Below are 57,671 nucleotides of genomic sequence, written 5' to 3'. Positions count from 1 at the left end.
GACGATGTCGCCCGGACTTCTTCCGGTTTCAGCCCATCGCGTCGAGCGCTCCGAGCGATTCCGGAAGGGTTTGGCCGCCATCGACAACAATTGACTGACCGGTGATGTAGGCAGCCTCTTCAGATGCGAAGAACAGAGCGGCGTTCGCAATATCCGCCGGCGCGCCAAGACGACGCAACGGAACAGAGGCCGCCATCGCGGCGATATAGTCTGGGCCGTTGTCCTCAAGCCCCTCGGTCATGATATTGCCCGGCATGACAGCATTGACCGTAATGTTCTTTGGGGCCAGTTCAATCGCAGCCGTGCGCATGAAGCCGAGTTGGCCTGCCTTGCTTGCCCCATAATGCGACCAGCCCGGGTATCCAGTAATCGGGCCGGTGATCGATGAGGTTATGATGATACGGCCTGAACCGGCCTTCGTCATGGCTGGCAATACGGCGGAAACGCTGAGAAAGGTGCTTTTAAGATTGGTCGAAATCACCTGGTCGAAGTCGGCTGCCGTCATTTCGCCCAGCTTAGCCGCCGGAAAGATGCCGGCATTGGCGCAGAGGATCGCGACGCCGCCATAGCGGGTTATGGCTGCATCGACCATCGCCCTGCAGCCCTCCTCTGTACTCACATCCGCGGCAAATCCCGAGCCATTGGCTCCGATTTCGGACGCCACCCTGTCGGCATCGACCTGGCTGCGCGAGACAACGAGGACGTTCAGGCCGGCCTCCCCGAAACGCAATGCTATGCCCTTGCCAATCCCCCGGCTTGCGCCGGTGACAATGACCGTTTTCCCTTGCAGTGACTTCAACATGTTCCACTCACTTTTTTGTTGCAATTTCCACAAATTCACGTGCCGCTACTGCTTTAATTTGAGGCGTCAGATTAAAACATCGGCACACTACCGGCGCCACCTGCACAAAACAAATGCACAGTAATATTAGTCGTTTAGCACTCCGTTTTTGCAGAAGTCACGTTCGCCTCCGGGTGCTACCGCTCCAATCACGCTCCGCACCATGAAGCAGAAAATAGATGTTGTAAATCACACATTTTTACGACAAGGTTCCAACATAAGCGATCCACGAGCCACGGAAGCGGCCAAGAAAAAGGGGAACAATTATGATGAAAATCTCCAGACGCAACATGATGCAGATGATGGGTGCGGCCGCTTTTACCGGCCCAATGGCAAGCGCGACCCGCGCTTTTGCGGGTCGCGAAAAAGAGCTCAATATCCTGTGCTGGGAAGGCTACAATTCCGCACAGGTCCTGGATCCCTTCCGATCCAGCCAGTCAGCGACCGTCAAGGCTGAAAGCCTGACCAACGACCCGACCATGATCAACCGCCTGCGCGCGGGCGAGACCAAAATCTGGGACCTGATCAACGTCAACAATCCCTGGGCCCGAAAGGTGATGGGGCCGGCCGGGCTGATAAAGCCGCTGCCGCGCGCCGAGTTCGAGCCCTATTTCGAGACCATGCTCCCCAACTTCAAGGCGCCTTATCGCTGGGCAATGAGCGACGACGGCAAGGACCTGCTCGGCATGGCGCAGCGCTTCGGGCCCTACAGCTTTGTTGTCAACACCGACAAGGTCAGCAAAGCAACAGCGGAGGAACAGGGCTGGGACCTGTTCAACGACGCCTCGATCGCCGGCAAGTACGGCATACAGGAATCCGACGACTGGAACGTCTTCAACATCTTCCTCATCGCCGGAATTGACCCCTTCAGGGAGCATACGGAGGAGGAGTTCAAGGCCTTTGCCGAAACCGCAGAAAAAGTTTTCAAGGGCGCCAAGATGGTCGGGGACATGGCGTCACTCAATCAGGCTCTCGTGTCCGGCGAGATCGACCTTTATATGACCGGTGGCACTTATTCCGTCTCTCCGGCGCGTGCCGACGGCTATGCGAACTTGCGCGCCATTACGCCACTCAAGGGCCCGATGGATGGCAAGGGCGGTATTTCCTGGATCGAGATCACCTCGACGGTCAACAATCCCGAACTTTCGCCACTCGCCCTGGAATTTCTGAAATACGTCCAGGATCCGCACGTCGCCCACACCGTCGCCTTTGCTGAAGGCACATTCAACCCGGTCAGCCAGATGGGCAACCCGAAGTGCTACGAACTCTTCACCAAGGACGAGATGGAAGCCATCCAATGGGACAGCCTCGAGGAGGATATGGCGCGTTCGGCGCAATACGACATCGTGCCTGACTATGACAAGGCACTGGAACTGATGACCGCCGCCAGGCGCCTGCGCGGCTGAGCAAAGCCTGTCCCGACGGAGAACAGAACATGAGCCTTGCGATGATCTCGCCCACCCTATCCGACGTCTTGCCGAAAATCGAGGATCCGATCCATCCAACGCCGAAACCGGTGCTGCAACTTGTCGACGTTCGAAAGATTTTCGGCGATTTTGCCGCGGTAGATGGCATAAGTGTCGATATCAGAGAAGGCGAATTCGTCACCATTGTCGGACCCTCCGGGTCCGGCAAGACCACACTTCTGCGCATGCTGGCCGGCATGGAGTCACCATCAGAAGGCTATATCACGCTGCGCGGCGAAACGATCAATAACGTGCCGTCCGACAGGCGTCCGACATGTCTCGTCTTCCAGTCGCTTGCGCTTTTCCCGCACAAGAGCGTCGGCGAGAACATCGAGTTCCCGCTAAAAGTTCGCAAAATGCCGGCCGCAGAACGCAAAGCGCGCGCTCTCGAACTCATGCGCATGGTGCGCCTGCCTGAGAGTTACTATTCCAAGAACGTGATGCGCTGCTCGGGTGGTGAAAAACAGCGCGTGGCGCTCGCCCGCGCGTTTGCTTATGACCCCGACGTCTTGTTTTTCGACGAACCGCTATCGGCGCTCGACTACAAACTGAAGAAAGTTCTGGAAAAGGAGCTCAAGGACCTGCACCGCGAAAGCGGGAAGACCTTTCTCTACATTACCCATTCGCTCGAGGAAGCCATGGTCATGTCTGATCGCGTCGGGGTAATGAGTCGCGGCCGCCTCGTTCAGATTGGCACACCTGAGGAAATCTACACCAAGCCGGCAACGCGCTTCGTCGCGGAATTTTTTGGTGAGGTGAACAGTTTTGAAGTCAGGCGCGGCCACCAAGGCGTGTGGACGCTCGCCGACGGCAGGCCGATCACTGTAGCCCCGGTAGCACAAACGATTGGCGAGACGGCAACTGTCATCGTTCGGCCCGAAACCATGCGCTTCGTCACCGGCTCTTCGAGCGCTGACAATCTGATCTCCGGCACGATCTACAACGAATATTCTCTCGGCTCGCGCATGCAGTATCAGATTCATTCCGGCGACCGGATCTATCTGGTCGAGGCCGCACGCGCCGCCGCGACCGGCATCACGTCGGGCGACACGGTCACTATCGGCTGGGATGCCCGCGACGCGATCGTGGTGGGAGACTGATATGGTAACCAGGACCCATGCTGAAGCGGCCGGTGAACAAAGGCATTTTCCGTCTATCCCTGCAGGACTGCGCGCGGCCGCTCCTGTCACGATCCTGCTGCTGCTTGGCTTTCTGGCACCGCTTCTTACGGTAGCTGCCTATGCCTTCGCCACGCCCAAGAGCTTCGACGTGTTTCGCTCTTTTACCCTCGCCAACTTCACGGTGATCCTTGATCCTTCCAATACCGTTTGGATGTCGTTTGCCTGGTCGATCGCCTATGCCTTTGCGACAGTCATATTGCTTGCGATGATCGCCTATCCCATCGCCTACGGTCTCAATCGCATGTTCGGCAAATGGTCTGGCCTGGTCGGCGTGCTGTTCGTCTTTCCGCTGTTCGTCTCGGAAAACGTACGCCTCTACGGTTGGGTGCTGTTCTTTATCAAGAACGGGGTGCTCGACGGCGGCCTGAAGTGGCTCGGCTTCTCGGGCGGACCCGAGATACTTTACACACCCGGCGCCATCCTCTTCGGCATGACATATGTCTATCTGCCTTTCATGCTGTTTCCGATGTCGCTTGGCATTGCCATGATCCCCCGGGACCTTGTCGATGCGGCCCGTGACCTTGGGGCTAACAGGCTGACGATCTGGCGAGAGATCGAGCTGCCACTCGCCATGCCCGGTATCCTGATCGGCATGTTGCTCACCTTCGTGCTCGGCGCCGGCGCGATCGCCGAATCCAAGATTCTCGGCGGCCAGTCGGTCATTACCATCGCGCAGGATATCGAGGTTGCTTTCACGTATGCACAGAACTGGCCGCTTGGCTCGGCGCTCGCCCTCCTGCTCGTCGCGATCATCAGCGGGCTTGCCCTCTACGTTCTGTCCAAGCTCGATCTCGACCGCATTCTGGGAAAGAAGTGAGACATGGAAACCCGCTCGCAAATCCGCGCCCGAGCCTTCGTCAAGGTCTGGACATCCTTTGTCGTCCTTGCCGTTTACCTTCCTATCCTCTGCGGAGCGATGGCCGGCCTGTCCAGGGGACGCTATTTCGGCTTCCCGATTAACGCCTTTTCGACCGAATGGTGGGGCAAGACCCTTGGCTCACTCGAGATTCAGGCTCTCGTGCAGAACTCCCTCCTGATCGCTTTCATCGTCACGCTTGTCTCCGTGATATTCGCCTTCTTCGGCGCGCTCGCCTTCGCCCGCTACGACTGGAAGGGGCGCAAGCTTTTCCAGAAGGCGATCCTTCTGCCAGTCTTCTTTCCGCAGCCGGTGCTGGGGCTCGCTCTCCTCCTGTGGTTCAACGCGCTTGGCATCAACCCGAGCTGGCAGACGGCCGTTATTGCGCATCTCGTCTGGATCGTTCCGGTGGTGACGCTCGTCATTGCCATCCAGGTCTATTCCTTTGATCCAACACTGGAAGAGGCTGCGCGTGACCTCGGAGCGGGCCGCTGGTTCATTCTGCGCGAGGTGACCCTGCCTATTCTGTGGCCGGGTATCTGGTCCGGCGCGCTCTTCGCGTTCCTGCTTTCCTGGGGCAATTTTCCGTTGTCGCTTTATACAGCCGGCGTCGACTCTACGATCCCGAAATGGCTCTATTCGAAGATGGTCGCCGGGTATTCGCCAATGGTGCCGGCGCTCGGCACGATGAGCACTGTATCGGCTGCCATATTGTTGCTGGCTGGCGGTCTCGCCATCATGCTGGTCCGCCGTCGTCAGGCGGATACATGAGGACGCCTCGATGAACTGGAAAACCGACCGCCGTTCCTTCTACTATCTGGGCGCTCCGGAACCCGACGATCCGACGCTTGAAAAGGGCAAGGTGGCGCTTCTCGTCATCGACATGCAGAACACGTATCTCGATCGCCCAGCTCCCGACACGCTGTCTGGTGATGATCTTGTCCGCTATCACGCCTGGACGCCGTTTCACGAGCGCATGCATGACACCGTCATCCCCAATACCCGGCGTCTCATGGAACGGTTCCGCGCACTCGGCCTCGACGTGTTTTTCGCGCGAATTGCTTGTCTGCGCACCGATGGCCGGGATCGTTCGCTCAGTCAGAAGAAGCCGGGATGGAACAATCTTTTGCTTCCGAAGGATGAGCAAGCTTCGCAGATCCTGTCGAAAATTGCCCCGCAGGACGGCGAGATCGTTGTCACCAAGACCACAGACAGTGCGCTGACGGGCACGAATCTCAGGCTTTTGCTGACCAATATGGGCATCACCCACGTTGTTTGCGCCGGGATTTTTACCGACCAGTGTGTATCTTCCACCGTCCGCAGCCTCGCTGACGAGAGCTTCGACGTCATCGTCGTCGATGACGCGTGTGCAGCAGGCTCCATGGAACTCCACGTCAGTGAACTGACCAGACTGCACATGATCTATGCCAACGTGATGACCACGGAAGAGTTGATCGGCTATCTGCCGCAGCCAAAGCATGAAACAATCGGGGACGAAAGTCGCCCCGGGCTTGTTCGCCCAGAGTGTTCCTGACACAACTTGGTCGATGAAAGCACTCGAAGCCCTTTATGCCGACAAGAATTCCTCCGTCTCTGCTGCAGTTGAACACGGCGCACTGAGCTGTTCCTCACGCGGCCGAGTTTTGCGCTGGAAAGCAATTGGGAGTGAGGCGCGATGAAAAAACCAAAAAGCGTGCGCCAGTCGCGCATCCTGACTGAACTTAACCAGGCACCGAGCCTGCGCGTTGCTGAACTTGCCCGGCGCCTAGACGTCTCGACAGAGACAATCCGGCGCGATCTGGACGAGATGACCGAACAGGGTCTGCTCAATCGCACTTATGGTGGAGCCGTGCGCTCGCTTTCCACCGAGCCTTCGGTGACCGAGCGCCATGCGCTCTTTGTCGGCGAGCGCGAAAGGATCGCCAAGGCGGCCGTCCAGATACTTAAAGGCGCTCAGGTGCTTATGATCGGCTCGGGCTCGACGACAGTGCACACCGCGCGACGCGTAGCAGTCGAGATGAAGAACATCACTGTACTCACTCATTCCTTTGGTGTGGCGACCGTGCTTGCCATCAACCCGACAATCAAGGTGGTCATGCTCCCCGGCGACTATCACGCCACCGAGGGCGCGACGGTCGGTGCTTATGCGGTGTCATTCCTCAATTCCTTCTACGCCGATTTCGCCATTCTTGGCGCAAGCGGTCTGGGTCCAGACGGCCCTTCGGACGCCCTCCTGGAGTGTGGCGCGGTCTACAGCGCGATGGTCTCGCGCGCAGCGCGCACCGTCGTGGTCGCCGATCATTCCAAGCACGACCGCCTCTTCCCCGCGCGCTATGCCGCTTGGCGGGACATCACGCACGTCGTTACCGATAAGGCGCTGGGCGAAGATTTGACAGAAAGCCTGGACAACAACGACGTGAAACTGACCATTTGTTGAAAGCTGCCTGAAAATCGGAGGGACCAATGATCAGCGAGACGACCTCAGCAGGCAAAAAACGCGCGCGTGACTTCGGTATTGCCTTCGACGGCACGCCCGGCCCACTCAACGCCATCACCGACATCGCCGGTATCCATGTCGGCTTTTCGACGATCCGTGGAGAGATACCCCGCCCCGGTCGCAAGTTGCCGGTGCGTACCGGCGTGACGGCGATACTGCCGCACGCCGCAGCGGGCGAACCAGTACCGGTATTCGCTGGCATTCATCGTTTCAATGGCAATGGTGAGATGACGGGATCTCACTGGATCGAGGACGGGGGCTACTTTGTCGGGCCTGTCCTGATTACCAACACGCACAGCGTAGGTATCGCCCATCAAAGCGCCGTGCGATGGATGATTGACCGATTTGCATCGACCTACGAGGGAGACGACCACCTGTGGATCATGCCCGTGGTGGCAGAAACCTATGACGGCATGCTCAATGACATCAACGGCCAACACGTCGCGGTCGAGCACGTCCTGGAGGCGTTGAACGCTGCCAGAAGCGGTCCGGTCGCTGAGGGCAATGTCGGCGGCGGCACGGGCATGATTGCCTACGGTTTCAAGGGCGGCACGGGCACTGCCTCGCGCCTGATCGCAATTGACGACAAGGAGTTCACCGTCGCGGCGTTGGTGCAGGCCAATCACGGCCAGCGGGACTGGCTGACAATTGGCGGCCTACCCGTAGGAAAACTGCTGCAACAAGAAAACCCGGGTCTGTCCGAACGAGGCTCGATCATCGTTGTGATTGCCACGGACCTGCCACTTGCGCCGCACCAGCTGCGGAAGCTGGCGCGGCGCGGCGCGATAGGCATCGGCCGCAACGGCACAGTCGGCGGCAATAGTTCCGGCGACATTTTTCTCGCTTTTTCGACGGCCAATCCACACCCGATGCGCCATAAGGCCGGACCGTTGTTGAGCATCGACATGGTCAATGACGATGTGCTTGATCCGGTCTATCAGGCCGTGGTGCAGAGCGTGGAAGAGGCGGTGATCAATGCGATGGTCGCCGCGGAAACAACGGGTGGCACACCCCACGATCGATACCGCATCGAGGCAATAGACGCCGACGCGGTTGCCAGACTTCTGGCTCAGAGTTCACCCCGCTGACCCCATCGCGCCGCTTCCGTCCCGCCCGCTGGAAGCGCAGATGCAGCTTTGAACATGCGGCGACGGATGTTATCGCCTTAACACAGGCTAAGACAAAACACGCCGGGAAAAACCAAAGCGGTGGAAGCAAACGCCGCGAGCGCTGCCGCATGAGAGATTACCGAAAGGATATCGCTCCCCAACTTTTGATTGCTCCGCAATTTCCTCATCCACAGCACAAGCAGGAAAAGCGATAAGCCGAACAGAGCAAGCAGTACGGATCGAAGGATCGAAACACCGGCCCAGGAGCGCGTATCCCACCCCCAGGCACAGCCGACGAATTGCACAGCATATAATGTGAGAAAGCACAGGGCCCAGGTGATGAAGGGCCCGGCAAGACTGAAGGCTGTTCGGTAGCGCATCTCAGCCTCCCTCCGATAATGACCGTAGTGTCTGCAGGAAAAGAAACGATATGCCTGTCGCGAAAAGCAAGTGAACATGCCAGAGGGTGCCTATGCGAAGGTCGTTTCGGCGACGGTCCGAGACGTAGCCATTCGACAGACGCCAACACCCGAATGCCACAAGGATCAGGCCGACAAATCCGTGCAAAAGGAGATAAACGTTGACCGCAGTCGAAACGCCGTGGATTGCATGGCTTACCGCCGTGTATTCCGCCCGCAGCACCATTGCACCACAGACGATCGCCGCCACGTAGGCAATCGTGCTGATGATCGACATCGTCACAGCCGCTCTCAGATGTCTCGCCAGTGCGCCAAAGATGGCGGCTACAGCGGCGCTCAACGGGAAAACCGTCTGCAGTGATATCGACTGCGGCCAGACGATCTTTTCGCCACCAGCGGAAATCCAGAGGAAAAGCCCGCCGAAAAGCAATGAGGAAAAAAGCGTCGTGTCCGCAATCAGGGCAAGTTTCACCGCCATGACGGACGGAGCATCGGCGCATTCGTAATGAAGCGGAAAACGTTCTTCTCCACGCGCGACGACGGGTCCGCGTTCCTGTCTGGCATCATCGTTCGGCGTCCACGCCAGGAAGAGCAAAGCAATAATGACGAGAGCGAAAACCGCCACCGGATACGCCTTGAGAAGCAATGCGATGAAAAAGGCGGCCGTGGACATGGCAGTCAGCAAAGGAAGAAAGCTTGGCCCTGGCAACACGACGATCTGCAGCGGCGCACCGGTTACGGCATCCGTCCCCATGGTCTCCATTTTCCTGGATCTCACAAAGCCGAGGTACCCTTTACCCGCGGCGAGCGTCGCCGCGATCCGGTTGATCGGAAGGCTGTCCGCTCTAGCAGTCACTTCCGGCTGTGACGCAAAGGCATAGGCCGCTGGCGGGGTCGGCATGGCCCATTCAAGGGTACCGGCATCCCACGGATTGCGCCTGAAAGCGCGCCCGTAGCGAAACAGCAGCGCGAAGTCCAGCACCACCAGCATGAAGCCCGCGGCCATTATGAAGCTGCCAATTGAGGAGAGAAGATTGAGCCACTCCCAGGGGGAAGCCTCTGGATAGGAAAAAACACGCCTCGGCATGCCCAGCAGCCCGGTCAGGTGCATCATGAAGAATGTGAGATTGAAGCCGATGAAGATCATCCAGAACGCGGCCCTGGAAAGGTGCTGGACGGGCTGGCGCCCGCTGATATGCGGCACCCAGTAATAAAGCCCGGCGAGCATGGGAAAGAGAAATCCCCCGACCAGGACATAATGAAGATGCGCCACCACAAAATGTGTATCATGCGCCTGCTGATCGAAGGGTACCATGGCCAGCATGACGCCGGTCAGGCCGCCGATGACGAACACGCAGAAAAACCCGAGGATGTGGAGCATGGGAACGCTCATCGTCGGCTTGCCGCTTGCGATGGTTCCAAGCCAGGCGAATATCTGGATCGCTGTCGGGATGGTGACAAGCGCGCTCGCGGCAGAAAAAAACGACAGCGCCACATGGGGGATGCCCACCGTGTACATGTGGTGCACCCACAGTCCGAAGGACAGGAAAGCCATGGCGATCAACGCCGCAACGATGATGTTGTAACCAATCAGGCGCGTTCCTGCCAGAACGGGGATAATTGTCGACAAGGCTCCGGCCGCCGGCAGAAAGATGATGTAGACCTCGGGGTGGCCGAACAGCCAAAAGAGGTGTTGCCACAGAAGCGGGCTACCGCCGCGTTGCGGGTCGAAAAACGGGATATCGAAGGCCCGTTCAGCTTCCAGCAATATCGAACCGAGGATCAGCGGCGGAAAACCGATCAGCATCATCGCGGCGACAACGAGCATGTACCAGGCGAAGACCGGCATCCTGTCGAGGGACATGCCGGGTGCACGCAACCTCAGGATCGTCACGATGATTTCGATCGCCGCGCTGATAGCGGAAATCTCCACGAAGGTAATGCCAAGAAGCCAGATGTCGGCATTGATCCCGGGACTGTATTGCGATGACGACAGCGGCGTGTACATGAACCAGCCCCCCGCAGGCGCAGCCCCGCCAATAAGGGCGAAAATCAGCATTCCGCCGCCGAAGAGGTAACACCAGTAGCCATAGGCGGACAGGCGGGGAAAAGCGAGGTCCCTGGCGCCGATGAGCTTCGGCAGGACGTAGATCGAAAGTCCTTCAAAAAAAGGAATTGCGAACAGAAACATCATGATCGTGCCGTGCATCGTGAAGACCTGCGCATATTGCTCGGCATCCATGAAGGCGTTTGATGACGTGGCCAGTTGTGTCCGGATGAGCATGCCCAGGAACCCGCCGATGGCAAAGAAAACAAGCGCGGTCACCATGAAGCGTTTGCCTATGACGGTGTGGTTGACCGCTGCGAGACGCCGAAATCCGGTGCCCGAACTCCAGACCTCATTGAGTTCCCGGTGAAGCCTTAATGACGAGTGTTTCTTCGGTGTGCGCACATCATCCATCAGCGTTGTCCCAAACCCCCGATCACCTTTGAAAACTCGCTCTCCGTGTGAGCAACAACGCGGAAACTCATGCCGGCATGGCCGGTACCGCAATATTCCGCGCAGATGCCGCCGAAGGTGCCGGTCTGATCCGCCGTGAGGGCAATCTTGTTGGAAAGTCCGGGAATGGCGTCGATCTTTCCGCCAAGCCTTGGAACCCAGAAGCTGTGAATGACATCGTCACTGGTGACCTCTACAATGACATCACGGCCCACCGGCATATGCATCACGTCGGAAATGCGGACTTCTCCGGTCGGTGTTTCGTAAGCAAACTCCCATTTCCACATGCGTGAAACCGCATATATGCGAAGCGGATCGCTCCCGGACTGTGGCAGGAGGGATTCTCCTTGCATGAATGAAAAAGCCACCAGGGCCGTCAGGATCGGTATGGGGAACCCGATGCCGCCGCCGATCAGCCAATGGTGCGTTTTCACCCGAGCAAGGGAGGCCGGGCTGAAAAAGACCAACGCCAACAGAACGGCAATCAGCATGAAGATTGCGCAGGCGCCGCCCAACATTACCCACCACAGCAGCGCGACCTTGCGACTGGCCGGGCCTGCCGGCGCCAGTGTCGAGAGGTCACCGGAGCAAGCGGAAACCAGCAAAAGCAGAGGAATGAGCGCTATGAAACGGAACCCCGCGCTTCTCCCGCGGGTTAGCGCTCGAAAAGGAAACTTCAGATGGAAAAAAGCGATGCACCCAACCCGGTCATCTCCAAGGTGGAGGAGAAGACGACGGACTCCGCAATCGCCGTTGCCGGCCATCCACTGCACGCAATGACCGTTCATTTCCCTATTGCCCTTGTCATAACGACATTGGCTTGCGACCTCCTTTATTGGTGGTCCGCAGAAGAGTTCTGGGTTCGCGCCGGTGTCTGGGCATCGGGAGGCGCTTTTTTCAGCGGCGTCGCAGCCGGCATCATCGGCACGGCGGAACTGCTTCTTGTCGCGGGAATTCGCGCCCGGGTTGCCAGCTGGGCGCATGGTGTGGCCGCAATAGCGCTGATCTCCGTGGCAGGCGCCAATTGGGGAGGGAGGACATTCGGCATGATCGAGATTTTGCCGCATGGGCTCGGCCTGTCCCTCCTTGCTTCGGTCCTTACTGCGCTCGCGGGCTGGCACGGCGGAAAGCTGATATTCGATCACGGCATCGGCCTCATGGTGTCTCCCAAGGAATGAGGGGGGCGATGTTACGCTTTAGTGCCCCAGGCTCATGGAACCAGTCAGGCAGCAGTGCGGGTATCTCCGGTTTTGCGAGCGCCAGATAGACGATGCCAAGGGCTATGATGCTGGTGAACGCCGTGACGACAATGAAACGCCACACAGGATAGATCTCGCCGTCGTTAAAGAGACGGAGAATGACCAAGCCCGTAAGCACGTGTAGAAACACAAGAATAGCCACAAGGGCGAGCTTTGCGCTGAACCATGATAAATATGTGGATTGCAGGAAAATAAGCGTGGTTCCGGACGCGACCGCAAAAAAAGCGGCTGGCGACAATACCTTTACATAGGAAAACCGCACGATCTTTTGCAGGCGGAAACGATCGTCATCGTTTTGGACATGCGCACGTTGCACGTAGAGACCGGGGAGACTGACAAGGCCTGCGATCCAGACAGAAATCGCTAAAAAATGGACAAACTTGAAGAGCGCGATCATTCCGCCCCCCGCGATGCAGTCATCTGCAGCATGGTCCGGACGGAGGAAAGCGCGACGACGAGATAAGGGACAAGACCGAATGTCCACATGATGAGGCCCGAAAGCTGCTGATCTTCGAGCGCTGTCATCCCATAAGACTCGGTCGTGAGCAGATGCTCTGCAAAAAGCGGATAAGGAGCAAATGTAAGGATGGCTGCGAGGAAGCCCATCTGCGCCATCGTTGCAAGTGCGAGCGCAATTCTCCTTCCCGGTCCGGCAGAGACGAGCATCGTCCTCCATAGCCAGACAGCGGTTACAATCAAGGCGAGCTGCATGCCCCAGTAAGCAAGGGAGTTTGAAAGCGCGAATGAATAACCCGGCGGCAGATGCCAGGCCCAATAGACGATGGTATGCGCGAGAAACGGAATTTCCGGCAGGGCTGGGAGCCGCCAGGGTAAGCGCGGCAGGCGTCCTTCAAGGTTTAGCGCAAGCAATGGCGCAAGGACGGCGATCAATATGAAATGATGGAAAACCCGTGCGGAGAAAAGGGCCGTCGTCAGCGCACAAAGCGGCGATACGAACGCAACGACAAGAATGCAGATTATGGCGGCACGCTGCAAGAAGGCCCCCTGTCGGGTCGCTATTCCAAACAGCAGAACGGTTGCGAGCGCTATCATCGCGATGAGAACCGGATCAAGGTTCCATGCATATGCAAGGTCGGTGAAATCAGGTGCTGGTCCGCAGTACGGAACAGTTGTTTCGCTCAAAGTCTCGAGCCCCCATGTCAATTCTACCCCTCACCCAACTCCGCTTGCGGAGATGCGTTCCCCTCTTTGCTCACGATCGGGACAACAACCCGTGATCAATTCGAAGGAACGATGAGGCACGCCCGTGGTTCACCATCAGGGCGGGACGCGAGGAAGGAGGAAACAATGCCAATCGTTACGGGACTATTTGAAGACGAAGAAGGCGCCAAGCGCGCCGTCCAATATCTCGAGAACATCGGCGTGGATCGCCGCATCATTAAGGTCAAAACCTACGATCAGGGATCGGAGGAAAACGCCGGCCATACCCCTGAAAATATTGACAAAGGCGGAATTGAGCAGGGCTTGATTGTCCGCGCCGACGTTTCACATAAGCATCTGGTGAGGGCGTCGGAAGCCTTCCTCAATCTGGCAAGGAAGAAACAGCCGTGATGGGGAACTCATTTTGTCTCATCTTTACCGGAACGTCGCCGCCGCAAGTTTCGGAAGCATGAACCGGAAGGCGATGCTGCGGGCGCCCTGAAACAAGAGAAGCGAAATCCACAGGCCGTCATTGCCGTAAAGGGGCTGCAGGACCGCCCAGGCGGCGAAATAGATGATCAGGGATGCCACCATGAGGTTGCGCATTTGCCGAGACCAGGTGGACCCGATATAGACGCCGTCCATCTGAAACGCGATGATGCCGACAACCGGCAAAACCACCACGTAAATCAGGTAGGTATCGGCCAGTCTCGCAACGGCGTCGGAGGGCGCCGTCAGCGCAATCACCCAATCCCCGGCAGCCAGGAAGGCCAAGGAAACCAGCGCTGCAAAAATCAGGCCCCAGAATGTCGTCAGCTTGATCGTGCGGTCAAAGGCCGGCCGATAACGTGCACCGACAGCGCGGCCGGCAAGCTGTTCCGCCGCCGTAGCGACACCGTCAAGGAAGGCGACCCCGAAGAAATAAAAACGCAGCAGAATGGTGTTGGCGGCAAGCACGTCGATCCCGAGGAAGCCGCTCTGGCGGGTGAAGAAGGACAGGCCGATCAGCAATGCGAACGAGCGGATCATCATGTCGCCGTTGACCGCAAAGGATCGTCTGATAGCCGGTATATCAGGAAGCCGCCAGGAGGAGCGATCGGTCTTGGCCAGGATCAAAGCTGCGCCCGCCACAGCGGTCACGGCTTCTGCAACCAAAGTGGCGATCGCAACACCTTCCACTCCCCAGCCGAGCCCTATGACCCAATGAACGCTGAGGGCGGCATTCAGGCCATTCAGCAGCGTCTGGAGGATCATGCTCCACATGGCCTCACCGCGGCCAATGAGCCAGCCGAAGGCGACAAAATTGAAGAGAACGAAGGGGGCCGACCAGATTCGCCAGTGGAAATAGGTCGAGGCGGCTTCAGCGACAATCCCTTCTGCGCCCATGACGCTCATGCCAAGCGCACCGATCGGGCCCTGGAGCAGCAGCAACAACAGACCGGCCACCAGTGCGATGATAAGGCCGCTCAGCAACATGCGCTGTTCACCTACCCGGTCGCCGGCACCCATTGCCTGTGCCGTAAAGCCGGTGGTGGCACCGCGCAGAAAATTGAATGTCACGAAGATGACATCGAAGATAACCGAGGCCAGCGCCACCCCGCCCACCAGCGCCTCGTTTCGCATATGCGCGATGACGCCCGTCGCCACAAGACCCACAAGCGGGGTCGACAGATAGGCGATCATCATTGGTATCGCGATTTTGAGGACATCGCGATGCGCGACGCCGAACGGGCGGACAGCTGCCTCGGTCCCCGTGATTGCCGTTGCCTTCACTTATTCTTTCCGATGCGGTTCACCCAACGTATGCATCAGCCGGTTCGCCCAGCCGAAGATGGCGATGGAATGGATGAGGTCGAGAATTTCAAGATCATCCAGACCGATTTCCCGCAAGTGATAAAATTGGTAGACCCCCACATTGTCTGGATGGGCGGTCAGATCGACACCGAAATTGAACAGCGCCTGCTCGAAATCAGGAAGGTCCGCATCCAGCCCGTTCTTGTATATTTCGTCCACGACCTCGGGCCGTTTCTCCAGCTGGATATAGCGGTTGGCGTGAACAGCGGCGCAGTAAATGCAGTGATTGACGAAGGACGCCGCCAGCGCGCCGATCTCGCGCCCACCGCGTGACAATCCGCCTTCACTATACATGATATCGTTGAAGAGCGGGGTGCGCTCGTTCAGCGCCTCCGCCTCGTTAGCGAGCACGAGGACATAGGCCGATACCTTGGTATTGGAAGGGGTGACCTTCAGGGCCGACAATTGCTCGGGGGTCGCGTTTGCAAGGTCCACAGGCTGGACGTAAGGATGCCAGTCAAGCGCATCGAGGGTGAATTCATGGACGGGCTGTGACATATCAATTGTCCCTCATCATCTTGAGGCCGGCAACGACCAGCACCTGATAATTCACATAGGCAATCAGGCCGGCGAGCGTGACGATATCGCGGTCGTCGAGACCAACGGCATAGAGTTTCTCAATGTTTTCCCGGGTCGCGTTCTTCGGCGTAAGGGTCACGAGATCGACGTGGTTCAGGATGGCTTGCAGGCGGGAATCCGCGTGCTGAAGGACCGATGACGGATCAGCGACTGATGCGTGGTCGGAGCCTCCCTCCTCCTCGGCAAGCCGCTCGATGTAGTGCGCATGGAGTTCTTTCGCCTTCCACAAAGCGGACATACGCGCGGCAAGTGCCGCCCGCAGGGCGTAGGAAAAGTTGCGTGGCTCTGCCGGCCGCAAAGCTGCAAGATAGCTGGTCTGCGTCAGGTGTTTGAGCTTAGAGCGCCGCTCGCGGAGTTTCAGCAGATCGGAGCTTTCATCAAGGCCGAGGACGCGGTCGATCACGTCTTCTGGAGGTGTAGCTGTCATTGTTTTTTCAATCCTCGGAAAGAGCGTCATCCAGGAAGGTCAGGCGGTCCTGCCCCCAGTAGAGCGTGTCGCGGTAAATCCAGGTGGGGGTTCCAAAGACACCACGCGCCTGTGCTTCGGCGTGGCTGTCATGCCAGGCCGCCATGATCTCGGGCGTGTCTTCGAGCGCACGCAGCGCACGACCATCAAGACCCAGGCCGTTTGCCACGGCGATGCGAACGTCCGGATCGGTCACGTCCTGCTCCTCCGCCCACAGTGCCCGCAGAAGCGCATGACTGAGTTCCAGTGCAGGCAAACCCTGCCTGTCGGCCGCAATCACCATGCGCGCGGCAAACTCGTTGTTGGTGGGATAATATCTGGGCTTCAGCACCAACGGCATACTGAGACGCTTGCGCCAGCGCTCCAGTTCGACGGCGTGGTAGTCCTGCCGCGGCTGCGGTCTGGAACGAAGTGGAACACCACCGTTTTCGGTGACGATGCGGGTAGGGCGGACGACGATATCAAGATTGTGCTTTTCAATCAGCGCCTTGAACTGTGGCCAGCCCAGATAGGCCCAGGGCGAACTGAGCGCATGGTAATAATAAACGGTTTTTCTGCTCATCGCCTTAACCTCAGGCTGTCTTCTGCATGGTGGGGTCGGCATCCGCATCGGTCCATTCGGACCCATCGAGTTCGGGCTTTTCGTAAGCCTTCAGCGCCTCCCAGTGATGATCGATGTCGGCGATGAACAGCGAAGCGGCGATACCTCGCGCGAGCCAGAGCGCACCTTCGCTGATGGCCGGAATATCGCCGCTGACTTTGCCCAGACTGACCGATGAACCGTAATTGAAACAATGTATCTGCTGCAGCCAAGGGGCGGTACCTGGCTCTTTCTCGGTGAAAGAGAAGTCGTCTTGCAGCCAGGGGAATCGCCCGAGCCCAGGGTTTTCCTCACCTGGTGGCGGCGTGTAGCGGTCGTCCCAGCAGGCGATCTGCCCGTTGAACATTTCGAGTTCGGGACGACTGACGGGGTCGATTGAGAATCCCGTTCCCAAAATCACGAAATCGGTCCGAAAAACGCGGCCGTTGATTGTGGTGATGACGACTTCGCCGGCCTCTTCCTTCATCGATTGGATACCGCAGTCGAAATGGAAATAGGCGTTGGGATGTCGGCTCACCCTCAGCGTTGAATTGTGTGGCGCGGGGGTCTGCTGCTTGACGGAATAATCCATGAGACGCCAGCGCCACTCAGGGTCAATTTTCGCGAAGCCGGCGGTGACACCGTATGATCCGATGCCCATCAACTTATTGATCGTCGGCATTGTCTTGCGTCTGGCAAGAAGACGCACCTCACCGGCCCCCTGCTCGAGCGCTTCCGCTGCATTGTCCACAGCGGACGCCCCTACCCCGATGACAACGACGCGTTTTCCCTTCAGACGCTGAAAATCAATCATGTCGGCGGAATGCGCCCAACTGACGTGACGTTGCATGCCCCTCACAAAATCCGGGATCGTCGGTTCTCCAAGGCCATCGCGCCCTGTTGCCATCACCAGTTTCCGGGTGATGATCGGGTGAGCCTTCCCGCCCTCGATCTCAAGCTCCAGAAGCCCATCGGACCGTGGTATGACGCGGGTGACGTGGATGTTGTTTTCAACCGGGATTTCCATCACCTGCCGGTACCAGCTCAGATATTCCATCCACATCGGTCGCGGGATGCGGAAGAGTTCTTCCCAGGCCTCTTCGCCAAAGCGGGCGGTGTACCAAGCCCTGAAGGTGAGCGATGCCATACCGAGCGCTGGCCCGAGCAGGTTCTTGGGCGAGCGCAGGGTTTCCATGCGCGCGTAAGTCACCCAGGGCCCCTCTTCACCTTTTGCGGCGCGGTCCACAATCCGGATATTGGCGATCCCTGCCCTTGTCAGGGCATGCCAGGCGACGAGGCCGCACATGCCGCCACCGATGATCACGACATCGCTGGCAAGCTGACCGTCTGAGGTCGAGACCGGTTTCGACCAGTTTGCTGCGGGATAATTGAGGTAGGACAAATCCTGCCTCACCCGGGCGTTGAGCGCAGCTAGTCTCTGCTGCTCGGTCCGGTCTTGCTGTTCTAAAGTCATCAGGTGATCTCCTGAAATTCACTGTTGCCCATCGGCACCGACGGGCATGAGGATTAATCGGCGAGCACCACGGCGTCGCGATCGCGCCAACCCACCCAGACCGTCTCGCCATCAAGATGCGAGAGCGCCACCGGATCGAGCTGGGCCGACAGGAGTGCGCCGTTATCGAGGCGGATCGTCAACGTCGTGTGTGCGCCCTTGAACACGCGCCGCTCGATCTGGCCCTTGAGGGCAAAACGATCACTCGGCTGCTCGGGAAGACAGAACAGGGCTTCCGGACGCAGCGCGATCGTGACGTGGCTGCCAACCGCGTGATGGTGGCCGTTAAGATCGGCCCGGATCAGACTGCCCTGCCATTCAATTGTTGCAACATCGCCTTCGGCAGACACCAATCGGCCTTCGAGAAAGTTGCTCTGACCGATGAAGTCGGCGACGAAGCGGCTGCGGGGGCGGGCATAGAGATCATCAGGCGCTCCCATCTGCTCGATCCGCCCCTTGTTCATCACCACCACGACGTCAGACATGGTCAGGGCCTCTTCCTGATCATGGGTGACGAAGATGAAGGTCTTGCCGGTCGTCTGCTGGATCGACTTCAACTCGATCTGCATCTCATGACGCAGCTTGGCGTCGAGTGCCGATAGCGGCTCGTCGAGCAGCAAGACATTCGGGTCCGGCGCCAGCGCCCGCATGAGGGCCACGCGCTGGCGCTGACCGCCCGACAGTTGCTCAGGCATACGCCCGGCAAAATCCTGCAGCTTGACCAGACCGAGGAGTTCCATGACCCGGCGGTGGATGGACGCCGAATCCAGCCCCTTCAGTTCAAGTCCGAAGGCAATGTTGCGCTGGACTGACAGGTGCGGAAACAGCGCATAGTCCTGAAAGACGATATTGACGTTGCGCCTGTTGGGCGGCAGATGCGAGATCGGCTGCCCGTCGAGGTAGATTTCGCCGGAAGATGGCGTTTCGAACCCTCCGAGCATTCTCAGCGTCGTGGATTTGCCGCAACCGGAGGGGCCAAGCAGGGTAACGAATTGGCCCGGCGCGACCGCCAGGTCCAGATCATCGACAGCAAGAGAAGCGCCGTAAGACTTGTTGACGTTTTTAAAATGAACAACCGGCTGCATAACTCAGCTCCTCGAACGGCGGGTAAAGTGCTCGGCATAAAGGCCGACGGCGGCGGTGACGATGAGGACGATGGTCGCCATCGCATTGATCTCTGGCGACATGCCGCCCTGGACTTTGGCGAAGATGAGCATCGGTAGCGTCGGCTTGTATCCACCCAGGAAGAAGGTGCGCACGAAATCGTCGATGCTGGTCAAGACACAGAAAATCATGCCGCCGATCAGCGCCGGCAGAATGTAGGGAACCGTGACGCGCATGAAGGCGATAAATGCGTCCGCACCGAGGTCTCTTGCAGCATCGACGAGATTGGCAGGCATGGAACGAAGGCGCGTCAGCACCATGATCACGACAAACGGCACCGCGTGTACGGTGTGGGACAGAATGATGGCGAAGGTGCCCGTGGGGATATCGACCATCCGGATGAATATCCGCATTGAGATGGCGTTGATGAGACCGGGAACGACGGCAGGCAGGCAGGCGAGCGCAAAGAGAATGGCCTTGCCGCGGATGCCCTCGGTAGAAATCAGCAGGGCAATCCACACACCGATGACGGTCGCTCCGATCGTGGTGGCAAACGCTATCCCGACCGAATAAAGCGAGGCTTCGATGAACTGCTTGTCCTGAAGTACCTTGCCATACCAATCCAGGGTCCAGTTACTGATCGGAAAGGCGATGAAGTTTGCATCCTTAAAGCTCATCGCCATCATCAGGGCCAGCGGCAAAAGCAGATAGATAACGAAAATGGCATAACAGGCGCCAAGTGCCGCCTTCGGAAGGTCGTTTAAGGGGGACCGCATCATCATCTCCTACATCAGCCGGACAGAGCGACCGCCAACGACGCGCATGAAGAGACCAACCGTCGTCAGCGACACGGCGAGCATCAGCATGGCGAAGGCAGCGCCTTCAGGCCATTTGTCGTTGGAAGAGTGGAAAAGCGTCGCGATCACCTCCGGGAAGATGACGGCGTTCGGCCCGCCGAGCAGCAGCGGAGCGGCGAAGACGCCGACGGCGGTGAGGTAAACCAGGCTGCATCCGGACACGATACCGTCTTTCGACAGCGGCAGGATAACGCGGCGGAAGCGTTGGAAAGGGCTTGCGCCAAGATCGGCAGCGGCATGCACCAGCTGTACCGGGATCTTTTCTATGGCTGAATAAAGTGGGAGCAGCATGTAGAGCGCCAGGAGGTAGATAACTCCGAAGCTCAGCGAGAAGGACGTGTAGAGCATCGGGATGGGCCGATCGATGACGCCGATCTCGCGCAACAGGACGTTGACGGCTCCCCGATTGGCCAGAAGCATGATGACCGAGAAGGTCCGGATCAGTTCTCCGGCCCAGAACGGGATGAGCAGGAGCAGCAGCGCCCGCATACGCTGCTTCGGCTGGAGCACCTTCGCCACGTAATAGGCAACCGGATAAACGATCACCAGGGTCGACACGGTAACGACGGCGGCAAATACGAGGCTGCGTATGAACGGCAGCACGTAAATCGAATCCGAGAAGAACAGGGCATAGTTGGCGAGCGTATAGCGCGTGGCCTCGTTCGGTTGAGGCGGATAGTTGTCCGTGAAGCTGATATTGGCCATTTGCAGGATCGGCCCGACATGCAGGACGAAAAGCCATATCACGGGTATCCCGGCAAGGAGTGCAAGGCGCGCATGGCGACTGTCTGCCAGCCGGCCTATGGTGGTTCGGTAAAGGGCGGAGCCTGTCACCTTGCCAATCCATCCGGAATAATGCGCCGGGGCTGGCGCGCCTTCCTCTCGCAGTTCAGTCATTGTCGTGTTCACCATGATCGTTCCCAGCTCTGGACAAGCTTTTTATTGGGGTCCTGCGAACCCGGCCGAGGTCGGGTTCGCATCGCAGCCGTAACTCAGGCAGCCTTGATTTCGGCAGCTGCCTTGTCGATCATCGCGTTCTTCATGGCCCGGTTGACCGAGCTGAAGAACTTGATGCGCTCCATCTGGTCCTGTGGAAGCGCCATGGCGGCCCGTTCGCGGTCGTTGAGCAGCTTGTCGACGCCATCAAAGGCCGAGGCGAAGCCCGACTGCCGAACCATGGCAGCCCCGATTTCCGGCGAGGCGAGGATAGCGTCCAGGAAGGTATAGGCAGCGTCCGCATTCGGACCGTTCTTCACCACGTTGAAGGAGTAGAGGAACCCGTAGGTGCCTTCCTTCGGAACGGACAGCTCGATGGGGTGACCGTCCATGATCAGCTTGGACGTCGGACCGGACCAGGCCTGCGCAACGTAGATGTCTTCATTCAGGAACATCTGCTGAACCTCGGAGCCCGCATCGTAGTATTTGCGAACCTTGTCCTTTTGGCTGATCAGGAAGTCGCGCGCCTTGTTGGTGGCTTCCTGGGCAACGGCTTCCTTGCCTTCATAGGTGACATAATCGCCGTCATTGCCCTGATAGAGCATGGTCAGCGAAAGGAAGTCCGAAATGATGTAGGATGTCAGGCCCTTGTATTCATCGTCGAACATCATGCCCCAGCTATCGGAAGGCTTGGTGTACTCCGTGTTACGGGCCAGACCTTCAAAGCCCGCGAGAAGGGGAACGCCGTAGGTTGAGCCATTGATGGTCAGTTGCGGCGCACCCTTGTAAGCCGCCGCCAGCTTGTCCCAGTTTTTCAGCCGGCTGGTATCAAGCGGCGAAAGGAGGTTGGAACCGATGAACTGGGAGAGCCGGTGGCCGGTCACCGTCACGATATCGGTCGATGGTGTGGCGCCTTCGGCCGTCAGAATGTTATATTGCTTGCCCTGATCGTCCGTCAGACGGATGCGGATCTCGATCCCCGTGTCCTTCTGAAACTGGTCGATGAAAGACTGCGGCACGAACTTGTCATATGTCGTGATATTGACGACCTTGCCCTGCGCGTGGGCGGAGCGCATCAGGCTGGGCGCCGCCAGGATGCCAGAGCCGGCAGCGAGCAGCTTGAGGGTGGAACGACGGGTCGCTTTAAACTCTTTCATGGCAATCTCCTTGTTTTTGTTTGACCGGTTTGATGGGCAGAGCACTTGCATTTTTAGGGAACGTCTCCTTCGACGGTTCCCCCATAGGTGACATCCGCAACACGTCCCGATGCGCCAGGATCGTGAGCGGTGAAATCGGGCATGCGTGCGGAAGCAACACGGATGATCAGCTGGATCAGCTCCTGGGCAGTGGCCGACAGCGGGCGCGCTGTTGCCGAGAAGATTCCCCAGAGGAACGGGATGTCGACGTCGAGCGGTCGCACAGTCACGCCCGCGGTCAGGGGACCGTAAGCGGTTGCCGGTTCGACAATCGCAATCCCCATCCCGGTCGAAGCGATCTGCACCGCACTCATCGCCGCGCTCGTCGCTATGATCCGTCGTGCGCGAACATTTGCCTCCTGCAGAGCCTTGTCCACCCGGCGACGCAGACGGAACGGATTAGCAAGCGTAATGACTGTCTGGCCGGCCAGGTCGGCCACGGAAATGACATCCTTGGCGGCCAGCGGATCGTGAACGGACAGAACGGCTGCACAGCGGCCCTGAAAATATCCGTGCGCTTCGAGGCCGGGCTGTTCGGCCGGGAGCGACGTCACACAGAAATCGGCGGTACGCCCCAGCACCGCCTGAACGGCGGCTTCGGCAGGCATGCTTCTTAAAAAGACCGTATGCGGAAGAAGGGCTTCCGGTAGTTCGGCGAGAGCAAGCGGCACCATACCCGTGGCAAAAGCAGGCGTAGCGGCGATCTCGACCGGTTCGGGCTCCTTGAGACTGATCCTTTGCGCTCGATTGCGCAGATGCTCGATGCCGCTGATGAAGCGTTCCGCTTCAGAATGAAAAGCGATCCCCTTGTCACTCGGCGTTATGCGCGGGCCATTGCGATCAAACAGCGGAAATCCAAGCGACGTTTCAAGGTCCTGGATAAGACGTGTGACCTGGGATTGCGAACGGTCAAGCAGGCGCGCAGCACCGGTGATGCTGCCTGCGGACATAACCGCAAGAAATGCCTCCAGTTCGCGTATCTCCATCGCTATCATGCATCCTTTGCATTATGACAAATTTAATGTGCATTAAACGCATGATGTCTGCTAGTGACAAAAGAGAATTTTTCGTTTGGGACGCGGAAGATGAAAAAGATGGCTTGCCGACTTCGAACTGTGCAGAAAATTGAGCCTCGGGGTGTGGCTTTTGCTCGTGCAGCACATGCATTTACTGGAAGGAGCCAGAATTTGCTGAGGGCGTAGGCAGGCGCGCGGATAAATGAGGCAGGGGAACCGCAAACACAGCCTCTGGCGCGCCAGAAAAAATGATGCATTTGCGCAACGATCGGCGGGCAATGTACAGAACCGGTTTGTGTTCTACGCGAAAGATAGAGACCAGAGGGTGGCGCCATCTCCACTCCTACAACCGAAAGGACAGATGACATGCGGATAGCCATTCTCGGTGCGGGTTCGATTGCTTATGGCATGGCGGCTTTCCTCGCCAATGCGGGGCATCATCCGTGCCTATGGTCGCCCTCCGGCCGCAGTGCCAAGCCGTTGTCGGAAGGCGAACCGCTCGTCGCTACCGGTGCGTTGGACTTCGTCGGTCCGGTCGAGGTCGCGGCAACCTGCGAGACCGCCATTGCGGATGCAGATGCGGTCATCATTGCAATGCCCGCAAACGGTCATCGTGCCGCCATCGACGCGGCGCTGCCGCATTTGCGGTCGGGACTGCCCGTCATCATCAGCTCCCATAGCTCCTTTGGAGCGCTCTATCTGTCGAAGCGGCTTTCCGAACGACAGCTCCGTCTGCCGATCATTGCTTGGGGGACCACGCTTCTGACGGCCCGCCGCCAAACCGACGGGCGCAGCGTCGTCGTCAACACCATCCGCCAGAAGGTGGACTTTGCCACCCTGCCGAAGTCGGCAGCCGCTGAGGGTCGGGGCCTGTGCACTGAACTCTTCGGTGATCGCTTCGTCGAACGTGACGGTTTGCTTGCCATCGCGCTCTCAAACCTCAATCCTCAAAATCATCTCGGGATCGCATTGCTCAACCTGACACGGATGGAAAAGGCGGAGAGCTGGGGACAGGGCGAACATGTCACACCGGCGGTCGGTCAGTTGATTGAGGCGCTCGACGCCGAGCGACTGTCAATTGCCGAGAGCTTCGGGCTGGAGGTTAAAACAGTTCGCGAACACTTTTCTCTCTCCTTCCACGTGCCCCTCGCCTCTGTTTCCGAAATGAACCAGCAGATGCATCGTGAAGGACGAGGCGGAATGGGCCCTTCCTCCATCGAAAGCCGCTACATTTTCGAAGATGTGCCGTTCGGTCTACTGCCAACCGTGCTTCTCGGCCGCATAGTCAACCGGCCTGCGATCCTGCACGAAGCAGGCGTTCGCATCTTTACCGCATCGGTCGCACACAATCTGGAGGCAGACAATGACCTGCTGCCGGAGCTTTCACTTGATCATCTCGGTCCGAGCGAGCTGCGGGAGCTTTGCGAGAGCGGATTTTAACGGAGCAGAGGAGCCGCCCGTGATCCCGACCGGCAGGAGCCGAGGGCCTTTGGCAATCCGCAGATCCTGAGAGAGATCGGCTTCCTGCAACGGCGGGCTGGCACGCGAACCGCAGTCCTGGATCGATTACACGAGCAGCTGGGCAGGCTCAGTCATCGTTACGGCATAGCTAAGTGAGCGCTTTCCGTCATGGCCGTAATTGGCCCGACGCGGATGTTGCCGGTTATTCACGAGGCCACAACTCTATTGCGTCCTTGTGCCTTGGCGAGCAGAAGGGCCGCATCCGCCCGTGCCAGCAGCGTGTCCAGCGGCCCGGCCTCCGGCGAGGTTGCCACACCCACGGAAATTGTTACGGTTCCAAGAAGTTTCCCGGCATGGGAAATCGCTGTAGCACTTACTGCCGTTCTCACTTTTTCGGCCAAACCGGCAGCGTCGCCCTTGAGCATCCCCGGCAAGAGCGCGGTAAATTCCTCTCCCCCATAACGGTAAGCCTCACCGTGATCGCCCAGCGTGTCACGAAGCGTTCGGCCCACATACTGCATGACCTTGTCGCCGGCATCATGACCATAGTCGTCATTAAAGCGCTTGAAGTGGTCGATATCGATCATCAGGCAGGCAAGTGGTGTCTTTAATTCGTCGCTCGCGAAACGTTGCACCCTTTCATCCAGATGCCGGCGATTGAACAACCCGGTCAAAGGGTCTTCGATAGCCATCAGCGTCAACTTCTCACGCAGCTGCAGATTGGCGATAGCAAGCCCGACATTTTCGGCAATCAGTTCGAGATAAAGCCGTGACGCATCGAGGTGCAGCGCCTGCCCTTCTTTTTCTTCCAGGTAAAAAAGCCCGATCATGTCGCCTTGCGCGGTCAACGGGACGCAAAGAGCGATAGCATCCGGATCATCCAGATGCTGACACGGCACATCGGTGTCGGAGAACCCGTTGGCGTGCGCCCGCCCGCGGCGCATCCCCCAGCACGCAGACGCAGGAAAACTGTCTCCGGCATTGTCAGGCGCTAGCCAGTCCGAACTGCGGTTGAGGATATTCTTGCTTTCGTTCAGGATATAAAGGCCGCCGGCAATGCCGGGAAAGATTTGCGGCGCAAAGCGCGCGACGATGCTGGCGAGCTCCCCCTGGTTCTGGCAGGCCTGCAGGCGGTGCATCATCTGCAGGATGAGGTCCTTGGTCTGTTGGTCTGCCCGTCGTTCCGCGTCGAGCCGATCGCGCTCGATGCCGCTCGCCCGGAAGATTTCAATCGCGGTGTTCATCTCGCCGATCTCGTCCCGGCGACTGTCGGGCAGCACCTCGACGGAATAATCCTGCTTTGCAAGCCGATCGATGATCCCGCTCATTCGCACCAATGGCATGGCGATCCGGCGTCTCAGGATGAAATAGAGCACCGCCAAGAATAGCCCCCCCGTCAGCCCCAGCATGATCTTGGCGATCACGCTCCACCAGTCGCTACGCGCTCGCGCCGCGGCCAACTGCGATCCGGTTCTTGCGGCTGTCAAATCGCGAAAATGCGCGACAGTCGCCAGAAGATCCTCTTGCAGTCTTTCATGCTCGGGGCCGAACAACGTGGACTGGGCAGCGCTCCTCTCACCGCGCTGAAATGCTTCGACCGCCGCGATCTCGAACTTGTCGAGTGCGTCCGCATCCGTTTCGATCTTTCGCAGCGCATCGACCTCGGCCTTCGGCAGCGCCTTCGACAAGAGCTGGTCAACTGCGGCTTCCCGGCTTCGCTCGCTTCCATCTTCGGCCCGGAACGCGTTGAGATGACGTTCTTCGCCACGCATAACAAACAGCCTAGCCTCGTCGGACCGGACCTCTGCGCCAAGTGCGAGGTCTTCCGCCAGACTATCCAGCGTCAGATGCTCTTCCACCGCGACACGCTCTTCGACGGCGCTGCGAGACGACATGATGAAGGCCGCGCCAGACAAAGCCGTCAAGACGACTGTCACTCCGTAAGCCGAGTTGGTGATCGCGCTTATTCTCATTCTCTAATACTACACACCGCTGCTTGCGGGAGGATTAAGACGCCGGTTGCGATTGCATGGTGCCTGCTCGACATTGCCGGCGCCGGCAGGCCCAGAGTTCAGCAAGCTGGCTGAAGTTGACTGGACAGTCAACGAGAGCGCCACGGAAATCATTCATTCCGTCCCGCGCGGAGATCGAGGTTCCAAATGATGTCCGGCATTCGCCGAAGCATTGGTCACACTGAACAATTGCGGCTATGTTATTGTGGCAGATCACGGGAGGCGGCCTTCGAGGGCCGGTGATTGATGGGTTTTACGGACCACGTTAAGGAAATCGAGCGGGTCGGACAGGGAACCAACACGGGCCGCGACGCCGTTGTCCTGGAGTCCTGGCGGCGCTGTCTGGACGCCTACCAGCTCGATCCGGCGCAGGCGCGCGAGGCAGTGATCGTTTCGGAAACACGGCTGCGGGAACACCGTCAGCAGGCGGAAGATCTGGTACACATCGCCCGCTCCGGCCTGGAGCGGCTCTACCGGCAGGTTGCCGAACAGAATTATGTGTTGCTGTTGTCGGATCGGCTTGGTGTCACCGTTGAATTCCTGGGTGACCCCTCCTTCAACAACAATCTGCGCAAAGCGGGGCTCTATCTCGGTTCCGAGTGGTCCGAGCCCCGGGCCGGCACCTGCGCGGTGGGCGCCTGCATTGCCACGGGCGAGGCCCTGACGATCCACCAGACCGACCATTTTGACATCACCCACACACCCCTGTCCTGCACGGCAGCCCCTATCTATGATACGCAAGGATCATTGGCGGCCGTTCTCGACATTTCACTCCTCAGTTCGCCAATCCTGAAAGCCAGCCAGAACATGGCGCGTCATCTCGTCTCGTCGACGGTGCGGCGGATTGAGCTTGCCAATCTCATGGCAAACAGCCGTCACGATCTGGTCCTGCGCTTTGCGGGAGCGCCGGAGTTTCTCGACGTCGATCCGGAAGCGGCGATATCCGTAGACGGTGCGGGGCGCATCACCGGCATGACCCACGGCGGCGCCCGGCTTCTTGCCGCGTCGCGCGGTCTCGACTGGCGCACGCCCGAGCTTCTGATCGGCCAGCCCGTTACGGACTTCTTCCATGCGGGGCTCGACGAGTTAGCCTCGCTGACCCGGGCCAGCCTGCCCCAGGAACGGCGGATCGCCGTTCGAGACGGCTCGCTGCTCTTTGCCCATGCCATAGAACCGCAGCAACGCACAGGCAACGTGCCCTCTGCCCGCACTTCCGGCCGATCGCCGGCGATCAACAGGCTCGGCGGCAATGTGCCGGCGATCGACGACCTCAGGCGCAAGGTAGTCAAACTTGCACCCAGCAGACTGCCGATATTGCTGCAGGGAGAGACCGGGACGGGCAAGGAATATCTCGCCCGCATCATTCATGAGATGAGCGGGCTTTCTGGCCGCTTCGTGGCAGTCAATTGCGCCGCCATTCCGGAGCAGCTGATCGAGAGTGAACTTTTCGGTTACGTCCCGGGGGCTTTTACCGGGGCACTGGCCAAGGGGAAAAAGGGGTTGATCGAGGAGGCCGAGGGCGGAACGCTCTTCCTCGACGAGATCGGCGACATGTCCTATGCCGCCCAGAGCCGGTTGCTCAGGGTTCTCGCCGAGGGCGAGGTGCTTCCCGTCGGCGGCTCGGTCGCGCGCAAGGTGGGTTTCCGTGTCGTCTCCGCTTCGCATCGATCGCTGGCCAACATGGTCGCGGCAGGCGGGTTCCGCGAAGACCTCTATTATCGGCTCAACGCCGCCGTCCTGTCGCTACAGCCGCTCCATGAACGCGAGGATCTGCCGTGGCTCCTCGAGCAACTGCTCGATAAACACAATACGAAGGACAGCCGCCTGACGTTATCGGGCGCAGCGAGGCTGCTGCTTCTCAACCATCGCTGGCCAGGCAATATCCGCGAACTCGACAATGCCATCGCCTTTGCCGCAGCACTGTGCGACGATGGTGTGATCGAGATCACGGACCTGCCGGATCATTTGTCGCAGCCTGCCAGCGTGCGCGTCGGCGACAGCTTCGAAGCAGACCTGCGTGCCGTCCTCACGAGTTGCAAGGGCAACGTCTCCGAAGCCGCCCGCCGTCTTGGTATCGATCGCACAACGCTCCATCGCCGGATGAGACGGTTCGGTATAGAGCGTCCGCACTAAGCCATTCATTGCGGCATCCACCACACCTGTCGCGCCACAGCTGTGGCGCAATCGTCGTCACATTCCCTGAAAACGCTGTGATTTCCAGCCCTCTCGACGGTCGGCTCGGCTGGCACGGCGGTTGCTCCTCCTGATGGCATGAAAAGCAGCCTTAAGGAGGAAACATGCGCGCCCTCAGATTTCACGCCGCAAAGGACTTGCGGCTCGAGGACATTCCCGAGCCGAAACAGGCGGGACCGGGCCAGGTCATCGTCCGCAACCGCTTCGTCGGAATTTGCGGAACGGATCTTCACGAATACAGCTATGGCCCGATCTTCATCCCGACCGAGCCGCATCCGTTTACCGGCGCCCACGGCCCGCAGGTCCTCGGCCACGAGTTCGGTGGCGTTGTCGAAGCCATCGGTGAAGGCGTGACCTCGGTCGCCATCGGCGACCGCGTCTCGATCCAGCCTCTCGTCATGCCGCGCTCCGGCGACTACTTCGCCGACCGCGGCCTTTTCCATCTCAGCCCGCAACTCGCACTCGTGGGTCTCAGCTGGAATGGCGGAGGCATGGCTGAAGCCGCGCTGGTTCACGAATATAATGTCCAGAAGATCCCAGACGAGATGACCGATGAAGAGGCCGCACTCGTCGAGCCGACGGCGGTTGCCGTCTATGCCTGCGACCGTGGCGGCGTCACCGCCGGTAACAGCGTTCTCGTTACAGGTGCCGGCCCGATCGGCATGCTGACGCTGCTGGCGGCCCGAGCGGCCGGTGCCACCAAGCTGTTCGTCTCGGACCTGAACGATGCCCGCCTCGAGCTTGCCAAGAAAGTCCTGCCCGACCTTGTCGCCATCAATCCGAAGCGCGAGAAGGTTGGCGATGTCGTCCGCGCCCAGACCGAGGGCCAGGTGGGATGCGACGTTGCGATCGAATGCGTCGGCAACGAACACGCCCTGAAGGCATGCGTGGATGCTGTGCGCAAGCAGGGCGTCGTCGTTCAGACAGGCCTGCATCCGCATGAGAATCCGATCGACTGGTTCCAGGTCACGTTCCGCGATCTCGAGGTCAAAGGCTCCTGGGCCTATCCGACCCATTACTGGCCGCGTGTCATCAGCCTGATCTCATCCGGCCTCCTGCCGGCGACGAAGATTGTCACCAAGCGCGTCACGCTTGAAACGGCCGTGAAAGAGGGCTTCGACGCCCTCCTCGATCCGGCCGGCACCCACCTGAAGATCCTGATCGATCTCTCGAAATAAGCATCTCGGCCAAGGCCTGAAGGGAGAGGAGCCCTGAAGGCGGCGGTTTGGAGGCTTTGACGGAACGCCCGACAGCGGCGTTCCGTGACCATCACCAAGCAATCATGGAGGAGAATAAATGCTCGATATCAGCCCCGGAACCAAGATCGACACGGCCCTTGCGAAGCTCGAAGGAGCGCTGGCGAAAGGCGACGTGGACGCCGCCGCCAACCTGTTTCAGGCGGATTGCTACTGGCGAGATCTGGTGACCTTTACCTGGAACCTAAAGACCCTCGAAGGCCGCGAGCAGGTCCGCGACATGCTTTCCAGCCAGCTTGCCGCAACCAAACCGTCCAACTTTGTGCAGGACACCAGGGAGGCCGCCTCCGAAGCGGGCGGCGTTACCGAAGGCTGGTTCGAATTCGAAACGGGGGTTGCCCGCGGCTATGGCCATATCCGTTTGAAGGATGGTCTGATCTGGACCCTCTTGACCACCATGACCGAACTGAAGGGCCATGAGGAGCCGAAGGGCTTCCGCCGCCCGATGGGGGCGGAGCACGGCCATGACAGAAACCGCACGACCTGGAAGGAAAAGCGCGAAAGCGAGGCGGCGGAACTCGGTTACACGTCCCAGCCCTATGTCGTCATCATCGGTGGCGGCCAAGGCGGCATCGCGCTCGGCGCACGCCTTCGTCAGCTCGGCGTTCCGACGATCATCATAGAGAAGAACGAGCGGCCCGGTGACAGCTGGCGCAAGCGCTACAAGTCACTCTGCCTGCACGACCCTGTGTGGTACGATCACCTTCCTTACATTCCCTTCCCGGAAAACTGGCCGGTATTCACCCCAAAGGACAAGGTGGGCGACTGGCTGGAAATGTACACCAAGGTGATGGAACTGAATTACTGGGGCTCCACGACCTGCAAATCCGCCCAATACGACGAGAAGACCGGCGAATGGACCGTCGTCGTCGATCGCGACGGCAGAGAGGTCGTCCTCAAGCCGAAGCAGCTCGTGCTGGCAACGGGCATGTCGGGCAAGGCCAATGTGCCGAAATTCCCCGGTCAGGACATCTTCAAGGGCGAGCAGCAGCATTCTTCCCAGCATCCGGGTCCGGATGCCTATGCCGGCAAGAAGGTGGTCGTCATTGGCTCCAACAACTCGGCCCACGATATCTGCGCAGCGCTCTGGGAAGCCGGCGCCGATGTCACCATGCTGCAGCGCTCGTCGACGCATATCGTCAAGTCGGACTCGCTGATGGAGATCGGCCTTGGCGATCTTTATTCCGAGCGGGCGGTTCAGGGCGGCATGACGACGCGCAAGGCCGATCTGATCTTTGCGTCGCTGCCCTACCGGATCATGCATGAGTTCCAGATCCCGATCTACAACAGGATTCGGGAAAGGGATGCCGAGTTCTACCAAGCGCTCGAAAAGGCCGGTTTCATGCTCGACTTCGGCGACGACGATTCGGGCCTGTTCATGAAATACCTGCGGAGGGGATCAGGATATTACATCGACGTGGGGGCCTGCGATCTGGTCATCGACGGTTCGATCAAACTGAAGTCTGGCGTCGACGTCTCGCATCTGACAGAGAACGCAGTCGTCCTGAAGGATGGGACGGAGCTGCCGGCTGACCTCGTGGTCTACGCCACCGGCTACGGTTCAATGAACGGCTGGGCCGCCGATCTCATCTCGCGCGACGTGGCGGACAAGGTCGGAAAATGCTGGGGCCTCGGCTCCAACACCACCAAGGATCCAGGCCCCTGGGAAGGCGAGCAGCGCAACATGTGGAAACCGACACAGCAGGAAGCCCTGTGGTTTCACGGCGGCAACCTGCATCAGTCACGCCATTATTCCCAATATCTGTCGCTGCAGTTGAAAGCCCGCCAGGTGGGCATCGAGACACCCATATACGGAATGAGCAAGCCGCATCACCTTGCCTAAGCACAAAAAGAGCGTCGGCTTTACCGGCGCTCTTTTTGTAAGCATCCTCCGTTGTTGAGTTAAATGGCCGGCCCCATCCTTCACGCTTGAAGAAATTGCCCGCCATGCAAACGTATCAAAGGCGACAATCTATTCGCGCGTTGCAAACAAGGAAGAACTCATCGAGGCGGTAATCCAGCGAGAATCCGACCTCACGATCACCGGCGGGCAGTTTCGAGCGTCCGAGTCACTGTCGATCAAGGAAGCTTTGATCGCTTTCGGCACGCGCTATCTTAATTTCATCAATGGACGTGAACTGCACGGATGGGACAGATTGATCGCATCGGCATCAACGGCCCATTCCGATCTACCGCGCAAATTTTTCGACGCTGGCCCCGGCCGCGGCCAAAAAATGCTCACCGAGATTATCGCAAAGGCTTTGTCCAAAGATGAACTGTGTGCTCTTGATCCCGGCGTCGCTGCGGAAGACCTGACCGGATTGTGGCTGGGTTTTGTCAATCTGGAGATAAAGCTTGGAGCCCGCCAGCCTCTGACGGACGCCGAGATCCAGCACAAGGTTGCAAGGGGCGTGGACCTCTTTCTCAAGATCTACGGACCTTCAGACACGGTTTCACGCTGAGCAAGACCAAGTCACTCCCGGAAAATTGAACCGCGTGTCGGCAATCCCTGGCCCGTCTTAAAACCTGACGGTCAGTCCTGCCGTGCCGACAAGACTGTAGCTGCTGCCGAAACTGACGAGACTTGTGTTGACGCCCACTTGCCCGTGGATGGCGTATTTTTCGTTACCCCAGGCATATGTCCCGCCGATCCCGAGACCACCCCAAAGGTTGTCCTGGGTGTTGACAAGCGCCGTGCCGGCGACCTCGGTCCTGCTATCCGGCAGACCGTTGTAGTAGAAATTGGCAATGCCATAAGCATGAATACGGCTGGTGTCGCCGCCCTCATCCTTCCAGCTGTTCTGGTAGTCGGTCGAAAGGCCCAGCCGGATAGTAAGATCGTCACCCTCGTCCAGCGAAACGGCGGCGCCATAGACGTCGGTAAAACGATCATACGTAACGTTGGAATAAGTAAGTTGCGCCTGCGGAGTCATCGACCAATTGTCGGCAAGTGCGATCTGCTGGCCGGCCTCGACGCCAATCGCATAGCCAAAGCCGCCATTGTCCGATGCCAGACGGGTTGCCGCGGTTGAGGAATTAAGTCTGCTGTCATACCAGGTCAGGCTGGCCTGGGCATCAAGGTAAAAGCCGCCAGACCCGTACCAGGTCAACGATCCACCCACACCATAGCCGTCGCTGCTGATCGAACCGTTTCCGAAAACCGACGTCACGTCACCTGCAATGGTGCCATATCGTACCGATAGCCCCCCGAAAAGATTGCCTGCCTCGCCCGAAAACAGCTCCTGGTCGAGGCCGGCCTGCAATTGCCATGTGTCGATGTCGAGGTTGGCGCCGGTGGTGGAGAACCGGGAATCCATGCTGGCGTGGCGGCCGACAATCCGGCCCCAGATGCCGGTTTTGTCCTCAGCTGCTTCGGTCAACGCGCCTGTCTCGCTCGTGCCGGTCATCCATGAACGGTTGCCGACGCGCTGCTGCAATGTTTCAGGCTCGTTGAGCCCCTGCAGCGCCGCGGCGTAGACCTCGTAGACCGAGGCTCCCGCCTGGTATAGCGGACCAGTCGGAACGCTGCCATTGAGCAATGCCGACCGCAGATACCAGTCACCGTCGGCGGGTGAGCTTATGCCACCCTGGTAGAGACGATAGGCATAGGCTCCGGCAACGACGGCAGCGTCCCCCTCGAAGGTATAGTTCCCAAGCAGGTGGAAATCGCCCGTGGATACGCCGCCGACATCGACGATTTTGATGCCTTCGCTGGTCTGCGCACCGACGCCGCCGAGATTGATGACGCGAACATTTGTGCTGCCCGACGCACCACCGGTTACCACCAGCAAATCCGTGGCCGAATTGTCGCCACCCAGAACCGTTTCGATTTCCAGCACGCCGCCATTGCCGGCATAATCGCCGGCGACTGTAAGGGTGCCGATCGAATTGCCCGGCGCGATGGTTCCGCCGGCAAAATTCGTCGTAGTCCCTACCTGACCAACGCCCTGCAACCGTCCGCCTATTACTTCGATCGACCCACCAAGCACACCATTAACCGAAAGGATGCCACCATACACCCTGGAGACACCCGAGAGGCCTGAACTATCGGCACTGAGAATGGTCTGCCCGGGACCCACCTGCCAAACGCCACCCGTCCCGGTAATCGTCCCGCCGAAGGTCACTATGTCGGAGCGATTGAAAGCCAGGACGCCGCTGTTGTCGACATTTCCGAGGATGCTGCCGCGCGTCCCGCCATCGCCCAGCTGCAGGACGCCGGCTGCAATCGTCGTACCGCCGCCATAACTATTGGCACCCGTGAGCGTCAGCGTGCCCGGGCCGTCCTTCGTAAGACTACCCGGTCCGGTCATTACCGGAGCGACGCGGATATTGTGACCGTTGGTATCAATGATACCGCCGCCGGAACCCAGGGTGACCTGCTGCGCGCCATAATTGCTGAAAAAATTCGTATTGTCTCGGATGGCGCGGACAATGCCGCCATTAACGGTGACGTTCGCCCTGCCCAGCCCGCCTCGGAAACCGCTGGTTTCCAGAACCCCGCGCGCGCCCGGCGCACCCAGCACATTCAGCGTGCCGCTGGCCGTGGTGTCCGATATGCCAAGATAGACGCTGCTGTTCGCGTAGACCCTCGCGCCATCGTCGATGGTCATGACGCCGGTTCCGTAATTGCCCAGGTTAAGGTTGAAGCTGGTCATTTCCCAGTTCGATCCCGCGCCGGTGACGGTGACGTTGCCATTGCCGCCGGAATTGGCGCCCACATAGCCCTGGCTGCTGGTCAGGCTGGCGCCGTCTTCGATCCGCAGATCGCCTTGGCTGAACAACCCCACCGTGAACTGATCCGTGACGATCCAGGACGAGCCCGACGTTAGAAGGGCCTCTCCGTATCCGCTGATACCGATAATGGCGTCATAGCTTGAGATTGTGGCACTATCGGAAAGCTCAACATTGCCTTGCCCCCAGGAACCGACGCTGACCCGCCCGGCGATAGAAACATGACCACCCTGCGTGACGTTCAGAGTACCGGCCCCCTCCTCTCCGATATTCAGGTCCTGCCGGAGAGACCAGCTGGATAAAGTGCCGGAACCGTCATCGCCCGAAACCGTCACGATGCCGATGCCGCCGGTGCTGGCACCGATGTAGCCGGTTTCCCCGGTCACGAGCCCACCTGCCAGGATGTCGAGGGTTCCTCGGCCATATTGCCCGATGACGACATTCCCCAGATTGTCCCATCGCGAATCCTGGCCCGAGACCGTTACGACGCCAAATCCTCCCGCATCGCCGCCGACATAGCCTGTGTTGTTCGTCAGTATGCTGCCATTGAAAACGGTCAAGCTGCCGAAATTGGTAAAACCGATGTCCAGGTCGACACTGCCATCGACGAGCGCAGGATCCGATGGTGTGCTGTCGCCGCCAATCGATACCTGTGCCCAGGCGGGCGAAAGCGTCGCCTGCGCCACGACCAACAGTGCCGTCGACATGAGGCATTGCCGGGATGCACGAACGTTATGGAGGAAACGGCTGTTCTGCATCGCAGACCTAGTTGAAAAATTGAACCAAGCAACTGCGATGGTGGGAGGATTATGCTTAACAAATCACTAACTTCACTTCTCGCCGATTAGCAAGTTGCAAAGAAATCGCTATTTCTGAAAATATCAGCTCCTGATTGCGGTTTATGGATACTGCAGAAGCCATTCCCGAAGTCGAGTGAGCAGCTCAGCCGGACACGTGTGGAGCGTAAGGCCGACGTTGAACCAACGAAACGAGCGACAGTCGCCTCATCGATCCGGAAAAGCCTTTGCGCTCCTCGCCGGGCCGGCTGGATGTCAGGTTTCCCTGAGGTCGCCAATCAGTGTCGGCACCAGCTCTCCGACCGTTGGATGGATTGGCACCGCCCAGCGCAGTTCTTCAGTTGTGGCCCCCAGGTTGATGGCGTCGAGCACGCCATAGACCGCCTCGTCACCTCCGACCCCCAGGAAAGCGGCACCGAGTATCCGGTCGGTTTCGGCGTCGGCGACGAGTTTCATGAGGCCAAGCGTTTCACCTTTCTCAACGGCCCGGCCGACGCGGCTCATCGGTCGGGTCGAGACCTTGATCCGGTGACCGGCCTCTTTCGCCTGACGCTCCGTAATGCCAACACGTCCGAGCGGCGGATCGATGTAGAGGCCGTAACCGAGCGTACGGTCTGACACTTTTCGGTTGCCGCCATCAAGGAGGTTTGCCGCGACGATCTCGAAATCATTGTAGGACGTATGGGTGAATGCGCCTCGCCCGTTGCAGTCACCAAGGGCCCAAATCCCTTCTGCGGTGGTCTGCAAGCGCTCATCCACCGTGATGAAGCCGCGTTGATCAGTCTCGATGCCAGCAAGATCGAGACCGAGATCATCGGTGTTCGGCCGCCGTCCGAGGGCGACCAGGACATGGCTCCCACTGACTTCGCCCCGATCGGTCCGCACGACGACGCCCACATCTTCCTTGGTGAAGGACAGGAGTCTGCGGTTCAAAAGAACCTCGATGCCATCCCCACTCAGAATCTCCGCAATGGCTTGCGAGATATCGGTATCCTCCCTGGGCGCCAGTTGCTGCCCACGCTCAATGACCGTCACCTCGGCGCCGAAGCGCCGATACATCTGGGCGAATTCCAGTCCGATGTAACTGCCACCAAGAACAATCAGATGTTTCGGCAATTTCTCGAGCGCGATCACCGACGTGCTCGTGAGGTATGGCACGTCCTCAAGGCCAGGAATGTCGGGGATGTGTGGCCGCGCGCCGACATTTATAAAAATCTGCGGCGCAGTATAGTCTGTCCCGTCCACGGACACGGCCTTCGCACCGACGAATTTGGCCTGGCCGTGGATCACATCCATCGTCTCGAGACTGTCAAACCAGGATGCCAAACCGTTTCTCGCATCAAGGGTCACCTTCCTGGCGCGGGCCGCTACGGCCGGCATGTTCACTATCGGCTCACCGCTGATGGTGACGCCGAATTCGGATGCGCGCCGCGCAACCTCCGCGGTCTTGGCGCTGGCGACCAATGCCTTGGTCGGCATGCACCCGGCGTTGACACAGGTGCCGCCAAGATATTTGCGTTCGATCAGGACCACCTTGCGGCCCATCGCCGCCATGCGGGCGGCAAGGAATGGTCCGGCCTGACCGGCCCCGATGAAGATCGCGTCATACTCCCTCATGACACGGACACCACGACGATCAGTGCGAGCAGGATGGCGACCGCATCCTCGATCAGGGCGGCGGGAAGGTCGCGGCCGAAATGCCTGGCGAGATAAGCGCGGCCGGATGCACCGCCGAAGGTTCCGACGACGGCGCCGATGACCCCCGCGAGAAGCCCGGGAACCACCATTCCTGCAGTTGCGGCGACCGTCGCACCGCTGAGAGCGCCCATTATAACCCGTGCTCCGAACTGAACGGGTACCTTGCGTGAGGGCGTGCCGGGAAGCTGGTCGGCAATCAGTTCCACGATGGCAAGCACAGTCAAAATCGCCGCAGCCCAGAGCGAGCCCATGAAGGAGAGAACGCTTGGAGAAATATCGAACCACCCGAGATAAGCGCCCCAGGAGACTGCGGCCGGGGCAGTCATGGTGCGCAGACCGGCGACAAGCCCTATCAGCATTGCGAGAAGAATGAGCATTCAGATCCCCCTAAGCTAAGTCGGCATGCCGCGGCGCCCGGCTGATGCGCAGTTGATAGTTCCCTTGCCCGTCCGGGCCATCCTCGGTCGACACCTCCGAAGGAAGGCAGGAAGATCGGCCGCGACGGCGTCCCGGATTGGTCCTCAACTTGCCGTTACCTACCGGACAGATCGCAACCGTACCATGGCGCGCCAGTTTGGTCGACAGGGCCGCTGCGTGGTGCCGTGAGCCAGCGCCCCGTCGTTTCGGTTGTTTGAGGTCCTGCAAATTTGCTGAAAGGGGGCACGCTATCTGCTTTCGGCAGGCCCTTAATTTTTTCCCGAAGAACAGTGCCGCCCCGGGCACGGGCACGTCTTGCAGTAATCCAGTCCGTCGATCAGATATCGGATACAACAGACGCGGCGGAGCCGCTCCGGCTGGCCGTCGTTTTCAGGGTAAAGGATAGGTCTGAAAAGCGGGTTACGTGAGCCATCTGCCATCTGAGGCAGTTCAAGCAATGCCAGTGCATCCGCGACGCCTGCACCAGGGCAATCATTAACCACGGCGTAACCGCGGGCGATACCTTCGAACAGGTTGCCCGCATTTGACCAAAGGACGTTGCGAGACAGCCCGCTCACCTCGGACACAGCTCGGATAACTGCTTCGATATTGCCCTTGATCAGAAAATCGAAACGGTCCTCTGCGGACTTCGCTCGGACCGGGTGGCCGAAATCAGTCAGGCCGAGCGAAACGACCTCCCCTTCACCGCTTATTTCGATGCTCAAGTCCGCCGGCGTCAGAGTTACCCGCCAATCCAGTAACATGGCTGCGGTGGCAATCGGTCTCATCACCCTCGCGAAGTACCGCTTTGACCACTCCCCGGCAACAGCGGCAATGGGCGCGTTCGCCCCGTGGCGGCGACCGTAACTGTTGAGGACAGCCAAAAGACAATCGGGCTCCAGCAATTCAGTGAAAGCCAGATCAGTGGGCCGCCTGCGCCGGAAGCAATCCCGCCACTGCGAATGTGCCGACTGCCGCAGCAATTCGCCAAGAACCTCCGACCTTCGCATACGCTCCTGCAGCCTAAACGAGCCGGGTGACAATCTGGCGAGCCAGATGCTGCAGTGAGGCCGTGGAGCCGAATGGCCAGGATGGCATGCCGGTCAAACGGACATTTCCTTGCGCTACGACCGGCAACATGGGCCAGAGCGAAGCATTGAGAAGATCAGCCGGAACGGTCTCGCCAAGGATGAACAAGGTGCTGTCGCTCCCAAGGGAGGCAAGTCCTTCAAGATCGATTGTCGTAAAACCGAAAGGTTGCGCTGACATTTCAATGCCATCGGCAAAGCCGATCTTCCTGAGAAGGCCGGAAATTGCGGCGTTGGGCGCAAAGACGCGCAACCGCGGGACGCCAGGCAACGGTTGCGCCACGACCAGCTTGCGGCCTGCCACCTGCCCGGCATGGCGCGATTTCAGGTTTTCGATCTCATCATCAAAACGTCCGAGGAGCCTTGCGACGTCATCCGATCGCGAAAGCGCTGCGCCCGCCTGACGGGCGCTCTGACAGACGCTCGCCAGCATGTCACCGCCATTTTCCTGATCATCGATCAGATGAACCGGAGCGATCTCACCGAGCGCATGAGCAATGGACGCGTGCCGATACCGCGACGTCAAGATGAGGTCAGGCTGCAGTTTGCGGACCGCCTCAAGGCTGGGCTGCTGTCGTCGTCCGACGTCGACGGCATCGGAGAGGCCTTCATTTGCGACATCGACCCATGTTCTGTACCCGGAGATTTCCGCGCATCCAGCCGGCGATATTCCAAGGGAAAGCGCAATCTCGGTAGCAGTCCAATCCAGCGTGACCAGGCGTGAGGGTCCTGAGGCGGCAAGCGACCCTGGCGCCGCGATCAAAGCCACCGCGCCACTCAAGAACGATCGTCTGCCTATACCCGCTACCACTTCACGCTCACTGTTCCGACAACGGTCAAACCCTGCCCGTAATAGCACTGCGTGGTGGTGTTGCAACCGGCGACGTAGGTCTTGTCTCCGAGATTGTAGCCGTTGAGCTGGAACGAATAGCGATCATGTTCGTAACGGGCAAAGGCATCGACCAGCGTATAACCGGGAACGAAGAATGAGTTCGCGGTATCCCCGGCAGTCTTGCCGATGCGTCGGACACCACCACCGACTGTCAGCTTGCCGTTCCAGCTGTCCGGCATCGGCAGATCATAACTCACGAACAGCGACTGCTGCTGCTTTGGAACGGTATACGGCATTTTCCCGATCTGGGTGGGCGTCTGGCTCTCGGTTACCACAGGATCCTGCCAGCTCGCCGCCGCAGTAACATTGAGACTGTCCCAAAGGGTGGCGTTGGCCTCCAGTTCGATCCCGCGGACGCGCACCTCGTCAGTCTGGTAATAAACGCCTGCAACACGGTTGACGACATTCTGCTGCGTCGCCTCGAAGCCGGAAAGAGTAAGGCTGAAGTCATCGCCCTGTGGCGCAAATTTCACGCCGATTTCCTTCAGCTCGCCCTTGGTTGGCTTCAGCGGCGTTGGCGCCAATGTCAGCACCGGGGAGAAGGACGTGGAATAAAGCGCGTAGGGCACAAGGCCGTTATCAAGGACATAAGCGGCACCGACCCTGCCGGTGAAGGCTCTATCGTCCTGCCGGTATCGGGTGGTAAGACCGCTGGCAAGCGTGGTGCTGTCGGAATCGTTGCTGACATGGTCCTGGCGGCCGCCAACCGTCAGTCGAAGCCCGCCGAGTTCCATTTGATCCTGGAGATAAAAACCGATCTGACGCTGCGTCTGATCAAGACGTGTCGTCAGTGCTGCCGGCTGTACGCCAATGCCGTAGACCGGATTGAACAGGTCGAGTGGGGGGCCACTGCGTGATCCTGTCCTGTTCACAAGGTTTTGCCACTGCACGTCGATACCGCCGAGAAGCGTATGGCTGATTGGCCCACTGTCGAACTTGTACTCAAGATTGGTATCCAGCGCCACGGCGTTGAGCGTTGGCTGCGCATTGTAAACGAGGCGTGAAAGCGTGCGCTGGTTGGCGGAAAGGCCGTTGCCGAAAAGGTTTTGATAATTGACGTCCAGATATGAGTACCGGAAATTCTGGCGTAGAACGAGATCGTCGTTAATTGCGTGTTCGAGCCGATATCCAATATAGGCCGTTTCCTTGTCGTAAATCGCCAACGAGGGATCGCCGTCCGAAAAGCTGCGCGGTATCGTCAAACCGAGACTATTGGGATAGATGCTCCCGAGTGCTGGAATAAGCGAGGGCACCTGGCCGGCGTCATCCTTCATATAGGCGCCATAAACCGTGAGACTGGTATCTTCATCCGGCGACCACCTGACTGTCGGGCTGATGGCGAAACGGTCGTTCTTGCCGAAATCGTTCATTGTTTCGCTGTCGCGGATAATGCCTTCCAGGCGATAGGTAAGATTTGAATCCGCACCGACAGGGCCCGTGACGTCAAACCCTGCTTCCTTCTGATTATAACTTCCGAAGCGCGCGTAGACTTCTCCGCCAGCGGTCTCTGACGGATCCTTGCTGACCATGTTGACGACGCCGCCGACACTCGTTTGTCCAAAAAGCGCCGAACTTGGTCCGCGCAGCACTTCCACGCGATTAAGGAAGTAGGGTTCCACTCGAAAGCCGGCATAGCCACCGGTCTGGTTTGCAATCTGCGGCACGCGCAAGCCGTCGAGATGTAGATCGGCGCTAAAGCCGCGGATGCTGAAGTAATCCGAACGGGGGTCGTTACCGTAGCGTTGGCCGTTGACGTTCGCGCTATAGAGCAGGCTGTCCGCCACCGTCTGCACGGCTCGATCCGTCATCGCGCCACGGGTAATCACGGAGACGGATTGCGGCGTCTCGGCAATCGCCGTCGTAGTCTTGGTGGCCGAAGCCGATTGCGTCGCAACGTAGCCACGCTGTTCGACACGCGCCCCTTTGGCCGCCGTCTTTCCCTGTACGACGATCGGCTCGAGCACGGTGGACCCATTTGCCTCTTGCGCCTCAACCCTTCCCGGCTGGAGGACAAGCGCCCCCAACGCAACGCCTGACACGAGAAACAGGAGCTGCTGTCTGGTGACGTGGCAGGTTGATGTGCGAAGGCGAAGGTGGGTGTTCTGCATTCGAGGACCTGTGATAGGAATACTGCGTAAAGGCTACTCCGGACTGTCCGCAGTGATTTTCTTTTCCCGCACGCTTGGCCGCTTAACTAGACTTTTTTTATCAGCATTGTCAGGTCAAAATCGAGCTCTTGCGGGCCATTTTTTGGCCCGATACTGTTAAATGATATTATTCTGCTCCATCGGGCCAATTTTTCCTTTTGAAATACGGACGGGACGCGACTATGGCTCTTCCCGTTGGATGCGGCGGCAAGGCCCCCGTGAGGAATCCCATTGCCTGGAAACACAATGAAACAGCCGCAAAGGGCAGCCGATCTTCAAAATGTGCCGCGGCCTGTCGCTGCCATGGCGCGGACCTACGAGCAAAGCGTCGATTTTGGCTGGCACAGCCATCGCCGAGGGCAATTGCTCCAGATCATCGACGGCTTCATGACCGCCCGCACCCCCGACACCTCGTTCATCATCCCCTGTGGTTACGGTTTGCTGATAACGCCCGAGATACCACATGCCGTCCATTCACACGGGCGGGTTTCCATGCAGTCGGTCTATATCGAGCCGGACCCGGGGATCGCCATGCCCTGGGAGCCGCCACGTGTCATCTCGACCTCGACGCTCCTTTCGGCCACGGTTGGAGCGTTCCTGAAGGAACCAACTCTTTATGACGAAAATGGCCGCGGCGGACATCTGGCAGCTCTGATACTCGAAGAAATTGCCAATGCGGAGGAAGGCCCGTTTGCGCTTCCAATGCCAAGTGACAGGCGATTGCAGCGGCTGTGTCGGGATCTTTCCGAAACGCCATCGCTCGATCTTGATATAGACCGCTGGGCAGATAATCTCGGCATGAGCCGGCGCACCATGACCCGGAAATTCCGAATCCAGACGGGCATGAGTTTCGCCGAATGGCGGCGTCGCTTGCGCATGGCGCATGTCATGCGCCGGCAGGCGGAGGGAGCGCGCCTGGAAGAGGCGGCCGCAGACGTCGGTTATCGCAGCCTGTCCTCTCTGCGCAAAGCCATGCGCGAGGCTGCCGGATGACGGGGCTCGCAAGCAAACAGAAGACGGAGACAATCGCCGCTCAGGCGATTGGTCTCAGCGTCATCTATGATCAGGCTCAAGCGCTTCGGCAGGTCGATTCAATCGCATTGGAAGGCCGTATTACCGTCATATGCGGCGCGAACGGTTCCGGGAAAAGCACGCTGCTCAAATGCCTCGCCGGGCTCGAACAACCGACGGAGGGCGAGGTGCACCTGGCCGGGCAGCAACTCAACGCTTTGTCACGGCGCACCATCGCCCGTCAGGTTGCCGTCATGAGCCAGACGCCGGAGGTTCCGATCGGTCTGAGCGTCGAGGAACTCGTTGAACAAGGCCGTTATCCTCATCGCCCCTGGCTGGGACGCCTGTCGACACGGGACCGCGGAATTATCGAAAGCGCCATCTTTCGCGTCGGCCTCCAGGACTTACGTGCGCGTCAACTCACGACCCTCTCAGGCGGTGAAAGGCAGCGCGCCTGGCTGGCCATGGCTCTGGCGCAGGAACCGCGTGTCCTCTTTCTTGATGAACCCACGAGCTTTCTCGACATCAGACATCAGGCCGAGCTGCTGACACTCCTGCGCAAACTCAACTCGGAGGAAGGGCTCACGATCATCGCGGTGCTTCACGATCTCAATCAGGTTATGGATGTCGCCGATGACGTCGTCCTGATGCAGAAGGGTCAGGTTCTGGCGGCTGGGCCGACACACAAGGTGCTTCGGGCTGACCTGCTGCGGCAGGCCTTTGAGTGCCACGTCGATCTCGTCCCACATCCCGACGGAAGCGGGCGAACCTATTGCATGGTCGACTGGGTCGGCACCGGCAATCGGCAAAACCGCCCGGCTTCGGCTCAACCATGACTTTGTCTCGCCTCGCCCTTCATCGATTGGCTCCATCCCTTGTCTGGCCCGTTGGCGTGATCCTTTTGCTGCTCCTGGCGGCGCTGGAACTCAGAGTGGGGAGCAGTCTGGTCGGCTGGAGGGACGTGTTTCTTTTTCCGACAGCCCCGGAAACACTCGCGCAGGCAATTCTGGAAACGACCCGGGCGCCCCGTATGGTCGCAGCAATATCAACTGGCGCCGCCCTCGCGCTGGCAGGTTCGGTTCTCCAGACCGTCTTGCGAAACCCTTTGGCGGCTCCGGATATACTGTCCGTTACCAGCGGCGCGCAGCTTTTCCTCGTCGTATCGACCTTGTTGCTTCCCTTGGCTCTGCCACCCATCATCGCAACAAGCGCAGGCGGTCTGGCCGGCGCAGCTGCATGTCTCGCGCTGGCAGGCGGCTTTCAAGCCGCGCCCGGCCGGCTGGCTCTTTCGGGTATCGCCGTATCACTTTGTTTTTCCGCCATATCATCGGCCATCGTGCTTCTCGCCGACGAACGGGCGTCCGGTCTGTTGCTCTGGTCCTCCGGTATCCTGGACCAGACCGGATGGGCCAGTGTCACCACGGCGATCCCCTTGGTGTTACTTTCTTTCCTGATGCTGATGGTGATGGCGCGCGCCCTGGACTTGCTGGGACTGGGAGATCAGGCCTCGGCCAGTCTCGGGGTTACGCGGGCCGTCACACTTTTCGGTCTGCTCGTCGGCGTTCTTCTCTGCGGCGCCGCCGTTACCCTCGCAGGGCCGATTGGCTTCATCGGCCTTGCAGTCCCGAATGTTTTGCGCGCATTGGGTATAATTCGGCATCATCGCCATCTGCCGCTTTCGATAGTTTGGGGAGCAAACACCCTGCTCCTCGCAGATGTCGTCACGCAGTCCCTCGCGCACAATGGCACGAGCATACCCACAGGCGTTACGGTTGCCTGCCTTGGTGGACCGGCCATGCTGCTCCTGCTCCGGAAGGCGAAGATCGGGGGAGAGCGCCGAATCGGCCTGCCCGTAGGGATAGCGCCCCCGCCCCTGCCCCTTGCCGCGGCAGCGCTTGCCGCCTTGGGCCTGATAGTCATCGCGGCAAGTCTCGCGACAGGCGACGGGCTGTCACTGACGATTGCCGAGGTGACGGGAAACCTCGACCTGCGCGCGCCTCGCCTTCTTGTGGCACTTGGCTGTGGTGCATTGCTGGCTGCTGCCGGCACCGTCCTTCAGGCGGTGACGCGCAATCCGCTGTGCGGGCCGGAGACGTTGGGCCTTACACAGGGAGCAGCGCTGTTTAGCCTCGTCGCGCTCCTGTTGGGATTTGCACCCGCAACGCCAACTTTCCAGACGGTCGCTCTGTCCGGGGCCATTACCGTGCTCTTGCTGCTCCGGTTGCTGGCACCGAAATATTCTCCCGAGAAATTCGTCCTGGCCGGTGTCGCAATCGCAGCAAGCCTGGGCGCGGCCGCAACGATCATCGTCGTGGAGGCTCGCCTGCAAACGGCTCAGGCACTTTCGTGGCTCATCGGCTCGACGCACGCCCGTGGCTACGCCGACGCAGTCGTATTGATGCCATGGGTCTTCGCCCTGTCGGCCACCGGCCTGTTGTTCAGCCGTCATCTTGATGCGTTTTTGCTTGGGGACGAAAAAGCCCGCTCAATGGGCCTCGCGACGGGAAATGCGAGCAAATACGCGATGCTCTATGCCGCCGTCGCGGTGGCAATCGCCGTTTCTTCCATCGGAGCCGTCAGTTTCGTTGGCTTGCTCGCGCCCCACGCGGCTCGGCTCCTTACCGGAGCGCGCCATGCCAAAAGCCTTCCTGTCGCAATGGCGCTCGGCGCTGTGATGCTCGCTTTCGCCGACACGATCGGTCGCAGCATTATCGCGCCACTTGAACTTCCGGCGGGCATCATCACCGCAATTATAGGTGCGCCCGCCTTTATGCTGCTGCTCCGTTCCGGATTGAGGTCGCGGTCCTGATCGAATGGAAGAGGTGCAACTCTATGGTCTCGGGTGTTCGACTGCGGGGCGGTAAAATCCGGCGACAATGCCCATCGCCTACACAGCAAGGGGCGGACGAAATCGACAGCCTCATGCGGTAAAAAACGAGATGAGCTCATGCGCCAGTTCCGCTGGAGCCTCTTCTGCCATGTGATGTCCGCTGTCTATTCCCAGACCCGAAACGGGAAGGGTTGACCAGGGCTGCCATACCGACAGGACATCTCCGTACAACATTTCCAGATCGTCCTGCAGCGACCAAAGCACATGAAGTGGGCATGTCAGCTTTCTTCCGCAACTTCGATCATCAAGATCGTGGAGATGGTCTATGTGGATACCCGCGCGATAATCACCCAGCATGCCCTGAACAGTCCTGGGGTCTTCGACGGACGAGCGGAAGTCCGCGAAGTTTTCTTTTCCCATCGAAGCCTCGCTCCCGCCATACCATGCCAAGGGATCGGCAAGGATGGCCCGCTCGGGTTTGTCGTGTTGAGCAAAAAAGAACCAGTGCCACCATTGCTGTGCAAAGCGAAGATTGCATCGCTCCAGCGCTTCGAGGATCGGAACACCGTCGAGGATCGCGAGCTTCTCAACTCTTGCCGGGTGGTCCATCGCGGTGCGAAATGCCGTGTAACTTCCACGGTCGTGGCCGGCCAGAAAGAACCGGTCGAAACCGAGATGTTCCATGAGCGCAACACAGTCACGAGCCTTGGCCCGCTTTGACGACGCTTCATGATCATAGGGGTCAGACGGCTTGCCAGACTTGCCAAAACCTCGCAGATCGGGGCAAACAACCGTGAACTTGTCGGCCAGAATGGGAGCCACCTTGTACCAGGTTGTGTGTGTTCTCGGATGTCCGTGAAGCAGAAGAAGCGGCGGGCCCTTGCCGCCATGGCGAACCCGTAGTGTCGTTTCCGGGACATTGATCATTTCCAGCCTGAAATTTTCAAACATCGCGCTCCCCTTGGATCACGGAACGAACGGTCTCTGCCACCAGCGGTTCCATTTCGGCCTGCCGTGGCTTGGAACCGCGGGCCCGCTCAAAACTCTGCTTCGGTAGCGATCAGGGTGTGATCGCGGAGGGTAACGGATGACGACGTGCCACCCGGTTACTCCTCTGCTCGATCGAAACGGTTGCGGTCCTTCCCGCAACGAGCCGAACCGTCTTTGGGGCGTCATCGATCTCGATCCGCACCGGGATTCTCTGGGCAAGTCGGACCCATGAGAATGTCGGGGCGACGCTTGCCAGAGAACCCGCATTATCGCTTCGCTCCCGATCCTCAATGCCCGCGGCAATGCCTGCAACACGTCCGGTAACCGACTGGGCTTCGCCCATGATACTGATCGTTACCGGATCACCAATGTGGATCCGGGGGAGCTTCGTTTCTTCAAAATATCCTGCGACATAGACGGATTCTTCTTCCACCAGGGCTCCCACGGCGTTGCCGGAAACGACATAGTTACCCCTGCGCAGGGAAAAGTTGGTGATTGCACCGGATGCCGGTGCCCTGACCGTTGTGCGCTCAAGGTTGAGCCTTGCCAGATCCCGGGCAACCAGCGCAGATTGATAGGCGGCCTCTGCCTGATACATCCGGCTTTCCGCGTACTGACGCTCCTTGAGGCTTGCCGCCTCCTTTGATGCAAGCAGTTGATACCGTTCGAAATCGGTTTTCGCCAGCTCCGCCGCCGCCCTTGTCGCTGTTACCTGCGCTTCTGCCTCGCGCAGCGCGAGCTCGAAGCGATCTGTTTCGATGCGAAACAGCGGCGTTCCTTTCTCCACCTGTGCATTGTCCGACACCAGAACCTCGGCGACAGGCCCGGAAACATCTGGTGCCAATCGGATGATATCCGCCCGGACATGGGCATCACGCGTCCATGGTGCCTCCATGTAGAAAGACCATAGGTGCCAACCCAGCACCGCAGCGCATCCCGCCATGGAGAGGGTGAGAAGCACTCGACCCGCGGTAAACGTCAGATTTTTCATGATCATGGAAACCAGTCGATAGCGGCAGAAAATCCGCCGACAAGGGTAATGTAAAGCGCAAGGTTGAACAGGGAGCGGTGCCATACCATCCGGTAAAATCCCATCTTTTCGAGAAGTGATGTGAGAAGACGAAATCCTGCATACGCAAACAATGCGAGCGCTGCGAACGAGGGCAGAAAAATGCCATGGAGATCGAGCTGTTCCTTCAAGCGGCTTTCCTCCAAGACCCGGGTATCTGGGGAACGGGCGCGTCAGCGTCCGGAGCAATGCACAGGCGAAGAGCAGCGGCGCGCAGCAGAAGTTCGTTATCCATCACGGTGATGGCCGCAGGAGAAAGGATCAGATCATCCAGCGCCCGGACGGCGCTTTCCAGGATTTTTCCACCTTTACCGGCACGGCCGCGGTATAGAATTGTGACCGCCTGAAAGACCGGTTGTGCAGCAAGGTGAATACCGTTCGAAACCTTGGGTAAAAGCTCCTGCATTGCAATCAGATGCAGCCCTGCCCGGATATCCCTTAACGGGTCATAGCCGCCGACCTCCGACACCGGAGGCAGTTTCGCCAGTCTTGAGGCGAACAGGCCGGCAACGTCAATCATGCGATAATGGGCGGCGAGAATGTCGGTTTGTTTACCAACGGCGATGTTCGCGACATGTTTCCGGACAACAGAAAGAAGCCTTCTCGCATTTGTCTCAACTCGCACGGATCGAAAGAGGCCGCAAACCGCGATCGTCCAGACCATTGCGAGTATGGTCGCCCCCGCGGCATTCACGAATGTGACGAAGTCTGTCGCGGGATATGCGTGAAGGGTGAGAAGAAGGGGAAAGTTTATGCAAAGCCCCATGCCGACAATGGCGAGTGAAGGCACTGCAAGACATATGCCCGCCGGTATCAGAAACAGCCCCAAAGCAGCAGAGAGCGATGCAAACCCGTCGATTACCGGAAGGACTGCAAAGCCGTAGACGAATGCTGCAATGGCTGCACCGATCGTCACATTAACAAACTTGCGCATGGCAGGAACCGGGTCGTCCATGGTGGCAAGGAGACAGCAAAGGACGCCAGATATCTGGGCGAAGGTAACTCCGTCGGACCAGCCGGTGACGATCCAGAAGAAGAGCGATGTTACGAGGCATACTGCAACCGCTACCGACGACAGCCACGCCATTCCGATATCGCGATGCGGTGCGGGCGCTCTGTCGGGCGCGCGGGCGCCTCTTGCTCCGTTTTCATCTTCAATGGATTTTCGAAGAGTAAGGCACTCGTCAGAGAGCCGGGAAAAAGTCCGCAAGTCTCGGGTAAAATTGACAAGGAGGAGTTTTTCCCATGTCGGCAGCGAGGCGGGGAAGGCAAGCGCATCGATCGTGGAGAAGGAGCCTCCCGGACGCGAATCCGCCTCCGCGACTATCGCCGATGCCTTGTCCCGGCCGGCAGGGTCCAACCTCCCCAGCGATCGTCGCAAATCCTCCAGTTCGCTCAGTAGGGGCAGGAAAGAAACCATTCGGTGCTGCAGCGACTTCACCAGCGCCACTCTGCTTCGGTATCTGGATCCGTCATACTGAAGATGCACCGCGAACGACCGCAGATCGGCCGCCTCCCCCGCCAGGGCGTGGCGTTCCATCCGATTTTGGGTTTCGTCCATTTTGCCGGTTGCGGTGACTTCGAAAAGCTTCTGCGCCCTGGCCATCCATCCATCGATCCGGTTGAGAAGCGCTGTCCCCACGTGAACCGGAAAAACAACGTGACTGACAATCGACGCGCATATGATCGCGAGCCCGATCTCTTCGGTGCGGGAAACGACAATATCGAAGGTGTTTGCCGGGGCGTTGACGAGCGGCAGTCCTGCGAGAAGAACGGTATAGCCGGCTAACAGGAAAACATAACTGCGTGGTGTGCGATCAAGACGACTGACAAAGGTGCACCCGGAGACCCATACGATGATCACGCCGGAAAGCAATATCGGTTCGTTCACAAGGTTCGGGACCATGAGGATCGTCGCACCGCCGCCGATGACCGTGCCCAGAAGCCGATATACCGATTTCGACGATATCGCACCGGAGAGGGGATGAGCGACAATATAGACGGTTGCAACTGCCCAGGACGGTCGGTTCAAATCGAAGCTGATGGCAACAAGATATGCCAGCATGGCCGCAAGGAATGATTTCAGCGAAAAGATGACATTCCCGCTGGTGACAACTGGCCGGCTGCTCACACCGCATCCTCCGGCCCAGGGGCGCTGCGCTCGATGCCTTGTTTATTGCTGGTGATCTCGTCTGCGAGGCCATAAGTCGCTGGCGACACATAACAAAAGAAGGGTACGGCGAGGCAGGCGTGCAGATAGGCTTCGGCCGGGTCGGCGGACTCACCGGGCGACATGGCCGGTAGATGGCGGGCAACGAGCGCTCGGGCTTTCGAAACGAGCCCGTCTGTCATCTTTTTCAGCACCGTAGCGCGGGCCAACCTTGCTCCCGGTCGTAACGGGAGAAGGACGCAGAACCTGCGAGGTCCTTTCAGGGGAAGACGAATTTCAGTCCGGATAATATCCGACCACCAGCGGTCGTCGTATTTTTGAAGTGCCATAATCTTCTTCTCCAGCATCTTTCCGGATGACCCTATCGACAAAACCGGAAGAAGAATTTAGATATTCTCTCTAATGATCACTAAATACCACCAGACGTCGATATCCCTGTCCGGCGCCCTCGCCGACCATGATCTCGAAAGCTCCTCGTCGCGCGTTCGCGCTGTGAGGATCGACGTGTCGCAGAACGAACGCGAGGCTCCGGAACACCAGCACCGCAAGGGCCAGCTTGTCATGCCTCTGCGGGGAGGCGTGACATGCCGCGTCCCAAGCGGCATGTGGATGGTTCCGCCTCATTGTGGCGTCTGGGTTCCAGGAGGCATGCGTCACAGCAACGTGGCGACCGCCAACGCGCGTTTGTTCTTCCTGTTCATCGAGCCGGGGGCCGCCGATCTGCCGAACCGGTGCTGCACGCTTTCCCTGTCCCCGCTCGTCAGAGAGTTGATCATCGAGATGGCCGACCAGTCCGCAGTGGCGACTGCTGACTCGGAAGTCATGGCAACGCTGCTTCTGTCGGCCTTGTCGCGGATGCCGGTTGAGCATCTTCATCTGCCGCTGACGGATGAGCCCCGGCTTGCACGCATTGCATCGGAACTGGCGGAAGATCCATCCGACCGTAGTACGATGGCACAATGGGCAAAACGAATGGCGATGAGCGAGAATTCGCTTGCCCGCCTCGTCCAAAACGAGACGGGCCTGACCTTCGGCCGCTGGCGACAACAATTGCAGGTGATTGTCGCGATCCGAAGCCTTGCCGCGGGGGCAACGGTGCAGCAGGTTTCGGGCGATCTTGGATATCAATCCGTGTCTGCGTTCATAACCATGTTCAAGAAAGCGCTTGGCACATCACCTGCCCGATATCTGGGAAATTTCGACCGCTGAATGTCAGAAAACACCGCAACACCTGAGAGGAGATAAAACATGTTCACCCACATCATGATCGGCAGCAACGACCTGGAGCGGGCCAGGAAATTCTACGATGCCGTCTTTGTCGCACTGGGCGGCAAGCCCGGCGAAATGGATGCAAGAGGCCGACTGATTTACGCCCATGCGGGTGGGCGGCTCATGATCACGAAACCGATCGATGGCAAGCCGGCGACTGCCGCCAACGGCGGAACGATCGGTATTGCGGCGGCGACCCCCGATCATGTTTTAGCCTGGCATGCCGCCGGCGTCGCGCATGGCGGCACGGCAATCGAGAGCCCGCCGACGGCGCGTCCGAACGGCGCGTTCGTCGCATATCTTCGCGATCCCGATGGAAATAAACTGACCGCTCGGACGCCTCCGACGACATGAGGCAGGCAACCTTGCGCTCGGTCGGCTACAGAAATGAAGCAAATCGGCCGTGGGTCCGGAGCGGAACTCATTGAGCCATCCGTTCGCGCAGGCGGGGTGTGAGCCAGTCGAGAAAGCACCGCACTTTCATCGACAAGGGCTCGGCCGGCCCATGAATGACATTAACAGGCAGCGGTTCAGGTGCGAACTCGGTCAAAATTTCCTGTAAGGCGCCGGAACGCAGTTGATCGGCGACCTGGTAGGAGAGCACCCGGATGATGCCAATACCGGACATGGCTGCCTGAATTGCGGCCTCTGTCGTGTTGACCGCAAGCCTGGGGCGGGGTTCGACATTGAAGGTCGTCCCGTCGCGGCGGTAACGAACTTCGGGCGCGGTCGCGAAGCCCTGGAAGCTTATACCGTCGTGCCGGGCGAGGTCATCGGGATCAAGCGGAACGCCTCGCCGGGCGATATAGTCAGGACTGGCGCAGACGACCCGACGGACCGAACCGACACGGGTTGCGATCAGCGCGCTATCGGCCAGATGGCCGATACGCAGCGCTACGTCAACGGGTTCATCCGCCAGACTTATCTGACGGTCCGTCAGCGTCAGCCGCATGTCGATTTCGGGTTGTTCCCTCAGGAATCCGAGCACTATGGGCAGAACGTGGCGCTCCCCGAACGCGATCGGAGCCGTCATATGCAGCCCTCCGCGCAGCGCGCCGTAATCGCCGCTTGCCTGCCGCTCAGCCGCGTCCAGTTCCCCCAGAATACGCCGGGAAGCGGCGACGTAATTTCGCCCTTCCTCCGTCAAGGTCAGCCCGCGGCGGGTACGCAGTACCAGACGGGCTCCAAGATGCTTTTCGAGGTCGGCGACCTTGCGGCTGACCGTGGCGAGCGGCGCCTGCAATCGCCGTGCGCCGGCTGAGAGGCTGCCGGCATCGACCACCGCGAGCAGCACTGACATCGCTTCGAACCGATCCATTCCATCCTTCCATAAATTGAGAGGTAATCTCCTGAAATCGCAGGATACCCTATCGGTTTTGGATATCCTAGCTTTCATGACGTCGGGGATCTTCCCCCATTGCCACAATAAGGAGAAAGACATCATGCCCGATCTTTCGCGTCGTGCCTTTGCCAGCGCCCTTCCTTTTGGCCTCCTCGGGGGAGGACTGATCCATAGTGCGCAGGCCATCGCCGCAACGCCGGAACCGGTCGCGACGCTGGCCAGCGTAACCCCGCTGGCGCAGATCCGCATCGGCCGCTTTACGGTGACGGCGCTGACGGATGGTTATGCGGATATGCCCTACAACTTCTTCCCGGGGCGGGATCCGGCCGAGGTGGAACAGGCGGCTGCCGCCCAGTTCACCGCCAGGCCAAGCGGAGTGCGATTTCTGTTCAATCAGTATCTCGTCGATGATGGCCAACGCCGCATCCTGATTGATGCCGGCGCAGCGGGCTCCATCGGGCAAACCGGCAACCTGCCGCAGGCCCTCGCCAGGCTCGGTCTGCGGCTTGATCAGATTGACGCGGTGATCGTGACGCATATGCATCAGGACCACATGGGCGGCCTGATCGCCGGCGGCAGGAACAACTATCCGCACGCGGAAGTCTATATCGATCGACGCGACGTCAAGCATTGGACCGACCCGGCCAAGCGTAGTGGCGCACCGGATTACCTTCAGACCAGCTTTCAGATGGCGGAAGAGGTCGTGCGTCTCTACCCCAGACTTCAGGCGATCGACGGGGAGCGCGAAATCGAGCGGGGCGTCTCGATTGTCGACCTGACCGGCCATACACCCGGCCATATCGGTGTTCGCGTGGAAGATGAGGGAAAGAGCCTTATCATGGTTTCAGACATGATCTTCCCGGTCGTACATCCGGCAGCGACTGACGTGTTCTTTCTGTTCGAACAGGACCGGGCAGCGGCCAAGGCAATGCGCGACCGCTTCTTTCCCCGCGCTGCTTCGGAAGGCACACTCATAGCGGCGACGCACATGCCGTTCCCGGGGCTGGGCCACGTCGTTGCCGATCGGGGACAAATCCGCTGGCAGGTTGCGGACTGGGCTTTGCAAGACTGAGGCCGGTTCAGGCCTCTGGAAAGGCAGATGGAAAATGAGCAGATATCTCGATATTGCCACGACTCCTTCCGTCGCGGCCGCGCAGGATAAGTATGGAAGCGCGGAGCAATGGGCGCGGATTGCCGCGCGCGGTGGCGTGGATGAAACGACCCGGGGCCAGCGCCTTAGCCCCGCAGAGGCAGGCTTCATTGGGGAGCGTGACGGTTTTTATCTTGCCAGTGTCTCGGAAACGGGCTGGCCTTACGTCCAGTACAGGGGCGGACCAGCCGGTTTTCTCACCGTTCTCGAGCCGGCACTCCTGGGCTTTGGAGATTTTCGCGGCAACCGGCAATACATTACGACAGGTAATGTGACGGCAAATGACCGTGTGTCACTGTTCCTGATGGACTACGCACACCGGCAACGCCTGAAAATTTTTGGACGCATCCGGATCATCGACGCAGCAGATGATCCGTCGCTGGCGGAGAGGCTGACCATGCCAGACTATTCCGCTCGGGTGGAACGTCTTGTCCTCATCGGCGTGGAAGCTTTCGACTGGAACTGCCCCCAGCACATAACGCCGCGCTTTACACTTGCTGAGCTGCAACGATGGCGACAGGCATCAGGCGCGGCGCCGTGAAATTGGTCCGAGGCGTCCGCGATGACGGCTTTAGGAACGATGTGAGCCGTTTGCGGAAATCATGTCCGCATTCGGCTCACGTCTGTCATCAAGTAGACTGCTTCGACGGAAATGCCCTCTCCTTTTCCAGGTAAGCAATAACAAAAGCGAGAGACAGTAGCGCCAAAACCGACCAGGCGAGCCAGTTGATGCCGGAGTGTTCGAGCAACAGGCCACCAATGATGCCGCCGCCCGCAATCGCAAGGTTCCAGGCGGTCACGATCATGGCTTGCGCTACCTCCGACGCCTTTCCCGAGGTTTTGGCGGCAGCGGTCTGAAACAGTGTGGCTGCGCCACCGAAAGCCAATCCCCATACACCGGTTGCCAGCCAGAAGAATTCAGGCACGTTTCCTCCAAGGCCGAAGATCAAGGCGGCGCCAGCGAAGAGCATGATGCTTGCCAGCACAAGTTCGCGCAGCCAGCGCCCGATCAGATAGCCGACAATACCAATCCCTGCGATGGCCGTTACCCCGAACAACAGCAGAACAACGTCGAGCTTCTGAGTTAATTCCGCAGGAGACACGAGCGGGGCGATGTAGGTATAGAGGATGTTGTGCGCCAGGACGAACAGCAACGTCACCATCAAGACAGACTTGATCCCACCTGTTGCCAACGCTCCGCCGATCGTGATCCGTTCGTTGATCGTGATGCCCGGATAATCGGGCACCTTCACCAACACCCAGCCGATCAAAACCACGGTGAGCGCGGTCATGGCCGAAAACGTACTTCGCCAACCGATCTCGGACCCTATCAGCGTCCCGGCGGGAATACCCAGTGACAGGGCCAGCGGCGTACCGACCATCGCGACAGCGATGGCGCGCCCCTTCAGCTCATCCGGAACCATGCGCGCCGCGTAACCGGCAACCATCGCCCAAAGCAGGCCTGCGGATACGCCGGCAAAAAATCGCGCCATCAGCAGGATGCCAAAACTGTCCGTGACGGATGTTATCGTATTGGCCACGGCAAAACCGGCAATGGCGCAGAGGAGAAGTGGTTTGCGGCGAAACCGCTGGGTGGCTGCGGTGAGCGGAATGGCCGCCACCAGAGACCCGATGGCGTAAACCGTGATGAGTTGGCCGACAACAGCGGGGCTGACGCCAAGGTCCGTGCTCATTTGTGGAAGAAGCCCTGCTGGCAGGGCCTCCGTCAAAATGGTTATGAAGCCAGCCGTGGCAAGGGCAAGCAGCGCCGCCATCGGCAATCGATTGCCATCTGATCCTGCGGCTGTTTTGCGGTTGTCCGGGAACGAATGTGACATGGTGTCAGCCCGTCTTGCCCAATTTGGGCAAAACGAGATCGCCGACAGAGTATGTATGGAATTCACTGGTGGAGACGGTGTCGAGCTTACGGAATTTTTCAACGAAAACCGGATCTGAAAAGAATTCGTCTACGTTGCCCGCCCCCTGAATTGCTTCGATATTGACCACGGTCAGCCCGTCAGTGCTCTTTGCAAGATTGCTCCACAGAAATCCGGGCTTTCGTTCTGCCACGTAGTGGACCACGTCCTGAATGATTTGAAACGCTTCATCCTGCTTGCCCGGATGGGCATGAATGACATTGACGATGAAAGTTGTCGGCTCCGGGGCGATGGCAAATCCGGCGGTGAATGTGCTGTCCATATGCTTTCCTTTCGTGAAAATCGGTACCCATTGTCGGGTCCCACTGGATATCGGCCGAGCGATAAGCGATAAACAGTCGCGTATTCCAATCAGAGCGGAAGAATATTCCTTAATGGGAACGATATGGATAAGCTTGGGACGCTGAGTATTTTCGTTCAGGCGGCGGAAGGCGGCAGCTTCGTTGCAGCCTCTCAAAGGCTGGGTCTCTCCAGCTCCGCCGTTGGCAAGGCCATTGCGCGGCTTGAGCAGGAGATGGGAGTACGGCTTTTCCATCGCTCGACCCGCAGCATGACGCTGACGGAGGAAGGGAGCTTTTTTCTCGATACCTGTCGGCGCGTTCTGTCTGAGCTGGACAGGGCGCAGGCGCAGCTTTCAAGGTCCCACAGCGAACCTCATGGCCTGTTGCGCGTGAGTTTTCCGCTGACGGGAATGCTGCTTATGCCGGCAATATCCGCATTCATGAAAGCATATCCCGACATCACGCTGGATCTCGATTTTACCGACCGACTGGTTGACGTGATAGAAGAAGGTTTCGATGCCGTTGTCCGCACTGGCGAGGTGCGCGACACGCGGCTGATGAGCCGCAAACTTGGTTCTTTCCGACACCGGATAGTCGCCTCGCCTGCCTATCTGGAGAGAGAAGGCATCCCGCTCGTTCCCGAGGACCTGTCAAGTCATCGCTGCATGCACCACCGATTTGCCAACTCGGGCAAACTGGAGCCATGGCCGCTGGCCAGAAGCGGCAAAGATCTGCGCATCGCGCTGCCGACGACGACGGTGGCCAGCACGCTTGAACCGCTTATCCACCTCGCAGAAAACGGCTTTGGCATAACCTGCCTGCCACACTTCGCCGTGGCTCAACAGATCGAACAAGGCACGCTGGTCTCGATACTCCAAGACTTCACAGCAGAAGCGGGTGTTTTCCGCGTCCTTTGGCCGACAAGCCGTTATCTATCGCCAAAAATCCGCGTGTTCGTTGACTTCATGGCTGATAATCTTTTCGTGCCGGAAAGGACTGCAGCTCATGTCAACGGGCAAAAAGCTGGCTAGAGGTTTCCGCCACCCCGCTGTTTCCGCCGGGCATGGACCGAGCGGGGCAGGCTCCAGCGACGCCCGCGCCGGTTAGCGGGCCATAAATGTCGGCCTTGTCAGATGCTGGACAACGGAACGCGTGACCCCGCCGAACACCCATTCCCGAAGTCTTGCGTGGCCATAGGCTCCCATCACCACAAGATTCGCACCTACTCTCTCGGCGTGATCATCTAAAACGTGAGACACCAAGCGATCATTGCGCGGCACGACTTGTGCTGACAGGTTTTCGACGCCGCGAGAAGAAAGATAGGATAATAAGCCTGGCGCCGGATCGCGTAGATCGCGGTTATCGTCAACGATGACAATGTGGACCGACCCGGCGAGCTTCAGAAGGGGCACGCTGGCCCTCACCGCAGAAGACGCCTCCGCGGTTTCCTGCCAGGCAATCATTACAGTCGGATTGTCGAAAACCAGCGATGCTGCGGGGTCGAACAGCACAGGCACGTCGGCATGAAACCAGGCACCGT

Annotated in this window: 53 protein-coding genes and 1 pseudogene (1 of these 54 only partly in view); 23 read left to right on the top strand and 31 right to left on the bottom strand. The window is 59.1% G+C overall.

Features of this window, described 5'->3' with window-relative positions:
* Positions 1–28: 28 nt before the first annotated feature.
* Positions 29–802, bottom strand: a complete 774-nt coding sequence (gene fabG / locus WA845_RS09180; protein ID WP_112556291.1) for a 3-oxoacyl-ACP reductase FabG — start codon at positions 800–802, stop codon at positions 29–31.
* 305 nt (positions 803–1,107) lie between these two features.
* Between fabG and WA845_RS09175 the strand changes: the two genes are divergently transcribed.
* The 7 genes from WA845_RS09175 (at position 1,108) to WA845_RS09145 (ending at position 7,929) form a co-directional block, all read left to right on the top strand.
* Positions 1,108–2,247 (top strand): ABC transporter substrate-binding protein, encoded by a 1,140-nt coding sequence (locus tag WA845_RS09175; protein ID WP_006697825.1) that lies wholly within the window; start codon positions 1,108–1,110, stop codon positions 2,245–2,247.
* A 29-nt stretch (positions 2,248–2,276) separates the two neighbouring features.
* Complete coding sequence (locus WA845_RS09170; RefSeq protein ID WP_112556293.1) at positions 2,277–3,407, top strand: ABC transporter ATP-binding protein; 1,131 nt, start codon at positions 2,277–2,279, stop codon at positions 3,405–3,407.
* 1 nt (position 3,408) lies between these two features.
* On the top strand, positions 3,409–4,305 hold the full coding sequence (locus WA845_RS09165; protein WP_112556294.1) for an ABC transporter permease: 897 nt from the start codon (positions 3,409–3,411) through the stop codon (positions 4,303–4,305).
* Positions 4,306–4,308: 3 nt separating this feature from the next.
* Positions 4,309–5,115 carry an ABC transporter permease gene (locus WA845_RS09160; RefSeq protein ID WP_004445974.1) on the top strand — a complete coding sequence of 269 codons (807 nt, stop codon included), beginning with the start codon at positions 4,309–4,311 and terminating at the stop codon, positions 5,113–5,115.
* 10 nt (positions 5,116–5,125) lie between these two features.
* A complete protein-coding gene (locus WA845_RS09155) occupies positions 5,126–5,878 on the top strand; it encodes a cysteine hydrolase family protein (RefSeq protein WP_112556296.1) in 753 nt (250 codons plus the stop codon).
* Between the two features lie 141 nt (positions 5,879–6,019).
* The gene (locus WA845_RS09150) at positions 6,020–6,781 is read left to right on the top strand and encodes a DeoR/GlpR family DNA-binding transcription regulator (protein WP_004445980.1); all 762 of its coding nucleotides are present in this window, start codon (positions 6,020–6,022) and stop codon (positions 6,779–6,781) included.
* Positions 6,782–6,807: 26 nt separating this feature from the next.
* Entirely contained in the window at positions 6,808–7,929 is a 1,122-nt protein-coding gene (locus tag WA845_RS09145) for a DmpA family aminopeptidase (protein ID WP_112556298.1), read from the top strand.
* Between the two features lie 402 nt (positions 7,930–8,331).
* Here the strand turns inward: WA845_RS09145 and ctaD are convergent, their stop codons facing one another.
* Together ctaD and coxB are read right to left on the bottom strand one after the other, a co-directional pair.
* The gene (gene ctaD / locus WA845_RS09140; RefSeq protein ID WP_112556302.1) at positions 8,332–10,830 is read right to left on the bottom strand and encodes a cytochrome c oxidase subunit I; all 2,499 of its coding nucleotides are present in this window, start codon (positions 10,828–10,830) and stop codon (positions 8,332–8,334) included.
* Positions 10,830–11,474 carry a cytochrome c oxidase subunit II gene (coxB, locus tag WA845_RS09135; RefSeq protein WP_162719274.1) on the bottom strand — a complete coding sequence of 215 codons (645 nt, stop codon included), beginning with the start codon at positions 11,472–11,474 and terminating at the stop codon, positions 10,830–10,832. Before coxB ends, ctaD begins: the two co-directional genes overlap by 1 nt.
* A 75-nt stretch (positions 11,475–11,549) precedes the next feature.
* On the opposite strand from coxB, the gene WA845_RS09130 reads away from it, so the two are divergent.
* Positions 11,550–12,047, top strand: coding sequence for a DUF2231 domain-containing protein (locus WA845_RS09130; RefSeq protein ID WP_112556304.1), 498 nt, complete (start codon positions 11,550–11,552; stop codon positions 12,045–12,047).
* Here WA845_RS09130 and WA845_RS09125 read toward each other — a convergent pair.
* Positions 12,025–12,525 (bottom strand): CopD family protein, encoded by a 501-nt coding sequence (locus tag WA845_RS09125; RefSeq protein ID WP_034497460.1) that lies wholly within the window; start codon positions 12,523–12,525, stop codon positions 12,025–12,027. The two genes, WA845_RS09130 and WA845_RS09125, sit on opposite strands and share 23 nt — an antisense overlap.
* Positions 12,522–13,271 (bottom strand): cytochrome c oxidase assembly protein, encoded by a 750-nt coding sequence (locus tag WA845_RS09120; protein WP_337322297.1) that lies wholly within the window; start codon positions 13,269–13,271, stop codon positions 12,522–12,524. The genes WA845_RS09125 and WA845_RS09120 overlap by 4 nt, the downstream gene beginning before the upstream one ends.
* 111 nt (positions 13,272–13,382) lie before the next feature.
* Here WA845_RS09120 and WA845_RS09115 point away from each other — a divergent pair, with 111 nt between their 5' ends.
* On the top strand, positions 13,383–13,700 hold the full coding sequence (locus WA845_RS09115) for a hypothetical protein (protein WP_162696270.1): 318 nt from the start codon (positions 13,383–13,385) through the stop codon (positions 13,698–13,700).
* Positions 13,701–13,724: 24 nt separating this feature from the next.
* Here WA845_RS09115 and WA845_RS09110 read toward each other — a convergent pair whose 3' ends face one another.
* From WA845_RS09110 to WA845_RS09065, 10 genes are all read right to left on the bottom strand, one after another.
* Positions 13,725–15,062, bottom strand: a complete 1,338-nt coding sequence (locus tag WA845_RS09110) for an MATE family efflux transporter (protein ID WP_072493366.1) — start codon at positions 15,060–15,062, stop codon at positions 13,725–13,727.
* Positions 15,063–15,641, bottom strand: coding sequence for a peroxidase-related enzyme (locus WA845_RS09105; protein WP_004445999.1), 579 nt, complete (start codon positions 15,639–15,641; stop codon positions 15,063–15,065).
* Between the two features lies 1 nt (position 15,642).
* Entirely contained in the window at positions 15,643–16,149 is a 507-nt protein-coding gene (locus tag WA845_RS09100; RefSeq protein WP_004446001.1) for a CMD domain-containing protein, read from the bottom strand.
* A gap of 7 nt (positions 16,150–16,156) precedes the next feature.
* Positions 16,157–16,750, bottom strand: coding sequence for a 2-hydroxychromene-2-carboxylate isomerase (locus tag WA845_RS09095; RefSeq protein ID WP_112556306.1), 594 nt, complete (start codon positions 16,748–16,750; stop codon positions 16,157–16,159).
* A 10-nt stretch (positions 16,751–16,760) separates the two neighbouring features.
* Complete coding sequence (locus WA845_RS09090) at positions 16,761–18,242, bottom strand: NAD(P)-binding domain-containing protein (protein ID WP_112556308.1); 1,482 nt, start codon at positions 18,240–18,242, stop codon at positions 16,761–16,763.
* 53 nt (positions 18,243–18,295) lie between these two features.
* Positions 18,296–19,366 carry an ABC transporter ATP-binding protein gene (locus WA845_RS09085; RefSeq protein ID WP_034497468.1) on the bottom strand — a complete coding sequence of 357 codons (1,071 nt, stop codon included), beginning with the start codon at positions 19,364–19,366 and terminating at the stop codon, positions 18,296–18,298.
* A gap of 3 nt (positions 19,367–19,369) precedes the next feature.
* Entirely contained in the window at positions 19,370–20,161 is a 792-nt protein-coding gene (locus tag WA845_RS09080) for an ABC transporter permease (RefSeq protein ID WP_112556310.1), read from the bottom strand.
* 9 nt (positions 20,162–20,170) lie between these two features.
* Entirely contained in the window at positions 20,171–21,154 is a 984-nt protein-coding gene (locus WA845_RS09075) for an ABC transporter permease (RefSeq protein ID WP_004446007.1), read from the bottom strand.
* Between the two features lie 80 nt (positions 21,155–21,234).
* Positions 21,235–22,335, bottom strand: coding sequence for an extracellular solute-binding protein (locus WA845_RS09070; RefSeq protein ID WP_052808808.1), 1,101 nt, complete (start codon positions 22,333–22,335; stop codon positions 21,235–21,237).
* 53 nt (positions 22,336–22,388) lie between these two features.
* Positions 22,389–23,369 (bottom strand): LysR family transcriptional regulator, encoded by a 981-nt coding sequence (locus tag WA845_RS09065; RefSeq protein WP_048902906.1) that lies wholly within the window; start codon positions 23,367–23,369, stop codon positions 22,389–22,391.
* Positions 23,370–23,756: 387 nt separating this feature from the next.
* Here WA845_RS09065 and WA845_RS09060 point away from each other — a divergent pair, with 387 nt between their 5' ends.
* Entirely contained in the window at positions 23,757–24,830 is a 1,074-nt protein-coding gene (locus WA845_RS09060; RefSeq protein ID WP_034497479.1) for an NAD/NADP octopine/nopaline dehydrogenase family protein, read from the top strand.
* Positions 24,831–25,057: 227 nt separating this feature from the next.
* Here the strand turns inward: WA845_RS09060 and WA845_RS09055 are convergent, their stop codons facing one another.
* Positions 25,058–26,824, bottom strand: coding sequence for a diguanylate cyclase (locus WA845_RS09055; protein ID WP_112556313.1), 1,767 nt, complete (start codon positions 26,822–26,824; stop codon positions 25,058–25,060).
* 285 nt (positions 26,825–27,109) lie between these two features.
* Between WA845_RS09055 and WA845_RS09050 the strand changes: the two genes are divergently transcribed.
* From WA845_RS09050 to WA845_RS09035, 5 genes and pseudogenes are all read left to right on the top strand, one after another.
* Positions 27,110–28,996 carry a sigma-54-dependent Fis family transcriptional regulator gene (locus WA845_RS09050; protein ID WP_006697844.1) on the top strand — a complete coding sequence of 629 codons (1,887 nt, stop codon included), beginning with the start codon at positions 27,110–27,112 and terminating at the stop codon, positions 28,994–28,996.
* Positions 28,997–29,160: 164 nt separating this feature from the next.
* The gene (locus tag WA845_RS09045) at positions 29,161–30,234 is read left to right on the top strand and encodes a 2,3-butanediol dehydrogenase (RefSeq protein WP_035208706.1); all 1,074 of its coding nucleotides are present in this window, start codon (positions 29,161–29,163) and stop codon (positions 30,232–30,234) included.
* A 118-nt stretch (positions 30,235–30,352) separates the two neighbouring features.
* Complete coding sequence (locus WA845_RS09040; protein WP_112556315.1) at positions 30,353–32,155, top strand: NAD(P)/FAD-dependent oxidoreductase; 1,803 nt, start codon at positions 30,353–30,355, stop codon at positions 32,153–32,155.
* Between the two features lie 91 nt (positions 32,156–32,246).
* Positions 32,247–32,315: pseudogene (locus tag WA845_RS25260) on the top strand (TetR family transcriptional regulator); the annotation flags it as partial.
* Between the two features lie 87 nt (positions 32,316–32,402).
* Positions 32,403–32,774, top strand: a complete 372-nt coding sequence (locus WA845_RS09035) for a TetR/AcrR family transcriptional regulator C-terminal domain-containing protein (RefSeq protein WP_006697846.1) — start codon at positions 32,403–32,405, stop codon at positions 32,772–32,774.
* A gap of 57 nt (positions 32,775–32,831) precedes the next feature.
* Here WA845_RS09035 and WA845_RS09030 read toward each other — a convergent pair whose 3' ends face one another.
* The 6 genes from WA845_RS09030 to WA845_RS09005 form a co-directional block, all read right to left on the bottom strand.
* Positions 32,832–35,750 (bottom strand): autotransporter outer membrane beta-barrel domain-containing protein, encoded by a 2,919-nt coding sequence (locus tag WA845_RS09030; RefSeq protein WP_112556319.1) that lies wholly within the window; start codon positions 35,748–35,750, stop codon positions 32,832–32,834.
* Between the two features lie 345 nt (positions 35,751–36,095).
* Positions 36,096–37,457, bottom strand: a complete 1,362-nt coding sequence (locus WA845_RS09025; protein WP_112556321.1) for an FAD-containing oxidoreductase — start codon at positions 37,455–37,457, stop codon at positions 36,096–36,098.
* Positions 37,454–37,915 (bottom strand): DUF4126 family protein, encoded by a 462-nt coding sequence (locus WA845_RS09020; RefSeq protein WP_112556323.1) that lies wholly within the window; start codon positions 37,913–37,915, stop codon positions 37,454–37,456. Before WA845_RS09020 ends, WA845_RS09025 begins: the two co-directional genes overlap by 4 nt.
* Before the next feature lie 309 nt (positions 37,916–38,224).
* A complete protein-coding gene (gene fhuF, locus WA845_RS09015; protein WP_234882522.1) occupies positions 38,225–38,743 on the bottom strand; it encodes a siderophore-iron reductase FhuF in 519 nt (172 codons plus the stop codon).
* Positions 38,744–38,978: 235 nt separating this feature from the next.
* A complete protein-coding gene (locus tag WA845_RS09010) occupies positions 38,979–39,812 on the bottom strand; it encodes an iron-siderophore ABC transporter substrate-binding protein (protein WP_282456140.1) in 834 nt (277 codons plus the stop codon).
* Positions 39,813–39,847: 35 nt separating this feature from the next.
* On the bottom strand, positions 39,848–42,043 hold the full coding sequence (locus tag WA845_RS09005) for a TonB-dependent siderophore receptor (protein ID WP_112556327.1): 2,196 nt from the start codon (positions 42,041–42,043) through the stop codon (positions 39,848–39,850).
* A 285-nt stretch (positions 42,044–42,328) separates the two neighbouring features.
* On the opposite strand from WA845_RS09005, the gene WA845_RS09000 reads away from it, so the two are divergent.
* The 3 genes from WA845_RS09000 to WA845_RS08990 are packed head-to-tail and all read left to right on the top strand — an operon-like array spanning position 42,329 to position 45,902.
* Positions 42,329–43,075, top strand: coding sequence for an AraC family transcriptional regulator (locus tag WA845_RS09000; protein ID WP_044459055.1), 747 nt, complete (start codon positions 42,329–42,331; stop codon positions 43,073–43,075).
* Entirely contained in the window at positions 43,072–43,929 is an 858-nt protein-coding gene (locus WA845_RS08995) for an ABC transporter ATP-binding protein (protein ID WP_112556329.1), read from the top strand. Before WA845_RS09000 ends, WA845_RS08995 begins: the two co-directional genes overlap by 4 nt.
* Complete coding sequence (locus WA845_RS08990) at positions 43,926–45,902, top strand: iron ABC transporter permease (protein ID WP_174151354.1); 1,977 nt, start codon at positions 43,926–43,928, stop codon at positions 45,900–45,902. The genes WA845_RS08995 and WA845_RS08990 overlap by 4 nt, the downstream gene beginning before the upstream one ends.
* Positions 45,903–46,013: 111 nt before the next feature.
* Here WA845_RS08990 and WA845_RS08985 read toward each other — a convergent pair whose 3' ends face one another.
* From WA845_RS08985 to WA845_RS08965, 5 genes are all read right to left on the bottom strand, one after another.
* Complete coding sequence (locus WA845_RS08985) at positions 46,014–46,874, bottom strand: alpha/beta fold hydrolase (protein ID WP_112556333.1); 861 nt, start codon at positions 46,872–46,874, stop codon at positions 46,014–46,016.
* Between the two features lie 109 nt (positions 46,875–46,983).
* Positions 46,984–47,904: an efflux RND transporter periplasmic adaptor subunit gene (locus WA845_RS08980; protein ID WP_112556367.1), complete on the bottom strand. Its 921-nt coding sequence runs from the start codon at positions 47,902–47,904 to the stop codon at positions 46,984–46,986.
* Between the two features lie 2 nt (positions 47,905–47,906).
* On the bottom strand, positions 47,907–48,113 hold the full coding sequence (locus WA845_RS08975) for a DUF1656 domain-containing protein (RefSeq protein WP_112556335.1): 207 nt from the start codon (positions 48,111–48,113) through the stop codon (positions 47,907–47,909).
* Positions 48,110–50,113 (bottom strand): FUSC family protein, encoded by a 2,004-nt coding sequence (locus tag WA845_RS08970; protein WP_174151355.1) that lies wholly within the window; start codon positions 50,111–50,113, stop codon positions 48,110–48,112. Before WA845_RS08970 ends, WA845_RS08975 begins: the two co-directional genes overlap by 4 nt.
* Positions 50,110–50,361, bottom strand: coding sequence for a hypothetical protein (locus WA845_RS08965; protein ID WP_337322296.1), 252 nt, complete (start codon positions 50,359–50,361; stop codon positions 50,110–50,112). Before WA845_RS08965 ends, WA845_RS08970 begins: the two co-directional genes overlap by 4 nt.
* 193 nt (positions 50,362–50,554) lie before the next feature.
* On the opposite strand from WA845_RS08965, the gene WA845_RS08960 reads away from it, so the two are divergent.
* Entirely contained in the window at positions 50,555–51,361 is an 807-nt protein-coding gene (locus WA845_RS08960) for an AraC family transcriptional regulator (RefSeq protein ID WP_162719275.1), read from the top strand.
* A gap of 39 nt (positions 51,362–51,400) precedes the next feature.
* Positions 51,401–51,775, top strand: coding sequence for a VOC family protein (locus WA845_RS08955; RefSeq protein ID WP_112556339.1), 375 nt, complete (start codon positions 51,401–51,403; stop codon positions 51,773–51,775).
* A 67-nt stretch (positions 51,776–51,842) separates the two neighbouring features.
* On the opposite strand, the gene WA845_RS08950 is transcribed toward WA845_RS08955, so the two are convergent.
* The gene (locus WA845_RS08950) at positions 51,843–52,739 is read right to left on the bottom strand and encodes a LysR family transcriptional regulator (protein WP_022563188.1); all 897 of its coding nucleotides are present in this window, start codon (positions 52,737–52,739) and stop codon (positions 51,843–51,845) included.
* 124 nt (positions 52,740–52,863) lie between these two features.
* On the opposite strand from WA845_RS08950, the gene WA845_RS08945 reads away from it, so the two are divergent.
* Both WA845_RS08945 and WA845_RS08940 read left to right on the top strand, forming a co-directional pair.
* The gene (locus WA845_RS08945) at positions 52,864–53,835 is read left to right on the top strand and encodes an MBL fold metallo-hydrolase (protein WP_112556341.1); all 972 of its coding nucleotides are present in this window, start codon (positions 52,864–52,866) and stop codon (positions 53,833–53,835) included.
* A 34-nt stretch (positions 53,836–53,869) separates the two neighbouring features.
* Positions 53,870–54,454, top strand: coding sequence for a pyridoxamine 5'-phosphate oxidase family protein (locus WA845_RS08940; protein ID WP_006697866.1), 585 nt, complete (start codon positions 53,870–53,872; stop codon positions 54,452–54,454).
* A gap of 88 nt (positions 54,455–54,542) precedes the next feature.
* Here the strand turns inward: WA845_RS08940 and WA845_RS08935 are convergent, their stop codons facing one another.
* Together WA845_RS08935 and WA845_RS08930 are read right to left on the bottom strand one after the other, a co-directional pair.
* The gene (locus tag WA845_RS08935) at positions 54,543–55,688 is read right to left on the bottom strand and encodes an MFS transporter (protein ID WP_174151356.1); all 1,146 of its coding nucleotides are present in this window, start codon (positions 55,686–55,688) and stop codon (positions 54,543–54,545) included.
* Between the two features lie 67 nt (positions 55,689–55,755).
* Positions 55,756–56,112 (bottom strand): antibiotic biosynthesis monooxygenase, encoded by a 357-nt coding sequence (locus tag WA845_RS08930; RefSeq protein WP_004446047.1) that lies wholly within the window; start codon positions 56,110–56,112, stop codon positions 55,756–55,758.
* 123 nt (positions 56,113–56,235) lie between these two features.
* Here WA845_RS08930 and WA845_RS08925 point away from each other — a divergent pair, with 123 nt between their 5' ends.
* Complete coding sequence (locus WA845_RS08925) at positions 56,236–57,162, top strand: LysR family transcriptional regulator (protein WP_044459044.1); 927 nt, start codon at positions 56,236–56,238, stop codon at positions 57,160–57,162.
* Between the two features lie 72 nt (positions 57,163–57,234).
* Here WA845_RS08925 and WA845_RS08920 read toward each other — a convergent pair whose 3' ends face one another.
* A protein-coding gene (locus tag WA845_RS08920; protein ID WP_162719276.1) for a universal stress protein crosses the window boundary here: on the bottom strand, positions 57,235–57,671 show its 3' portion. The gene runs 388 nt beyond the window's last position; the window shows 437 of its 825 coding nt (coding positions 389–825); its start codon lies beyond the right edge, outside the window; its stop codon occupies positions 57,235–57,237.

Source organism: Agrobacterium sp. CMT1 (genome assembly GCF_037203725.1).
Taxonomy (GTDB): domain Bacteria; phylum Pseudomonadota; class Alphaproteobacteria; order Rhizobiales; family Rhizobiaceae; genus Agrobacterium; species Agrobacterium pusense.
The sequence above is the reverse complement of the archived record's forward strand: the minus strand, read 5'-3'. Positions and strand labels throughout refer to the sequence as shown.

Coding starts and splice junctions, on each gene's coding strand:
- fabG (WP_112556291.1), bottom strand. CDS start 802: ATGTTGAAGTCACTGCAAGGGAAAACGGTCATTGTCACCGGCGCAAGC.
- WA845_RS09175 (WP_006697825.1), top strand. CDS start 1,108: ATGATGAAAATCTCCAGACGCAACATGATGCAGATGATGGGTGCGGCC.
- WA845_RS09170 (WP_112556293.1), top strand. CDS start 2,277: ATGAGCCTTGCGATGATCTCGCCCACCCTATCCGACGTCTTGCCGAAA.
- WA845_RS09165 (WP_112556294.1), top strand. CDS start 3,409: ATGGTAACCAGGACCCATGCTGAAGCGGCCGGTGAACAAAGGCATTTT.
- WA845_RS09160 (WP_004445974.1), top strand. CDS start 4,309: ATGGAAACCCGCTCGCAAATCCGCGCCCGAGCCTTCGTCAAGGTCTGG.
- WA845_RS09155 (WP_112556296.1), top strand. CDS start 5,126: ATGAACTGGAAAACCGACCGCCGTTCCTTCTACTATCTGGGCGCTCCG.
- WA845_RS09150 (WP_004445980.1), top strand. CDS start 6,020: ATGAAAAAACCAAAAAGCGTGCGCCAGTCGCGCATCCTGACTGAACTT.
- WA845_RS09145 (WP_112556298.1), top strand. CDS start 6,808: ATGATCAGCGAGACGACCTCAGCAGGCAAAAAACGCGCGCGTGACTTC.
- ctaD (WP_112556302.1), bottom strand. CDS start 10,830: ATGGATGATGTGCGCACACCGAAGAAACACTCGTCATTAAGGCTTCAC.
- WA845_RS09130 (WP_112556304.1), top strand. CDS start 11,550: ATGGAAAAAAGCGATGCACCCAACCCGGTCATCTCCAAGGTGGAGGAG.
- WA845_RS09125 (WP_034497460.1), bottom strand. CDS start 12,525: ATGATCGCGCTCTTCAAGTTTGTCCATTTTTTAGCGATTTCTGTCTGG.
- WA845_RS09115 (WP_162696270.1), top strand. CDS start 13,383: ATGAGGCACGCCCGTGGTTCACCATCAGGGCGGGACGCGAGGAAGGAG.
- WA845_RS09105 (WP_004445999.1), bottom strand. CDS start 15,641: ATGTCACAGCCCGTCCATGAATTCACCCTCGATGCGCTTGACTGGCAT.
- WA845_RS09100 (WP_004446001.1), bottom strand. CDS start 16,149: ATGACAGCTACACCTCCAGAAGACGTGATCGACCGCGTCCTCGGCCTT.
- WA845_RS09095 (WP_112556306.1), bottom strand. CDS start 16,750: ATGAGCAGAAAAACCGTTTATTATTACCATGCGCTCAGTTCGCCCTGG.
- WA845_RS09090 (WP_112556308.1), bottom strand. CDS start 18,242: ATGACTTTAGAACAGCAAGACCGGACCGAGCAGCAGAGACTAGCTGCG.
- WA845_RS09085 (WP_034497468.1), bottom strand. CDS start 19,366: ATGCAGCCGGTTGTTCATTTTAAAAACGTCAACAAGTCTTACGGCGCT.
- WA845_RS09080 (WP_112556310.1), bottom strand. CDS start 20,161: ATGCGGTCCCCCTTAAACGACCTTCCGAAGGCGGCACTTGGCGCCTGT.
- WA845_RS09075 (WP_004446007.1), bottom strand. CDS start 21,154: ATGGTGAACACGACAATGACTGAACTGCGAGAGGAAGGCGCGCCAGCC.
- WA845_RS09070 (WP_052808808.1), bottom strand. CDS start 22,335: ATGAAAGAGTTTAAAGCGACCCGTCGTTCCACCCTCAAGCTGCTCGCT.
- WA845_RS09065 (WP_048902906.1), bottom strand. CDS start 23,369: ATGATAGCGATGGAGATACGCGAACTGGAGGCATTTCTTGCGGTTATG.
- WA845_RS09060 (WP_034497479.1), top strand. CDS start 23,757: ATGCGGATAGCCATTCTCGGTGCGGGTTCGATTGCTTATGGCATGGCG.
- WA845_RS09055 (WP_112556313.1), bottom strand. CDS start 26,824: ATGAGAATAAGCGCGATCACCAACTCGGCTTACGGAGTGACAGTCGTC.
- WA845_RS09050 (WP_006697844.1), top strand. CDS start 27,110: ATGGGTTTTACGGACCACGTTAAGGAAATCGAGCGGGTCGGACAGGGA.
- WA845_RS09045 (WP_035208706.1), top strand. CDS start 29,161: ATGCGCGCCCTCAGATTTCACGCCGCAAAGGACTTGCGGCTCGAGGAC.
- WA845_RS09040 (WP_112556315.1), top strand. CDS start 30,353: ATGCTCGATATCAGCCCCGGAACCAAGATCGACACGGCCCTTGCGAAG.
- WA845_RS09030 (WP_112556319.1), bottom strand. CDS start 35,750: ATGTCGACGGCACTGTTGGTCGTGGCGCAGGCGACGCTTTCGCCCGCC.
- WA845_RS09025 (WP_112556321.1), bottom strand. CDS start 37,457: ATGAGGGAGTATGACGCGATCTTCATCGGGGCCGGTCAGGCCGGACCA.
- WA845_RS09020 (WP_112556323.1), bottom strand. CDS start 37,915: ATGCTCATTCTTCTCGCAATGCTGATAGGGCTTGTCGCCGGTCTGCGC.
- fhuF (WP_234882522.1), bottom strand. CDS start 38,743: ATGAGACCGATTGCCACCGCAGCCATGTTACTGGATTGGCGGGTAACT.
- WA845_RS09005 (WP_112556327.1), bottom strand. CDS start 42,043: ATGCAGAACACCCACCTTCGCCTTCGCACATCAACCTGCCACGTCACC.
- WA845_RS09000 (WP_044459055.1), top strand. CDS start 42,329: ATGAAACAGCCGCAAAGGGCAGCCGATCTTCAAAATGTGCCGCGGCCT.
- WA845_RS08995 (WP_112556329.1), top strand. CDS start 43,072: ATGACGGGGCTCGCAAGCAAACAGAAGACGGAGACAATCGCCGCTCAG.
- WA845_RS08990 (WP_174151354.1), top strand. CDS start 43,926: ATGACTTTGTCTCGCCTCGCCCTTCATCGATTGGCTCCATCCCTTGTC.
- WA845_RS08985 (WP_112556333.1), bottom strand. CDS start 46,874: ATGTTTGAAAATTTCAGGCTGGAAATGATCAATGTCCCGGAAACGACA.
- WA845_RS08980 (WP_112556367.1), bottom strand. CDS start 47,904: ATGAAAAATCTGACGTTTACCGCGGGTCGAGTGCTTCTCACCCTCTCC.
- WA845_RS08960 (WP_162719275.1), top strand. CDS start 50,555: ATGATCACTAAATACCACCAGACGTCGATATCCCTGTCCGGCGCCCTC.
- WA845_RS08955 (WP_112556339.1), top strand. CDS start 51,401: ATGTTCACCCACATCATGATCGGCAGCAACGACCTGGAGCGGGCCAGG.
- WA845_RS08950 (WP_022563188.1), bottom strand. CDS start 52,739: ATGGATCGGTTCGAAGCGATGTCAGTGCTGCTCGCGGTGGTCGATGCC.
- WA845_RS08945 (WP_112556341.1), top strand. CDS start 52,864: ATGCCCGATCTTTCGCGTCGTGCCTTTGCCAGCGCCCTTCCTTTTGGC.
- WA845_RS08940 (WP_006697866.1), top strand. CDS start 53,870: ATGAGCAGATATCTCGATATTGCCACGACTCCTTCCGTCGCGGCCGCG.
- WA845_RS08935 (WP_174151356.1), bottom strand. CDS start 55,688: ATGGCGGCGCTGCTTGCCCTTGCCACGGCTGGCTTCATAACCATTTTG.
- WA845_RS08930 (WP_004446047.1), bottom strand. CDS start 56,112: ATGGACAGCACATTCACCGCCGGATTTGCCATCGCCCCGGAGCCGACA.
- WA845_RS08925 (WP_044459044.1), top strand. CDS start 56,236: ATGGATAAGCTTGGGACGCTGAGTATTTTCGTTCAGGCGGCGGAAGGC.